50 protein-coding genes, 1 tRNA gene, 4 pseudogenes and 1 riboswitch (1 of these 56 running past the window's edge) are annotated in these 57,671 nt (G+C 39.6%); of the genes and pseudogenes, 33 read left to right on the top strand and 22 right to left on the bottom strand.

Translation table 11 applies throughout. The features are described from left to right. The 4 genes from gltX to CL42_RS01030 all read left to right on the top strand — a co-directional run. Positions 1-1,239: the 3' portion of a glutamate--tRNA ligase gene (gltX, locus tag CL42_RS01045; RefSeq protein ID WP_035263948.1), read on the top strand. 270 nt of this gene lie to the left of the window's left edge; 1,239 of the gene's 1,509 nt are visible here — the last part of the coding sequence; the start codon falls outside the window, past its left edge; it ends in the stop codon at positions 1,237-1,239. Between the two features lie 114 nt (positions 1,240-1,353). Continuing rightward, positions 1,354-1,429 (top strand) — tRNA-Glu (locus tag CL42_RS01040). Between the two features lie 106 nt (positions 1,430-1,535). Further along, positions 1,536-1,877 (top strand): membrane protein, encoded by a 342-nt coding sequence (locus CL42_RS01035; RefSeq protein WP_035263946.1) that lies wholly within the window; start codon positions 1,536-1,538, stop codon positions 1,875-1,877. 158 nt (positions 1,878-2,035) lie between these two features. Further along, entirely contained in the window at positions 2,036-2,341 is a 306-nt protein-coding gene (locus CL42_RS01030) for an SEL1-like repeat protein (RefSeq protein ID WP_051586493.1), read from the top strand. A 50-nt stretch (positions 2,342-2,391) separates the two neighbouring features. On the opposite strand, the gene ettA is transcribed toward CL42_RS01030, so the two are convergent. Further along, positions 2,392-4,053 (bottom strand): energy-dependent translational throttle protein EttA, encoded by a 1,662-nt coding sequence (gene ettA, locus CL42_RS01025; protein WP_035263944.1) that lies wholly within the window; start codon positions 4,051-4,053, stop codon positions 2,392-2,394. A gap of 297 nt (positions 4,054-4,350) precedes the next feature. Between ettA and CL42_RS01020 the strand changes: the two genes are divergently transcribed. The 4 genes from CL42_RS01020 (at position 4,351) to CL42_RS01005 (ending at position 7,604) form a co-directional block, all read left to right on the top strand. Beyond that, a complete protein-coding gene (locus tag CL42_RS01020) occupies positions 4,351-5,628 on the top strand; it encodes an O-acetylhomoserine aminocarboxypropyltransferase/cysteine synthase family protein (protein WP_035263942.1) in 1,278 nt (425 codons plus the stop codon). A 241-nt stretch (positions 5,629-5,869) separates the two neighbouring features. After that, positions 5,870-6,757: an SDR family NAD(P)-dependent oxidoreductase gene (locus CL42_RS01015; RefSeq protein WP_035263940.1), complete on the top strand. Its 888-nt coding sequence runs from the start codon at positions 5,870-5,872 to the stop codon at positions 6,755-6,757. Between the two features lie 116 nt (positions 6,758-6,873). Continuing rightward, entirely contained in the window at positions 6,874-7,173 is a 300-nt protein-coding gene (locus CL42_RS01010) for a hypothetical protein (protein ID WP_035263939.1), read from the top strand. A 113-nt stretch (positions 7,174-7,286) separates the two neighbouring features. Further along, positions 7,287-7,604: a hypothetical protein gene (locus CL42_RS01005; protein ID WP_035263938.1), complete on the top strand. Its 318-nt coding sequence runs from the start codon at positions 7,287-7,289 to the stop codon at positions 7,602-7,604. A gap of 58 nt (positions 7,605-7,662) precedes the next feature. Here the strand turns inward: CL42_RS01005 and CL42_RS01000 are convergent, their stop codons facing one another. Both CL42_RS01000 and CL42_RS00995 read right to left on the bottom strand, forming a co-directional pair. Then, positions 7,663-9,858, bottom strand: a complete 2,196-nt coding sequence (locus CL42_RS01000; RefSeq protein WP_035263937.1) for a bifunctional SulP family inorganic anion transporter/carbonic anhydrase — start codon at positions 9,856-9,858, stop codon at positions 7,663-7,665. Positions 9,859-10,053: 195 nt separating this feature from the next. Continuing rightward, positions 10,054-12,420: a Tex family protein gene (locus tag CL42_RS00995; protein ID WP_035263936.1), complete on the bottom strand. Its 2,367-nt coding sequence runs from the start codon at positions 12,418-12,420 to the stop codon at positions 10,054-10,056. 482 nt (positions 12,421-12,902) lie between these two features. On the opposite strand from CL42_RS00995, the gene ompR reads away from it, so the two are divergent. The 3 genes from ompR to CL42_RS00980 all read left to right on the top strand — a co-directional run bounded on the left by ompR (position 12,903) and on the right by CL42_RS00980 (position 16,961). Next, entirely contained in the window at positions 12,903-13,667 is a 765-nt protein-coding gene (gene ompR, locus CL42_RS00990; protein WP_035263934.1) for a two-component system response regulator OmpR, read from the top strand. A gap of 107 nt (positions 13,668-13,774) precedes the next feature. Continuing rightward, on the top strand, positions 13,775-15,235 hold the full coding sequence (locus CL42_RS00985; protein ID WP_035263932.1) for an ATP-binding protein: 1,461 nt from the start codon (positions 13,775-13,777) through the stop codon (positions 15,233-15,235). A gap of 208 nt (positions 15,236-15,443) precedes the next feature. Beyond that, entirely contained in the window at positions 15,444-16,961 is a 1,518-nt protein-coding gene (locus CL42_RS00980) for an acetyl-CoA hydrolase/transferase family protein (protein WP_035263930.1), read from the top strand. Positions 16,962-17,359: 398 nt separating this feature from the next. On the opposite strand, the gene phoU is transcribed toward CL42_RS00980, so the two are convergent. Continuing rightward, positions 17,360-18,085 carry a phosphate signaling complex protein PhoU gene (gene phoU / locus CL42_RS00975; RefSeq protein WP_035263928.1) on the bottom strand — a complete coding sequence of 242 codons (726 nt, stop codon included), beginning with the start codon at positions 18,083-18,085 and terminating at the stop codon, positions 17,360-17,362. 96 nt (positions 18,086-18,181) lie between these two features. After that, entirely contained in the window at positions 18,182-19,522 is a 1,341-nt protein-coding gene (locus CL42_RS00970) for a TolC family outer membrane protein (RefSeq protein WP_035263926.1), read from the bottom strand. A 279-nt stretch (positions 19,523-19,801) separates the two neighbouring features. On the opposite strand from CL42_RS00970, the gene CL42_RS00965 reads away from it, so the two are divergent. The 7 genes from CL42_RS00965 (at position 19,802) to CL42_RS00935 (ending at position 26,492) form a co-directional block, all read left to right on the top strand. After that, a complete protein-coding gene (locus tag CL42_RS00965; protein ID WP_212771588.1) occupies positions 19,802-20,854 on the top strand; it encodes a hypothetical protein in 1,053 nt (350 codons plus the stop codon). 40 nt (positions 20,855-20,894) lie between these two features. Further along, positions 20,895-21,014, top strand: a riboswitch (TPP riboswitch). 87 nt (positions 21,015-21,101) lie between these two features. Continuing rightward, positions 21,102-22,997 carry a phosphomethylpyrimidine synthase ThiC gene (gene thiC, locus CL42_RS00960; RefSeq protein ID WP_035263924.1) on the top strand — a complete coding sequence of 632 codons (1,896 nt, stop codon included), beginning with the start codon at positions 21,102-21,104 and terminating at the stop codon, positions 22,995-22,997. Between the two features lie 73 nt (positions 22,998-23,070). Then, a complete protein-coding gene (locus CL42_RS00955; RefSeq protein ID WP_035263922.1) occupies positions 23,071-23,697 on the top strand; it encodes an NUDIX domain-containing protein in 627 nt (208 codons plus the stop codon). 3 nt (positions 23,698-23,700) lie between these two features. Next, positions 23,701-24,507: a 3',5'-cyclic-AMP phosphodiesterase gene (cpdA, locus tag CL42_RS00950; RefSeq protein WP_035263920.1), complete on the top strand. Its 807-nt coding sequence runs from the start codon at positions 23,701-23,703 to the stop codon at positions 24,505-24,507. A 206-nt stretch (positions 24,508-24,713) separates the two neighbouring features. Further along, positions 24,714-25,235, top strand: a complete 522-nt coding sequence (gene dksA, locus CL42_RS00945) for an RNA polymerase-binding protein DksA (protein ID WP_035263919.1) — start codon at positions 24,714-24,716, stop codon at positions 25,233-25,235. Positions 25,236-25,294: 59 nt separating this feature from the next. Beyond that, complete coding sequence (gene gluQRS, locus CL42_RS00940; protein WP_035263917.1) at positions 25,295-26,158, top strand: tRNA glutamyl-Q(34) synthetase GluQRS; 864 nt, start codon at positions 25,295-25,297, stop codon at positions 26,156-26,158. 79 nt (positions 26,159-26,237) lie between these two features. After that, positions 26,238-26,492: a zinc-ribbon domain-containing protein gene (locus tag CL42_RS00935; RefSeq protein ID WP_035263916.1), complete on the top strand. Its 255-nt coding sequence runs from the start codon at positions 26,238-26,240 to the stop codon at positions 26,490-26,492. Between the two features lie 16 nt (positions 26,493-26,508). Here the strand turns inward: CL42_RS00935 and ftsW are convergent, their stop codons facing one another. The 5 genes from ftsW to CL42_RS00910 form a co-directional block, all read right to left on the bottom strand. Further along, a complete protein-coding gene (ftsW, locus tag CL42_RS00930) occupies positions 26,509-27,705 on the bottom strand; it encodes a putative lipid II flippase FtsW (RefSeq protein WP_035263915.1) in 1,197 nt (398 codons plus the stop codon). A 10-nt stretch (positions 27,706-27,715) separates the two neighbouring features. Further along, a complete protein-coding gene (murD, locus tag CL42_RS00925) occupies positions 27,716-29,071 on the bottom strand; it encodes a UDP-N-acetylmuramoyl-L-alanine--D-glutamate ligase (protein ID WP_035263914.1) in 1,356 nt (451 codons plus the stop codon). A 150-nt stretch (positions 29,072-29,221) separates the two neighbouring features. Then, on the bottom strand, positions 29,222-29,470 hold the full coding sequence (locus tag CL42_RS00920; protein ID WP_035263913.1) for a DUF6587 family protein: 249 nt from the start codon (positions 29,468-29,470) through the stop codon (positions 29,222-29,224). Positions 29,471-29,494: 24 nt separating this feature from the next. Continuing rightward, complete coding sequence (gene feoB / locus CL42_RS00915) at positions 29,495-31,351, bottom strand: ferrous iron transport protein B (protein ID WP_035263911.1); 1,857 nt, start codon at positions 31,349-31,351, stop codon at positions 29,495-29,497. Continuing rightward, on the bottom strand, positions 31,348-31,599 hold the full coding sequence (locus CL42_RS00910) for a FeoA family protein (protein WP_035264089.1): 252 nt from the start codon (positions 31,597-31,599) through the stop codon (positions 31,348-31,350). Before CL42_RS00910 ends, feoB begins: the two co-directional genes overlap by 4 nt. 170 nt (positions 31,600-31,769) lie before the next feature. Between CL42_RS00910 and xerD the strand changes: the two genes are divergently transcribed. The 4 genes from xerD (at position 31,770) to thrC (ending at position 36,241) form a co-directional block, all read left to right on the top strand. After that, the gene (xerD, locus tag CL42_RS00905; protein ID WP_035263908.1) at positions 31,770-32,687 is read left to right on the top strand and encodes a site-specific tyrosine recombinase XerD; all 918 of its coding nucleotides are present in this window, start codon (positions 31,770-31,772) and stop codon (positions 32,685-32,687) included. Between the two features lie 109 nt (positions 32,688-32,796). Continuing rightward, positions 32,797-33,612, top strand: coding sequence for a DsbC family protein (locus tag CL42_RS00900; protein ID WP_035264087.1), 816 nt, complete (start codon positions 32,797-32,799; stop codon positions 33,610-33,612). 124 nt (positions 33,613-33,736) lie between these two features. Beyond that, positions 33,737-35,041, top strand: a complete 1,305-nt coding sequence (locus CL42_RS00895; protein WP_035263907.1) for a homoserine dehydrogenase — start codon at positions 33,737-33,739, stop codon at positions 35,039-35,041. A 60-nt stretch (positions 35,042-35,101) separates the two neighbouring features. After that, on the top strand, positions 35,102-36,241 hold the full coding sequence (gene thrC, locus CL42_RS00890; RefSeq protein ID WP_035263904.1) for a threonine synthase: 1,140 nt from the start codon (positions 35,102-35,104) through the stop codon (positions 36,239-36,241). A gap of 48 nt (positions 36,242-36,289) precedes the next feature. Here thrC and CL42_RS00885 read toward each other — a convergent pair whose 3' ends face one another. Further along, a complete protein-coding gene (locus CL42_RS00885; RefSeq protein WP_155756934.1) occupies positions 36,290-37,351 on the bottom strand; it encodes a serine hydrolase in 1,062 nt (353 codons plus the stop codon). A gap of 217 nt (positions 37,352-37,568) precedes the next feature. On the opposite strand from CL42_RS00885, the gene CL42_RS00880 reads away from it, so the two are divergent. From CL42_RS00880 to CL42_RS17700, 4 genes and pseudogenes are all read left to right on the top strand, one after another. Then, on the top strand, positions 37,569-38,204 hold the full coding sequence (locus CL42_RS00880) for a response regulator (protein WP_035263902.1): 636 nt from the start codon (positions 37,569-37,571) through the stop codon (positions 38,202-38,204). An 18-nt stretch (positions 38,205-38,222) separates the two neighbouring features. After that, entirely contained in the window at positions 38,223-39,794 is a 1,572-nt protein-coding gene (locus CL42_RS00875) for a sensor histidine kinase (RefSeq protein ID WP_035263899.1), read from the top strand. Positions 39,795-39,811: 17 nt separating this feature from the next. Further along, positions 39,812-40,940, top strand: a pseudogene (locus tag CL42_RS00870) (sigma-54-dependent transcriptional regulator); the annotation flags it as partial. Positions 40,941-41,044: 104 nt separating this feature from the next. Further along, positions 41,045-41,227 (top strand): annotated as a pseudogene (locus tag CL42_RS17700) (helix-turn-helix domain-containing protein); the annotation flags it as partial. 28 nt (positions 41,228-41,255) lie between these two features. Here the strand turns inward: CL42_RS17700 and CL42_RS00865 are convergent. The 4 genes from CL42_RS00865 to lptF form a co-directional block, all read right to left on the bottom strand. Then, complete coding sequence (locus tag CL42_RS00865) at positions 41,256-42,431, bottom strand: S41 family peptidase (protein WP_035263896.1); 1,176 nt, start codon at positions 42,429-42,431, stop codon at positions 41,256-41,258. Positions 42,432-42,450: 19 nt separating this feature from the next. Then, positions 42,451-43,995, bottom strand: coding sequence for a 2,3-bisphosphoglycerate-independent phosphoglycerate mutase (gpmI, locus tag CL42_RS00860; RefSeq protein ID WP_035263895.1), 1,545 nt, complete (start codon positions 43,993-43,995; stop codon positions 42,451-42,453). 123 nt (positions 43,996-44,118) lie between these two features. Then, a complete protein-coding gene (gene lptG, locus CL42_RS00855) occupies positions 44,119-45,189 on the bottom strand; it encodes an LPS export ABC transporter permease LptG (RefSeq protein ID WP_035263894.1) in 1,071 nt (356 codons plus the stop codon). After that, complete coding sequence (lptF, locus tag CL42_RS00850; protein WP_035263893.1) at positions 45,189-46,289, bottom strand: LPS export ABC transporter permease LptF; 1,101 nt, start codon at positions 46,287-46,289, stop codon at positions 45,189-45,191. Before lptF ends, lptG begins: the two co-directional genes overlap by 1 nt. Before the next feature lie 143 nt (positions 46,290-46,432). Here lptF and CL42_RS00845 point away from each other — a divergent pair, with 143 nt between their 5' ends. The 4 genes from CL42_RS00845 (at position 46,433) to CL42_RS00830 (ending at position 49,246) form a co-directional block, all read left to right on the top strand. Further along, positions 46,433-47,872: a leucyl aminopeptidase gene (locus CL42_RS00845; RefSeq protein WP_035263891.1), complete on the top strand. Its 1,440-nt coding sequence runs from the start codon at positions 46,433-46,435 to the stop codon at positions 47,870-47,872. Next, the gene (locus CL42_RS00840; protein ID WP_035263890.1) at positions 47,872-48,279 is read left to right on the top strand and encodes a DNA polymerase III subunit chi; all 408 of its coding nucleotides are present in this window, start codon (positions 47,872-47,874) and stop codon (positions 48,277-48,279) included. The genes CL42_RS00845 and CL42_RS00840 overlap by 1 nt, the downstream gene beginning before the upstream one ends. A gap of 30 nt (positions 48,280-48,309) precedes the next feature. After that, positions 48,310-48,918 (top strand): hypothetical protein, encoded by a 609-nt coding sequence (locus tag CL42_RS00835; RefSeq protein ID WP_035263888.1) that lies wholly within the window; start codon positions 48,310-48,312, stop codon positions 48,916-48,918. Positions 48,919-49,027: 109 nt separating this feature from the next. Further along, positions 49,028-49,246: a hypothetical protein gene (locus tag CL42_RS00830; RefSeq protein ID WP_035263886.1), complete on the top strand. Its 219-nt coding sequence runs from the start codon at positions 49,028-49,030 to the stop codon at positions 49,244-49,246. A gap of 45 nt (positions 49,247-49,291) precedes the next feature. Here the strand turns inward: CL42_RS00830 and CL42_RS00825 are convergent, their stop codons facing one another. The 7 genes from CL42_RS00825 to glnK form a co-directional block, all read right to left on the bottom strand. Next, entirely contained in the window at positions 49,292-49,840 is a 549-nt protein-coding gene (locus CL42_RS00825) for a VTT domain-containing protein (protein ID WP_035263884.1), read from the bottom strand. A gap of 111 nt (positions 49,841-49,951) precedes the next feature. After that, positions 49,952-50,611, bottom strand: a complete 660-nt coding sequence (locus CL42_RS00820; RefSeq protein ID WP_035263883.1) for a riboflavin synthase — start codon at positions 50,609-50,611, stop codon at positions 49,952-49,954. 28 nt (positions 50,612-50,639) lie between these two features. Beyond that, entirely contained in the window at positions 50,640-51,932 is a 1,293-nt protein-coding gene (locus CL42_RS00815) for a DNA adenine methylase (protein ID WP_035263881.1), read from the bottom strand. Further along, entirely contained in the window at positions 51,929-53,026 is a 1,098-nt protein-coding gene (ribD, locus tag CL42_RS00810) for a bifunctional diaminohydroxyphosphoribosylaminopyrimidine deaminase/5-amino-6-(5-phosphoribosylamino)uracil reductase RibD (protein WP_035263880.1), read from the bottom strand. The genes CL42_RS00815 and ribD overlap by 4 nt, the downstream gene beginning before the upstream one ends. A gap of 31 nt (positions 53,027-53,057) precedes the next feature. After that, the gene (gene nrdR, locus CL42_RS00805; protein WP_035263879.1) at positions 53,058-53,522 is read right to left on the bottom strand and encodes a transcriptional regulator NrdR; all 465 of its coding nucleotides are present in this window, start codon (positions 53,520-53,522) and stop codon (positions 53,058-53,060) included. A gap of 138 nt (positions 53,523-53,660) precedes the next feature. Then, positions 53,661-55,055 (bottom strand): ammonium transporter, encoded by a 1,395-nt coding sequence (locus CL42_RS00800; protein ID WP_035263878.1) that lies wholly within the window; start codon positions 55,053-55,055, stop codon positions 53,661-53,663. Between the two features lie 59 nt (positions 55,056-55,114). Further along, positions 55,115-55,453 carry a P-II family nitrogen regulator gene (glnK, locus tag CL42_RS00795; protein ID WP_004650081.1) on the bottom strand — a complete coding sequence of 113 codons (339 nt, stop codon included), beginning with the start codon at positions 55,451-55,453 and terminating at the stop codon, positions 55,115-55,117. A 272-nt stretch (positions 55,454-55,725) separates the two neighbouring features. Between glnK and CL42_RS00790 the strand changes: the two genes are divergently transcribed. The 3 genes and pseudogenes from CL42_RS00790 to CL42_RS00780 form a co-directional block, all read left to right on the top strand. Continuing rightward, on the top strand, positions 55,726-55,953 hold the full coding sequence (locus CL42_RS00790) for an accessory factor UbiK family protein (protein ID WP_035264082.1): 228 nt from the start codon (positions 55,726-55,728) through the stop codon (positions 55,951-55,953). An 89-nt stretch (positions 55,954-56,042) separates the two neighbouring features. Beyond that, positions 56,043-56,888: pseudogene (locus CL42_RS00785) on the top strand (YifB family Mg chelatase-like AAA ATPase); the annotation flags it as partial. Between the two features lie 246 nt (positions 56,889-57,134). After that, positions 57,135-57,671: pseudogene (locus CL42_RS00780) on the top strand (hypothetical protein); the annotation flags it as partial.

The raw sequence follows: 57,671 nt of genomic DNA, 5'->3' as shown, positions 1-57,671 counted from the left end.
AAAAAATATGCGTTAGAACTGGTTGAAAAAGGTCATGCATTCTATTGTTTTGCCACTGCTGAAGAATTAGATCAAATGCGTGCAGAACAACAAGCACGTGGTGAATCTCCTCGTTATGATGGTCGTGGTCTAAAACATACGCCAGAAGAAGTTGAAAGACGTTTAGCGGCTGGCGAACCGCATGTTATTCGCATGAAAGTACCTGAAGAAGGGATTTGTAAATTTAATGACTTACTGCGTGGTGAAGTAGAAATCCCATGGGCACAAGTCGACATGCAAATTCTGCTGAAAACCGATGGCCTACCAACTTACCACTTAGCAAACGTTGTTGATGACCATTTAATGGAAATCACTCACGTGATTCGTGGTGAAGAATGGATTCCATCGGCACCTAAACACCAATTGCTTTACCAATATTTTGGTTGGGAAATGCCTGTGCTTTGCCACATGCCACTTTTACGTAACCCTGATAAGTCAAAACTATCTAAACGTAAAAACCCAACTTCAATCAATTACTACAAAGATATCGGTGTATTACCAGAAGCATTATTAAACTATTTGGGTCGCATGGGTTGGTCAATGCCAGATGAACGCGAAAAGTTCAATTTGACTGAGATGATCGAGAATTTTGACATCCAACGTGTATCGCTTGGGGGTCCAATTTTCGATGTAGAAAAACTCAATTGGTTAAACGGTCAATGGATCAAAGCACTTAGCCCTGCTGAGCTTTTAAATACTTTATTGGCGTGGAAGGCAGATCGTGCTAAGTTAGAGGAAATTGCGGCTGCAATTCAACCACGTATTAACCTATTGTCTGAAGCAGTGAATTGGTCAGCACATTATTTTAATCACTTCCCTACACTGTCTAAAGCACAATTCGAAAGTAAAAAGTTATCTGAAGAGCAAGTTCGTCAAAGCCTACAATTTGCAATTTGGCGCTTAGAAAGCTTATTTACTTGGAATAATGACACAGTTAGCCAAACGCTAATGGATTTAGCTGCACAAATGGAAATTAAATTACGTGACTTTATGCCTGCGTTCTTTATTGCCATTGCGGGTTCTACTGCTTCAACGCCAGTGATGCAAACCATGGTGACCATTGGTCCTGATTTGACTTTTGCTCGCCTGCGTCATGCACTCGAAATCATTGGCGGTCCAAGTAAAAAAGAGCTTAAAGTATGGGAAAAATTGAATCAAAGCTTAAAATTGCCGAAAAATGATGCAGTTGATGAAGCTTAATTAAATTTTTTATTGACGCATGAGTGTTATATCCCTAATATAGCGCTCACACAGATTGAGCACTTAGCTTGATACCTAGATTGCTTTTATAGCACTGACTGTGTTGCCTCATAAGTCCCTATCGTCTAGAGGCCTAGGACATCGCCCTTTCACGGCGGTAACCGGGGTTCGAATCCCCGTAGGGACGCCAAATTCTAAAAAAACCACTGACCTCGATCAGTGGTTTTTTTTCATCTATACATTTTTGATTTTAGTTTCGATGTTATAGAATTAAGTAAAAGAAATACGGAGCGCTCATGCAGTACCAATGCCCTAAATGTCAAAGTCGTAAAATTCTTCCTTTAGCGAGTGCTAATGCACCTGCTGTACGACCAAATGTTCCTAAAAGCTTAATCATCCTCGTACCCACTCTATTTTTACTCCTATTATTGGTCATTATTAGCGTTGTATTGATGATTTTTAGTAATGGTGCTGGTGAGACACTTCAAATTGCAACTGTGATCGTATTTTTAATTGCAGTGATAGCAGGTGTGATGTTCTGGAAAGATTTACCAGATTTCAAAATTTCGATGCAAGCCTTCATGCAATCTCAAAAAAAATGGAAATGCCGTGAATGTAATCACGAATGGGAAAATTAATTGTTTATTTTCATCTATCCTTAAAGCTCATTTGAGCTTTAAGGACTTAAAATTAAATAAATTTAAATTTTATATATGAGTAGTAGACAAAACCTTCAAAAGAGCATAATTTAATGAAATAGATCTCATTTTTGCATGGATAAGCAAGGAGAACCATAATGATAATAAAACTATTTCAATCACTATTCTTTGATCTAAAACGTACTCGAACAGCTAATTTATCCAATCTCGAGCCATCCACATCCTTAAACCCTCGAAATCAAATGTGGTTATACCTACGTGATGCATTACGTGGGAATGCTGAAGCACAATATCAATTAGGTCTGAGTTACTTAAATGGTGAACTAGGTTTGGATCGAAATTATCAAATTGCTGAAAAATGGCTGAACCAATCAGCGAATGCTGGAAATGAAAATGCAAAAAGAACTCTACTTCAAGCTTATAGTCTTTTAGCATTTTCATAGAATTAATCATAAAAAACCAGCCTGAAGGCTGGTTTTTTTATTAGATGGAATTAACCACCAATTTTGCGATATTTCTGGCGCTTAGCCACTAAATCATCGCCATCACGTTTACGACGGTATTCTTCGAACTCAGCATAGTTTCCTGTGAAGAATTCTGGTGTTTCACCTTCGAATGACAAGATGTGCGTTGCAATACGGTCAAGGAACCAACGGTCATGCGAAATGACCATTACAGTACCCGGGAATACTAAAATTGCATCCTCAAGGGCACGTAAAGTTTCGATATCCAAGTCGTTCGATGGTTCATCGAGAAGGATAACGTTTGCACCCATTTGTAGAATTTTCGCAAGTTGTAAACGGTTACGCTCACCACCTGACAATTGACCTACACGCTTCTGCTGATCTTGGCCTTTAAAGTTAAAACGACCAATATATGCACGTGATGCGATTTCATATTCACCAATACGTAAGATATCTAAACCGCCAGAAACTTCTTCCCAAACCGTTTTATTGTTATCTAAGGTGTCACGAATCTGACCCACGTAAGCCACTTTAACTGACTCACCTAGCGTTACCGTACCTGTATCAGGTTGTAATTCACCTGTCATCATACGGAATAGTGTAGTTTTACCAGCACCGTTCTCACCCACGATACCCACGATCGCACAAGGAGGAACAACAAAAGATAAATCTTTGTAAAGTGTACGATCACCAAACGATTTGCTGATGCCTTCAACTTCTACAACCTTGTTCCCTAGACGTGGACCAGGTGGAATGTAGATTTCAGACGTTTCGTTACGTTGTTGGAATTCACGAGAGTTAAGCTCTTCAAAGCGTTCCATACGTGCTTTATTTTTCTTTTGCTGACCTTTTGCATTAGAACGAACCCATTCAAGTTCTTTTTTCAATGCTTTAGCAAAAGATTCTTCTTGCTTCTGTTCTTGCTCTAAACGAGCATTTTTCTGCTCTAACCAAGAAGAATAATTACCTTGATAAGGGATACCCATACCACGGTCAAGCTCAAGAATCCACTCAGCAACGTTATCCAAGAAATAACGGTCATGCGTAATCGCAACGATTGTACCAGGGAAGTCTTTTAAGAAACGTTCCAACCATGAAACAGATGATGCATCCAAATGGTTCGTCGGTTCGTCAAGAAGCAACATGTCTGGTTTAGACAAGAGCAAACGGCAAAGTGCCACACGACGGCGCTCACCACCTGACAATTTAGTGACATCAGCATCCCAAGCTGGCAAGTTTAACGCTGCCGCTGCTTGTTCAAGCTGGTTATTTAAGTTATGCGCATCCCAAGTTTGAATAATTGCTTCAAGCTTTTCTTGCTCTTTTGCAAGTGCATCAAAGTCGGCATCTTCAGCTGCATATTCAGCGAAAACTTCATCAAGACGAGCTAATGCATCAAGTGCTTCACGAACGCCATCTTCAACGTTGCCACGAACGTCTTTTGTTTCATCTAATGGCGGCTCTTGCTCAAGGTAGCCGATCTTGATACCTGGTTGTGCACGAGCTTCACCAGAGAAATCTTTATCTACGCCAGCCATAATACGAAGCAAGGTAGATTTACCTGCACCGTTTAAACCAAGAACACCAATTTTAGCGCCCGGGAAAAATGATAAAGAGATGTCTTTAAGGATTTCGCGCTTAGGCGGAACCATCTTAGACACACGGTTCATCGTGTAAATATATTGGGCCACGTAGGACTCCTCTATAAAAAAAACAAAATCCGCTGTAAATACAAATCGCGGACAAATAATTAGGGAGCATTATACGATGAATACGATAAAAACATAAGCCATACGCCCGAACTTGCAAGGAATGTTACAAGTTTATTTTTCATCAAATTCACCATTCAAAGTGCACAAGAATATGGCTTTTAAATGAGCAACATATGAGAATTTTAGATAACTTTTTCAATATTTTATAAATTTTATAATATGATTAGGGTGCTATATTCTCATTGAACAATTTTTAAACCACAAGAAGATCTCAAAATGACATATAAGGACGAAACCCTCGCCATCCATGCTGGATACTCACCTGAACCAACGACTAAAGCAGTTGCGGTACCCATTTATCAAACGACGTCTTACTCATTTGATAATACGCAACATGGCGCAGACCTATTCGATTTAAAGGTCTCTGGGAATATTTATACACGGATTATGAACCCAACGACTGCTGTGCTTGAACAACGTATTGCAGCACTCGAAGGTGGGATCGGCGCATTAGCACTTGCATCAGGTATGGCAGCCATTACCTATGCCATTCAAACCATTGCTGAAGCTGGGGACAATATCGCTTCTGTATCTACACTTTATGGTGGTACATATAATTTATTTGCACATACGCTACCAAAACAAGGGATCGAAGTGCGCTTCTTCGATTATCAAAATCCAGAAAGTTTGCGGGCACTTGTTGATGAAAAAACTAAATTAGTCTTCGTTGAGTCTATTGGTAATCCACTCGGCAATATTATTGATTTAGAGGCGATTTCCAAGCTTGCACATGAACTTGGTATTCCTGTGATTGTGGACAATACGGTTGCTACACCAGTGCTTCAAAAATCTTTTGAATTTGGTGCAGATATTGTTGTTCACTCTCTAACCAAGTACATCGGCGGACATGGTAATTCGATCGGCGGTATCATTGTTGACAGCGGTAAATTCCCTTGGGGTAAATATCCAGATCGTTTTAAAGCGTTAAATACGCCCGATCCAAGCTATCACGGCGTGAACTATGTCGAAGCGCTTGGTGAAGCAGCTTATATTGCACGTGCTCGTGTCGTGCCATTACGCAACACAGGTGCAGCGATTAGCCCACAAAATGTTTTCTTAATCCTACAAGGTTTAGAAACATTAAGTCTACGTATGGAACGTCATACTGAAAATGCTTTAAAAGTTGCTCAATATTTACAAGCTCATCCAAAAGTAAAATGGGTAAATTACGCAGGATTACCTGATCACCCGCAGCATGCTTTAGCTCAGAAATACGTTAAGGGCAAACCTTCAGCAATTCTTTCATTTGGTGTACAGGATGGCTTAGCAGGCGGAACTCGCTTTATTGATGCCCTACAATTATTCACACGATTGGTGAATATCGGTGATGCAAAAAGCTTAGCATGCCACCCAGCAACCACAACGCATCGCCAACTGAATGAAGAAGAGTTAAAAGCTGCTGGCGTTTCTACGGATATGGTTCGCTTATCTATTGGAATCGAACATGCTGACGATTTAATCGCCGACCTAGAACAAGCGCTCGCTCAAGTTTAATTTTGATAATGCATTAGAAATAAAGCCTCATGATTGAGGCTTTATCCTCATTTACCTTAGGGTCTTTTTTAGTTATTTTACTCGTATTATCAAATACAAAAATTAGAGCATTTACTCTAATTTTTACAATAAATTCATAAACTTATGCCATGGTTTATTTTCATTTTTCCACTATACTGATTTGTATGACACGTTGCAAAAGACGTGTTGCACAATTCATTGCATTTACAGGGAGAATGAAGTGAATAAAAAATTAGAACAGCGTTTTAAAAAACGTGTCCATGGAAAAAATATTCTGATTACAGGCGCATCCAGTGGTATCGGTTTAACTGTTGCACATCAATTGGCTGCGGCAGGTGCGCATGTATTATTGGTGGCACGAACTGAGGAAACTTTACAACAAGTAAAATATGAGATTGAGCAAAAAGGGGGAAAAGCTGACATTTTTCCTTGTGATTTGAATGATATGAGTTCAATCGATGCTGTAACGCAACAAATCTTCGATAGCGTCACACATATTGATATTCTAATTAATAACGCAGGTCGTTCGATTCGCCGTGCAGTCCATGAGTCCATCGACCGTTTTCATGATTTTGAACGCACGATGCAACTCAACTATTTTGGTGCTGTTCGCCTCATTTTAAATGTCCTTCCACATATGATAGACCGTGAACGTGGACATATTATTAATATTAGTTCAATTGGTGTATTAGCCAATGCTACACGCTTCTCTGCATATGTCGCTTCAAAAGCTGCATTGGATGCATTTAGCCGTTGCCTATCAGCTGAAGTACATGCGCATAATATCGCTATCACCTCGGTCTACATGCCTTTGGTCAGAACGCCGATGATCGCTCCAACTAAAATATATAAATACGTGCCAGCACTTTCACCGAATCAAGCTGCAGATTTAATCGCTGGTGCTATTGTGAACCGTCCAAAAAAGGTAGCGACTGGTCTTGGAAAACTTGCATCAATTACTTATGCAATTGCACCTGATATTAATAATAAATTGATGTCGATTGGATTTAATTTATTTCCAAGCTCTACTGCTTCTGTCGGTCGCCAAGAGAAATTAAACATTGTACAGCGTGCATATGCCCGACTATTTCCTGGCGAACATTGGTGATCGAACAAGTTAATTTAAGTACTTTGTGAGATGATCTTGTTACATTTTCACTGTGTGATTTTAATTATTCTTTAAGAATTAAATGCCATGATCAAAACATAAAATAGGAGTTTGTCATGGCTCAAATTTATTTTTTTAGATTATTTTTTCTAGCAGTTGCTGTTTTGATTTTTACTCAAATCATGAGCATGATTATTCAGCAACATTACTCATTCGACACCTTATTACAGCTAGGTTTATTTTTAATTTTGCTTGAGCTGGGATTCAACATAAAACCAGCCGATGCTCAAAATAAAACTGAATTGGATCAACAGCAGATGAATCATGCCAAAGCACCAAAGTCTTATGCATATCATTTGTCAAAAATAGGTTTAGGCACTATTGCATTCAGCTTGATCTTACCGAATCTTATTTAGTGCTAATCATGATTGGGTTCAAATCTAGGCGTAAAAAAAATTTTGAGATCATTCGTTAGGTGGCAGAGTTATGTTATAAACCTTGCATCTTATTGATTTTATGCTTTGTACTTATGCGTGGTTTAGCTTTAGTGCTGCAATTTGCAGCCATCGCATTTGCGATATTCCTCATTTATCAAGTTACTCTAGGTTTTTATACTCAAGAATTTAAAGTTTTAGACGTAGTCGCAGATGTAGGAACTATTCTCATCTGTATCGATCTTGCCGTATTCTTGTGGCATAGCCGCCAAACTAAAGCTGCCAACCTACAAGACTATGCACAAAAGATCGAACAATCAGTTCCAAAATTCGTAAAAATTTCACGAAAATTAGGTCATCTCGGGATTTTATTGATCTTAACCAGCTGGATTGTCCCCATGATTAATGGATAAATTAAAAACCTCCCATTTGGGAGGTTTTTAATATCACTTACTGATGAAATGAGATCATTTAAGATAAAAAGTTGACTTGACCAGATTTCACATCATAGATTGCGTCAACAATCCCAATCTCTTTACGCTCAATCATGTCTCTTAACGTGTCACTATTTTTAATAATATAATTAATATTATTTCGCACATTTAACACAGTTACGGCATCAATAAAATTGGTTGTAAGTTGATAATTACTCATATCATTTTTGACTGTTTCCGCCGCCTGCATAATCGGCTTCAAAAAATGCTGAACGTTCGGTGTATCTTTTAGTTGACTCAAATCCACCTTTTGCTCAAATAAATGACAAGCAGATCCTACCGCACCACAGTCCGTATGCCCCAATACCACGATCAGTTTTGAACCTTTGGTTTTACATGCAAACTCTAAAGAGCCCACGACTTTTTGACCAGCAATATTTCCAGCAATACGCAAACTGAATAAATCACCGATTCCTACATCAAAAATGCGCTCTGTCGGTGCTCTAGAATCCATACAACCAAACACTGCAGCAATAGGATGTTGCCCTGCATTTGACGTAACTTGAATTTGGCGAGCAATATTATGGTGTAAACGCTGATGATTAATAAAACGCAAGTTCCCGTCTTTTAGCATCTGTAAAACTTGATCAGGACTGAGCTGTTTTTGGAGTTCTTGCGTACTCACATCAAGATCGAGCTCGTCCTCTTTTATTTCAGGATAATGTGCTTTAAAACCTTGTAAATTAACTTTTATCCCCTGCTTTACCGCCACTTCACTTTGAAAGTCCTTAATAATTTGATAGATATCTGGATCAATATAATAGGTATTGGATGCATCGATTAGCACATTTTCATGCGGTTTAACTTTTTCTAAAGCGGTGACGAGTGCGGCACGATTTAAAAAACTTAAATTCGGTGCTAATTCAATACGGGTAAGTGAACCATGCAAGTGTTTTTCATGGATCACACGTACACCACGGTGTAAATGACTCTGTAAGATAATCAATAAACTGATCACTAGACCAATCATGATGCCTTTCAGTAAATCAGTTGCAATGATTGCAACTACCGTGACAATAAAAGGTAAAAATTGTTTCCAACCTTGCGCATAAATCCGTTTAAATAGGCTTGGTGTTGCCAATTTAAATCCAGTCAAGATTAAGATTGCTGCCAATGAAGATAGCGGTATCGCATTGATTAATGGGGTGAGCGCCACCACTGCAACAATCAGTAAAAAACCATGAAAGATTGCAGAAAATTTGGTTTTAGCTCCACTGGTTGCATTCACTGAACTACGAACAATGACTGAGGTAATCGGCATACCACCGATCAATCCTGACATAGAGTTTCCAACACCCTGTGCAAATAATTCACGATTCGGTGGTGATGAGCGCTTTTGTGGATCCATCTTATCGGCAGCTTCTAAATTCAATAGTGTTTCAAGAGAAGCTACCACCGCTAATGTAATTGCACCCGTATAAATTAAACTATTATTCCAATACGAAAAATCTGGAAACTGGAAAATCGTTTCTGAACCAGAAAAGATATTCGGAAGATTAATCAATTGTTGAGGGTTTACTGCATATGGAGAGCCGATTTTCAACATGATAAAGTTAAGAAGTCCAGCAAATATCACCGCAATCAAGGCTGAAGGCAGCGGCAGTTTTTTTAATTTACTACTATCCCACAGTAGGATTAACGCAATACAACTTAGACCAATTAATCCTGAGCCAATATCAATATGACTCAGTACAGATTGAATTGACCATTGATCAATCAAAACAAAGCCTTTGACATCCAAACCAATCAATTTAGGTAATTGACTGATAATCAGTAACAGACCAATCGCGGCAAGCAATCCCAAAATCACATTGGTGGGTACGAAATTTGAGAAAACACCTAACCTAAAAATACCAAATAATATTTGTAAAATTCTAGCTAAAAACAATGTGAACAAAAAGGCTTGATAATTACCTTGTAGTAATTCAATTTGGGTCAATACAATCGCCACTAAGCCTGCAGCGGGACCAGATACACTGATATGTGAGCCACTAAAAAAACCAACAACGATTCCACCAATCACGCCAGCAATAATGCCTGAAATGAGTGGTGCACCTGATGCATGAGCTATGCCCAAACAAAGCGGAAGTGCAACAAGGAAAACAACCAGACCTGAGAGCAAATCACGACTATAAAATCGAGGTTTCAGCTCTTTATTTTGAGATATACTCATGTTTAATTTTTCTTAATTATATGACTTATAAAGTTAAAAATAATTTTGAAGTGAATTGATTATTAAGTTTTTCTTGTTGTTTTACACCATCTTAAAGTTTACATTTAAAATAAATCACCTTGATGTTCTTCATTTATTTAAAAACATAAGCATAAAAAAACCTCCCATATGGGAGGTTTTTTACCTGATTAAAGATTACTTCGAACCTTTAACCCCTGCTTGTAATAATAATGCACCTAAACCACCAATTTTCTGTTCTTGTGGTTTCTGCTGCTGAGGTTTTTTCGCATGTTGTGGGCGATCACCCTGTGGACGTGCTTGCTGAGGACGCTTCGCGTGTGGTTTACGCTCACCACGTTGCTCTTGCTGGCCATGAGTTTCACGACGTGGCTGGCGCGTTGCCTTCGCAGGTGCTTCAGATCCTGCAGGACGCATCGATAAATTAACACGATTACGTTCCACATCAACTTGTAACACACGCACTTGAACAATTTGCCCTGGTTTCACAAACTTATGTGGATCAGAAATAAATTCATTCGCTAGTTCTGAAATATGAACTAAACCATCTTGATGAACACCAACATCAACAAATGCACCAAAGTTCGTTACATTGGTCACTACACCTTCAAGCTCTAAGCCTTCAGTCAGTTGTGAAACCTCAGTAATGTCATCACGGAACTTCGCTGTACGGAACTCTGGACGTGGATCACGACCTGGTTTTTCAAGCTCCGCCAAAACATCTTGGATCGTTGGTAAACCAAATTTATCATCAACAAACTCTTCAGGTTTAACCTGACGAATGATTTCAGTATTGCCAATAATATCTTTTACAGTGGTCGCTTTCGCTTCAACAATCTTGTTGACTAAACCATAAGACTCAGGATGAACTGCTGATGCATCCAATGGTTCTGAACCATCTTGAATACGTAAGAAACCTGCAGCTTGCTCAAAAGTACGCTCACCTAAGCGTGGTACTTTTTTCAAATCTTGACGATTATCAAAACGACCATTCTCTTTACGGTAGTCTACAATTTGCTGTGCTATAGATTTGTTTAATCCTGCGATGTAACCCAAAATCGCTGAAGATGCTGTATTCACATCTACACCAACTGAGTTCACACAGTCTTCCACTACAGCTTCAAGCGTTTTTGCCAAGCCTGTTTGATTCACATCGTGTTGATATTGACCTACACCAATTGATTTAGGATCAATCTTCACAAGTTCAGCCAATGGATCTTGTAAACGACGCGCAATAGATACTGCACCACGAATCGATACGTCTAAATCTGGTAATTCTTGTGAAGCCAATTCAGATGCTGAATATACTGAAGCACCTGCTTCAGATACAGACACGCGCGTTAATTTAAGATCAGCATGAGCAGCCATCATTTCCGCAACAACAGCTTCTGTTTCACGACTCGCGGTACCGTTACCAATAGCAATTAGCTCAACATTGAATTCACGGCATAAACGTGCCAATTCATTGATTGAGCCTTCTTTATCTTCTTTAGGTGCGAATGGATAAATCGTGCTGTGTGCCAGTACATCTCCAGATGCATTCACGACAGCCAATTTCACACCCGTACGGATACCAGGATCCACACCTAAAGTAGTACGTGAACCTGCTGGTGCAGATAAAAGTAAATGACGTAAATTTTCTGCAAATACTTGCATTGCTTCTGCTTCAGCAGCCAAACGCTTTTCTGTCAGAAGTGAATGCTCAATTGTAGGGCGGACTTTGCCGAGCCAGAATAATTTTGCAGTCTGCTTCAGAAAATCTTGACGGGCTTGAGGTTGAACTTGATCAAGATTGTATTCAGTTTCAATGCGCGCCAAAGGAGCATCATTTTCACCATCAACTTTTAGACCTAGTACATTCTCTTGACGTCCACGTAACATTGCCAATAAGCGATGTGATGGAACTTTGTTTAAATTTTCAGAAAAATCGAAGTAGTCACGGAATTTTTTACCAACTTCTTTTTTCTCTTCACTAGCAACTAAGCTTTTTAAAACTGCTGTTTTTGCAAACATCGCTTTAAGCTCTGTCGTGAGTGCAATATTTTGTGCCCAGTCATCAATGAGAATATGCTGAACAGCGTCTAATTGACTCTCTAAATCAGGATAATCTTCATGATTAAATCCTGCTAAAGCTTCTGCAGGTTCAACATTTTCATTATAGATTTTTTCAGCGATTGGGCCTAAACCAGCCTCTTTTGCTTTAAATGATTTACTCGTACGTTTTGGACGATACGGTGCGTAAATTTCTTCTAATGCATTTTTTGTTTCAACGGCATTGACGCGAGCTAACAAATCATCCGTGAGTTTATTTTGTTCTTTCAGTGATTCAATGACCTTTTCACGGCGTTCAAATAAATCACGAAGGTAAGTTAATCGGGTATCCAGTTGACGTAACTGCGTATCGTCTAAGCCTTGAGTTACTTCTTTACGGTAACGTGCAATAAATGGAACACTAGAACCTTCATCAATCAGCTTAATGGCAGCTTCTACTTGGTTTGGACGTACGGCAAGTTCACTTGCCAACTGCTGAACTAAGTCAGTCATCGTGTTAAATTCCACAAGGATAAGGACTAAAAGTTAGTGATTATAAAGACCGAGACTATAAAATCCACAATTGTTTTGAATATTTGCAATGAAATTTTAAATAAAAGTCTCAATTTTTCTAGTTTTATCTCCCAGAGAAAAAGCTTCTAGTGAGATCTCTGATCAATTATTTGAGTGTAATGCGTCATTGTGTCATCACTTTGACAATGAACTAAAACATTTAACTCTTTATAATCACTTTATTTTTCTGATTTTGATGTAAATTTTTTGCTTTCAATACCACTTCAAATTAGCTTCATATTGAATAGCGATTTTATTTTAAATTATTTGCTTAAAAACAGGTCAATACATGTTGTGATTTGGTTTCAGAACACACTTAAAATTGTAATTTTGAGCAATTTGATACATAGTCTTAACAAGAACTTAGGCATTATACTGAGACAAATGACTATTTATAAATACAACTTTTAAGGGAGTGCATCATGAGTTTAGTTGTACCTGCTGAAAATACTGATGTAGTACACAATGACACTGACAGAGTTGAACGCATTCTGGTCGTCGACGATGATGTGCGTCTTCGTACCCTTTTACAACGGTTTTTAGAAGATAAAGGTTTTGTGGTTAAAACCGCACATGATGCCACGCAAATGGATCGGTTATTACAACGTGAACTTTTCTCGCTCATCGTTTTAGATTTTATGCTTCCTGTAGAAGATGGTTTGAGCATTTGTCGTCGTTTAAGGCAGTCTAACATTGACACTCCTATTATTATGCTCACTGCACGTGGTAGCGACTCTGATCGTATTGCAGGGCTTGAAGCAGGTGCTGATGACTATCTACCAAAACCATTCAACCCAAATGAATTGTTAGCTCGTATCCGAGCTGTACTACGTCGACAAGTGCGTGAGGTTCCTGGGGCACCAAGCCAGAATGTTGAAGTGGTTTCATTTGGTCCTTGGTCACTCGATCTATCGACTCGAACACTGACTCGTGAGGGTCAAGTGGTGACCTTAACTACTGGTGAATTCGCAGTACTCAAAGCATTGGTGCAACATCCTCGTGAACCGTTGACACGTGATAAATTAATGAATTTGGCACGTGGTCGTGAATGGGGAGCAATGGAACGCTCTATTGATGTTCAAGTCTCTCGTTTACGTCGTTTAATCGAGGAAAATCCGGCTCGTGCACGCTATATTCAAACGGTGTGGGGTGTGGGATACGTATTCGTACCAGATGGTGCAGAATAATTTTTTAAACAATGGACTCCGCCATCAATGATGTCGGGGTCTTTATTTTATGTATTAAACAATTACATGCACTTATTCTTTTTAAGCCCAAACTCTCAGGTTAGACCGTGAAACTTGATCCTATTGACCCACAAAAATTTAATGAATTTGTTGCGTATTCAGAGCGAAAACGAACGAAATGGGAACGCTTTCTTGACAAAATCAAGCCGCGCTCCGCTGCAATGCGAACAACAGTTTTGGTTGTTTTTGTGGTGTTCTTTAGTCTGTTTATGTCACTTTGGTTTTTTTGGAAAACCCTCTATTTACCAGAGATTCAACAGCATGCACGCTACCTTGCGGTTGAACTCGAAATTATCAACAACCCCGACCTTCGAATTTTTCATGGTGACACTGAACTTAATGTTGACACATGGTTAAAACAGCGTGTTGGAATTGAATACGTTACAGACCCTGCTGCGTTCCCCAACCAGCGCGATAAAGTCATTGCTGAATTCTTTACGAACCAAGTTGAAAAACGTTTGGCCAAAGAGCTCGACGTGCCTGAGGTCACCGTCTATTTCCAATTTAAACCTAGCCCACGTATTTGGATTCAAACCCCAGAAATGAACGGGAATTGGGTTCAAGAACCGTTAAAAACTTATGCAAATTATAGCCCCGAATTGATTTTGGCATGGTTTCTTGGCGTACCGCTGATTTCAGCCATGATTATCTTAACTTTAGTGAGACAGCTCAATCGCCCACTACGCCGACTTCAAAATGCAGCAAATAGCTATAGTAAAACTGGAAAAGCCCCCTATCTTGAGACGAACCACGGACCTTTGGAAATCCGCCAAGTCAACCAAGCCTTTAATCATATGATTTATACATTGGAGCTCACTGAACGTGATCGTCAAATTATGTTGGCTGGTATTTCACATGATTTAAGAACCCCGCTCACTCGAATTCGACTGAGTGCTGAAATGATGTCAGATGATGACTTCTTGAAAGAAGGCTTAATCTTTGATGTGGATGATATGGATGCCATTCTTAATCAGTTTATTTCTTACATGCGTGATGGTTCAGATGAAGACCTAAAAGAAACCAATATCAATACCCTTTTGCAAGAATTGGTTATTCAGTTTAAACCCCTGGATATTCGCTTTGAACCAGAAGAACTCCCACTGATTACTGCTCGTTCGCTTTCCCTCAAGCGCTTAATTGGTAACTTAATTAATAATTCTAAGCGTTATGGTGCTGAACCCATTGAGCTAAGTGCGAAAGTCGAGGGAGATCATCTAAAAATTTGTGTTGCTGATCACGGTGCTGGAATCCCAGAAGATCAAATTGAAGACCTTATGCAACCTTTTGTACGTGGTAATGAAGCACGAACAATCCAAGGGAGTGGTCTTGGTTTAGCTATTGTGAAACGAATTGTCGATATTCATGAAGGTGAATTAAAAATTCATAATCGTCCTGAAGGAGGTCTTGAAGCGGTCATTCTACTGCCCCTTTCAACACCTCAAGTTGCTGATATTTCAACCAATAGCACCTTAGATAAAATCAGGCAAACCATCACCGAACGATTTTGATGAATGGTGAATAGTTGAACGGTTGAATTGGTTTAATTATTCACCACAATGAAAATTAAGTATAAAAAACAATATCTTATAAACCATAATATATCTTTATATCCGCATTTTTTGAAAAAATTAGACCTTAGCCTAACAGGTATGCAAAATGGCTCGCTTGATCGGTACAATCGGTGCCAGATCCAGAATATCAAGAGAAGAGTAAACCATGTCTTTAGATCGCATTCGTTTAGAGTCACTTCATGAAAAAGTCATTTCAGCTGAACAAGCTTCAACGTTTATTGAAGATGGCATGACCGTAGGTATGAGTGGTTTCACGCGTGCTGGTGAAGCTAAAGCAGTTCCATTGGCATTGGTAAAACGCGCTCATACAAACCCTTTAAAGATCACTTTAATCACAGGTGCGTCTTTGGGTAATGACTTAGATAAACAGTTAACTGAAGCTGGCGTATTGGCTCGTCGTCTACCTTTCCAAGTCGACAATACTTTGCGTAAGGCGATCAATAAAGGCGAAGTAATGTTTATTGATCAGCATTTGTCAGAAACTGTTGAACAAATGCGTAATAAACAATTGAAAAAGCCTGATATTGCAGTCATCGAAGCTGTAGCAATTACTGAAGATGGTGGCATCATTCCAACTACTTCAGTAGGTAACTCAGCAAGCTTTGCAATCTTTGCAGAAAAAGTAATTGTTGAAATTAACACAAATTTAAGCCTAGCATTCGAAGGCTTGCACGATATTTATATCCCATCTTATCGTCCGACACGTCAGCCAATCCCACTCACTCAAGTCGATGAGCGTATTGGTACACATGCAATTAATATCGATCCTGCTAAAATTGTTGGCATCGTATTTAACAGCGAATTCCATGATTCTCCATCAACAGTGACTGCACCAGATGATGAGACTCAAGCAATTGCAAACCACTTAATCGAATTCTTTGAAAAAGAAGTCGCTGATGAACGTCTTCCTAAAAATTTAGGTCCATTACAAGCAGGTATTGGTTCAATTGCCAATGCGGTATTAACGGGTCTTAAGGAATCGAATTTTGAAGATCTCATCATGTACTCAGAAGTACTTCAAGACTGTACTTTTGAATTAATTGATGCTGGTAAAATGAAATTCGCTTCTGGCTCATCAATTACACTTTCTGCCCGTTATGGTGAAAAAGTATTCAATAATCTTGAGCAATACAAAGACAAACTTGTATTACGCCCTCAAGAAATTTCAAACCACCCAGAATTGGTACGCCGTTTAGGGATTATCGGGATCAATACTGCGCTTGAATTTGACATCTACGGCAATGTGAACTCTACGCACGTATGTGGTTCAAAAATGATGAATGGTATTGGTGGTTCAGGTGACTTCGCACGTAATGCGCATATCGCAATCTTCGTGACAAAATCAATCGCTAAAGGTGGTGACATTTCATCTGTAGTGCCAATGGCATCTCACGTAGATCATACAGGTCATGATGTAGACGTTCTTGTGACTGAACAAGGTCTTGCTGATTTACGTGGTCTTGCACCGCGCGAACGTGCACGTGCAATCATTGATAACTGTGTTCACCCATTGTATAAAGATGCATTAAACGACTATTTTGATCGTGCATGTGCTAAAGGTGGACAAACCCCTCACCTACTTACAGAAGCGCTCTCTTGGCATTCTAATTTTGAAGAAACAGGTCATATGTTATCTGCACCTGCTGAAGCAAAATCTGCATAAGTATGAATTTGAAAAAAGCCCTGATATTCAGGGCTTTTTTTATTTCAACGATTCTAAAATACTTTTAAATCATCATGATAATTGACATAAACCAATAAAATAGGCAGGATTGAATAAGATACTTAAATGTTAACCAGTTTACATTTTATTAATATTAAATTACACAAAATCACACTTTTATAGCTGAACTTTACACATAATTTAAATATTATTATTTCATAGCAAGATTATGAGTGAACAAATAATAATAACAGCGTACTGTTTCATCAGTTTTCCTTCCTAGATTTCCCCCAAAATCTAGGAATTTTTTTGTCTATATGTTTTACAGAACTCAAGTTTAGTGTCCGCATAAAAAAACCTCGATGTTCGAGGTTTTTGTGTTTGAGACGAATTCTATTTTAATGATTACCTTGAACTTTTTCCTCAATCTCTTCCACACTGGTGTGACGAACATCGTAGCCTTTAGCCATATAAATCACTTGTTCAGAAATATTACGCGCATGGTCACCAATACGCTCTAGAGATCTCAGCACCCACATAACATTCAGAACACGAGAAATATGACGAGGATCCTCAATCATGTAAGTCATTAATGTACGTGTAGCAGATTGGTATTCACGATCGATATCTGCATCAGCCAACAATACTTTTAGTGCTTGCTCTGCATCAACGCGTGCAAATGCATCCAATGCATCATGAATCATTACTCGAACTTGGTTACCGATATGACGTGTTTCCATATAACCACGAGGTGACTCACCTTCTTCACATAGATTTTGGGCTATACGTGCAATTTTAGCTGCTTCATCACCTATACGTTCTAAATCGGTATTGGCCTTGCTCATTGCAATCACCATACGGAGATCACTTGCAGCAGGATGACGGCGTACTAAAATCAAAGTCAAGCCTTCATCAATTTCACGCTCATAGCGATTTACCGTATTATCCTGAAATTGGACATCTACAGCCAAATTCACATTGGTGTCTAAAAGAGCATGAATGGCATTAGCAACTTGTTGCTCAACCAAACCACCCATCGCCATAAATTTGGTATGGACATCTTGCAAATCTTCGTTAAATTGAGAAGAAATATGGTGGCTAAGTACAGGATTATTAGAGCTCAAAGTCTTATTACTCCACACAGCGTGAATAGATTGAAATTTTTGCCATATTAAAGCATATCAATTGTGAATATTTGATGACAAAACAATCAATTTATTCTATTTTTCAACTAACCATGCATTCATTTGACGAAGCTCATTTTCATTCAATTGCCCCACAGAAGCCTTCAACCTCAACACATTCAACACATAATCATATTGAGCATTCACAAAATCTAATCGCGTTGCAAAAGCATTTCTTTGCGCAAGCAACACATCAACCATACTTTTAAGCCCTTCATCATACTGAGCTTGGGATGCTTTCGCGACTAATGCTGAAGAATCCATGGCAGCTTTGCGCGCTTGCAATGTAGCACTATCCATATCAATTTGTAGGTAAGATTTTTTAGCATCTGTGGTTGCTTTACGTATCGCAGCTTCTAATTGGCGTTCCGACTTTTCAACATTTTTTTTCGCTTTATCAATATTAATTTTAGTTCGTCCACCGGTGTAGGCATTCCAGTTCATTTCTACACCCACCTGATCAAATTTCCCATCACTTGATATAGCTGTTTGTGGTGACTGTTCACTATAACCATAAGTGACTACTGCTTCGACTTGAGGATAAAGCGCCGCTTGCTCTACACGTCGCTGATCATTGGCATATTGACGTTGCAAACGCGCTTGTAGAATTTCAAGATTCTGTTCTTGAGCTAATTTAGTCCATTCACTCATGATATTCGGTACAGGCTTTTGATACTCGAAATCATCACTTAAAACAGCGAGCTTTTCTTGGTAAGGTCCAATCAACTGAGCAAGTTGCTCTTGTGCCAAGATTAATTGAACACCTGTCGCAATTCGATTTGCTCGCGCATTTTGATATTGTGCATTCGCTTCGCTCACATCGCTTTCAGCAACTAAACCTTCTTTGAGTTTGGCATTCATCATATTGAGCTGCTCGAATAATGCTTTTTCTTCTTGAGCGTTAGTGAGCGTTAAAGCCTGTTGACGTAGTACATTAAAATAAGCTTCAGAGACATTTAATATATGTTGTTGCTGTTGCTGTTTTAAAGTGACTTCACTCAGTTGAACTGAGGTTTTTACCTGTTTATATCCCTGCCAAGCATCCATTCTGAAAATGGGTTGTCGTGCAGTAATCGCAATTTGACGAGTGGTCGATGTCGATGCCAACAGGTTAGAACTATTAAAAAAAGGATTCGATTCTGTACTTGAACGATTTACATCTTGGTTTTTACGCGTCACATTTCCTGAAACGGTTACTGTCGGCAGCAAATTACCTTTTGCTAAACCTATATTTAACTGATCAGCCTCATACTGCAACACGTTGGCTTGCCAATTTGGATCGGTTTGCTTTGCTCGCTCATAGGCTTCAACGAGGTTCAATGCAAAGCTCATCGGGCTAAGCGCAATTAAACTGACTGCAAGTAGAGTTTTTTTCATGATAATGACTTCACAGTACCTTAAGCATTTGAATAACAAGTAATTAGAATAGGATGTTGCAAATATAATCTTTAATCGAGCTTTTTACGTATCAATTTTATTATTTTTTCATTTAATCCGGAGAATTATTTTGAATTATGCGCATTGGTGTATGTTTTTTATACATTACTTTAACGCTTGATTGCGAAGCAACTACAATAAATTTCACTGTACGGTTTTAAAATAAGTGAAAATCTATTTGCGCCTCATTTCACACTTTAACTGTATTTTGATATCTCAATGAAGTCATTTTTGCACACGTTTAAGCCCATTCGTCAATTATTGACTCTTATGGTCGTAAGTCTTGGCTTAACTGCGTGTCAAAAGCCGATTTCCGAAGAAATTCCTACTGAATCTCCAAACCCAACCCAAAACCAGAACACCACACCTGATCTCAACCTCATTTGTCAAAAACTCAAAAAAGAAATGCTCGGGATAACTGCTCAACGGACTACATTCGCCATTGAGCAAATCAATCAAGATATTCGACTTTGTCTTCCCTTAATGCCATTTCAGGAACAGAAAGAATTGATCGGTTTGGCAGACATCATGTATAGAAATTTCTTAAGTATAGATCGATCAGCTGATCAGCAAAAAGCTTTTGATTTATATGCTCATGACCAGTCGCAATTTCCGACGATTCAACAATCACAAATTGAAAAATTACATCCACGAGATCAATATTTACTTCGGCACAAGGGTCAAGCATATATTGATCTCGTCGATATTAACCACCAAGCAACTTATCAAAGAAACCCATACTATTTAGCACGAGTATTTGCCCCCTATTTCCCTGAGGCAGAACAAGCATTTATGCAGGAACTTGCTGAACAAAATCAGCAAGCACAATTTGAAGATCCTCATTTTCATCTTGAAGCACAAGAGATTTCTAGACGTGCCCAGTATTGGGAAAATTATCTAAAAAAATATCCTCAAAGCAGTTTCCGTTTAGATGCAGAGTACCTTTACCATTTTTATTCAAATCTATTATTTAAAGGTCTCAAACATGATCCTGTTTCTCATGATTTTGAAGGACGTGTTGAAATTACTCCCGATGCTTTAGCTGAAATCGAACAACTCGCAAATATGAAAAATAGTCGTTTAGCAGATCAAGCGAGACTTTTCTTAAAATTTATCGAACTGGATTCACAACAAAAAAGTAAATTAACTTCAAATCAGACTGATGAAAATCCGCAAGTTCTTATACAGCTAAGTCGCTATTTAAACTTAAAAACTGTTGATCTTGAAAATCGTCGTAATTGCTTTAAAGACGCAATTTGTTATGCATCCTAGTCTGATGACTTTAATCTGACTTTATATGTTAATATTTTGGCATCGCTTGACGGAGCGCGAGTAATAACTCGCTGAGATCACCTAAAACATTGTTTTGATGGTGAGTACCGTTGAACCTGATCAGGTTAATACCTGCGTAGGAATCAAGCCATCTAAAAACTTTGTTCTCGGTTATTCATTCAGGATAATTCCGCCACCGTTTTTGGTCGTGCTTGATTCGTTGATGTCATTCATAAGGATCATTGCAATGAACCAATTAACGAATCTTTCAAATACAGATCTCTCTGCTCAACATGAGCAAGATGCTCAAGATCTCACCCGCATTTTACCGGCGTCAAAAAAAGTCTATGTTCAAGGTTCTCGTCCAGATATTCGCGTACCCATGCGTGAAATTGCACTCTCTGATACACCAACGGGCTTAGGCGGTGAGTATAATCCTGCCATCATGGTGTATGACACTTCAGGTGTTTATACCGACCCTGAGATTCAAATTGATTTAAATCGAGGCCTACCAAACCTCAGAGATACATGGATTGAAGAGCGCGCAGATACAGAACAACTCGCGACATTAAGCTCAAAATTTGGGCGAGAACGTCTTCAAGATATTCGTACAGCTGGCATTCGTTTCGCACATATCCAGAAACCTCGTCGAGCTAAACCAGGACATAACGTTACGCAAATGCATTATGCTAAGCAGGGTATTATCACGCCTGAAATGGAATACATTGCGATTCGAGAAAACCAAAAGCAACGCGAAGGTGTGGATACTCGCCAACATGTTGGTCAAAACTTTGGTGCAAAAAATTTATTAGAAATTACACCTGAATTTGTACGCCAAGAAGTCGCTGCAGGTCGTGCCATTATTCCTGCCAATATCAATCATCCTGAACTCGAACCGATGATTATCGGACGAAATTTCCTAGTGAAAATCAATGCCAATATTGGCAACTCAGCACTGGGTTCATCCATTGATGAAGAAGTAGCAAAAATGACATGGGCAACACGTTGGGGTGCTGACACCATCATGGATTTGTCTACAGGTAAAAATATTCATGAAACACGCGAGTGGATTATTCGAAATTCTCCTGTACCTATTGGAACTGTTCCGATTTATCAAGCATTAGAAAAGGTGGATGGAATCGCAGAAGATCTTACATGGGAAATTTTTAAAGACACTTTAATCGAACAAGCTGAGCAAGGGGTTGATTACTTCACGATTCATGCTGGTGTTTTATTGCGCTATGTTCCTCTCACAGCCAATCGCTTAACGGGCATCGTTTCACGCGGTGGTTCAATCATGGCACAGTGGTGTCTTGCACATCATAAAGAAAATTTCTTATACACCCATTTTGATGAAATCTGCGAGATCATGAAAGCCTATGATGTCTCATTCAGCTTAGGTGATGGTTTACGCCCTGGGTGCATTCAAGATGCCAATGACGAAGCCCAATTTTCCGAACTACGTACATTAGGAGAATTAACCCATCGAGCTTGGGAACACGATGTACAAGTCATGATCGAAGGTCCTGGTCATGTTCCTATGCATATGATTAAAGAAAATATGGATTTACAACTTGAGGTTTGCAAAGAAGCACCTTTTTATACATTAGGACCATTAACAACAGATATTGCACCTGGTTATGATCATATTACTTCAGCAATTGGTGCAGCCATGATCGGTTGGTATGGAACAGCGATGCTTTGTTACGTAACACCTAAAGAGCATTTAGGTCTACCCAATAAAAAGGACGTCAAAGATGGCATTATTACCTATAAAATTGCAGCACATGCTGCAGACCTCGCCAAAGGACACCCAGGTGCTCAAGTCCGTGATAATGCGCTTTCAAAAGCACGTTTTGAGTTTCGTTGGGAAGATCAATTTAACTTAAGTTTAGATCCTGATACAGCACGTAGTATGCATGATGAAACCATGCCTAAAGAGGCACATAAATCAGCGCATTTCTGTTCGATGTGTGGACCTAAATTTTGCTCAATGAAGATTACCCAAAATGTGCGTGAATACGCTCAAAATCAGCAGTCTGATAATCTAGATCTCAAGTTAAATCAAGAGATTGAATCAGGTCTCAACGCGATGAAAAATGAGTATCATAAGCAAGGACAAAAGTTGTATCAGAAGCTGTAAAAATTAAAAAACCTGTTTTTCTTTAATGCAATCTCAGTTAGGATGAAATAAATTTTTGTCCTAACGTATACGAATGAAAATTCTTGAAAAAGCCACCTACAATAATAAAGATTTTAAGGTCCATTCTCGCGAATCCCTTTATCAAGGATTCATTCGTATAGAGAAAGTGAGCATCACACATCGTTTATTTGGTGAGAATACTTATACCCCAACAATTCATCGTGAATTAGTGCATCGTAAAGAAGCTGCTGGTGTACTCATCTACAATGATGCGCTCAAGCGCTTTGCACTGATTGAACAATTCCGAATTGGTGCAATCGATGATCCTATCTCCCCATGGCAACTAGAAATCATTGCAGGCGTATTAGATGGCGATGAATCACCTGAAACATGTATTCAGCGTGAGAGTTTAGAAGAATCTGGTTGTGAAATTCGTAATCTGGAACATTTATTTACCTTCTACCCTTCTGCTGGTGCGTGCGATGAAGTTTTTCATTTGTATGTTGCAGAAGCAGATCTTCCTGAGCAAGGCGGTATTCATGGTATGCCAGATGAAGGTGAGAATATCCAACTGCATATCTTAGCTTATTCAGATCTTGAACCATTATTGGCATCCAAACGATTGTGTAATGCACCTGTCATCATGGCTCTGCAATGGCTCAAACAGCACATTGCTACTACCTCTATAGCGCTGAGGTAATTTATGACGCCTTTAATCAAACAGAATAAAAATGATCAGCTCATTATCCAAATTACCGATACCCATCTCATGGATCATCCTGACACGCCGTTTGTTCAGATAAATCCTGAACAAAGTTTTCATGCAGTGATCAATGATATTTTAAATCGCTATCAAGACATTGATGCGATTATTCATACAGGTGACTTGGCACAGGTACCACATGAGGCAACTTATCAGCGATATTTGAGTTTCATGAAAAATTTGAATATTCCGTTTTATCAAATTCCAGGCAATCATGATGATGCCGAATATTTTCCTTTTGCAGCGCCTGATCCTATACCGGCCGTGTTAACTTTCGGAACGTGGAAAATCGTCCTATTAAATAGTGCTGTGCCCCACAAAGTAGATGGTTGGATTAAAGCAGAACAATTGAATCATTTATCAATGATTCTTCAGGAAACACAGCAGCACCCAGTCATTTTGGCGTGTCATCATCACCCACTTGAAATGAATTCCAAGTGGATTGATCGACACATCTTAAAAAATTCAGATCAATTGACACAGATCATGGCAGAATATCAACACATTCAAGCAGTGATCTTTGGACATGTGCACCAAGATTCGTTGAATGTCTGGAAAAATATTCAATTTTTATCAACGCCTTCTACCTCTGTTCAGTTTAAACCAAAGACTGAAGATTTTGCCTTTGATGACCTTGCACCAGGCTATCGCAGCCTGCTATTGAAAGCTGATGGTAGCTTTGAAACACGTGTTCATCGCCTACAAAATTTTGCGCAAAATATTAATAAAGAAATTTCAGGTTATTAGCTTTTCTTTTAAAGTGTTTTGGATTAAGTTATCTGTCCGAATGGAATCTGAACAGTCCAAAACAGATATTCATAGCTTTCATCTTTGATAAAAAATCTATATGATGACGCCCCCGATAGCAACAATCTATCGGAAGCGATAAAAACACTTGCATATCACCATATTTTTTGCGTACGCAAACACGCATATGATGAGGAATGCCCTTTATGGCGAATGACAACCAAAATCAAGTCTTGGAAGAAAACAACGTAGTTGCTGAAAAAGTAAAACGCGTGCGTAAGACCAAGCCAAAGACTTCCGAAGGCGGTACTACAGCGAGTCTATTTGGCATCGAGCCTTATCAGCCGAAAAAAAATGAAGAATACATGTCTGAAGGTCAACTTGAGCATTTCCGTCAAATTTTATTGGCATGGAAAGACGAGTTAATGTCAGAAGTGGATCGAACATTAAATACAATGCAAGATGAAAATACTGCATTGCCTGATGTAAATGACCGTGCAACGCAAGAAGAAGAGTTTGCGATTGAGCTTCGTACTCGTGACCGTGAACGCAAGTTAATTCGCAAAATTGAACAATCTATCGAAGCAATCAAAAATGATGACTATGGTTTCTGTGAAACCTGTGGGATCGAAATTGGCTTACGTCGTTTAGAGGCTCGTCCAACAGCGACGCTTTGCATTGATTGCAAAACTTTAGCTGAAATTAAAGAGAAACAAAATAACGGTTAATCATGTTATTTAATAATCCTTCCCTAACCCCTCCTTTGATAAAGGAGGGGGACAACAGGATGGCTTATGTAGGTCGGTTTGCGCCATCGCCAACCGGCCCTCTTCATTTTGGATCACTCATTACAGCTGTTGCAAGCTATTGTGAAGCAAGATCTCATGCAGGCAAATGGGTTGTACGAATTGAAGATACAGACATCCCTCGCATATATCCTGGTAGTGAAGAACATATCTTGTCATGTATTGAAGCTTTCGGTTTCGAGTTTGATGACGAAATTATCTTTCAAAAAGACCGTTTAAACATCTATGAATCTGTCTTAAATGATCTTCAGCAACGTGACCTCACCTATGCCTGCCAATGTACACGCAAAATCTTAGGCTCTAATCATATCTATAGCGCTACTTGCCGCGATTTAAAACTACCACACGATCAACAAGCCATTCGGGTTAAAACATCAGACGAGTTGATTTGTTTTGAGGATCTTTTACAAGGTCAGCATTGCTCTAATTTGACCAATGAATTAGGAGATTTTATTCTTAAACGTCGCGACGGTATTATTAATTATCAGCTCGCCGTGGTTGTGGATGATTATCTACAAGGAATGACTCATGTTGTGCGTGGTGCTGATTTGCTAGATAACACTGAACGACAAATTTGGTTAGGGCGATTATTGGGCTACCCTGAACTTCAGTATATGCATTTGCCCCTAGCAATGAATAAAGATGGTACAAAGCTTTCTAAGCAAAATTTAGCTGTAGCACTTGATCTCACCCAAGCCCCCCAACTCTTGAACAAAGCTATTCACGCATTAGGACAAGATCCAGTTGATCTAGATCAACCAAATCGCATGCTTCTACAGGCAATTCAACAATGGGATCGTAAGAAAATTCCAGTTGGCACCACCATACAAGGTGTTTTTGAATAGTGTCCATACAGAATCATGCTTGTTATTCAGCTGAAAATGTTTTTGAATTCCATTTAGATAGATTAATCAGGAGTTCATTATGTTTTTTATTTTTGGGGTAGGACCTAAAACCATCAAAACGGAAAAAGGGCAATTTCTATGCCCAGTCTGTCGTACATATAGCAATTATGAAATTAAACAACAACGCAATTATTTTTCTTTATTTTTTATTCCATTGATTCCACTATCAAAACCCAAATCTGGTCAAGTCACCTGTTTAAACTGTGGCACACATATGCCAACAATGGTGTTGCAGCAAAATAGTACTCCACCATCATCAGATTTGAATGCTTAAGATACAATCGTGTATTTTAAAAACTAGATACTTCCTTGGCCTGATTCTTTTCTTGGGTTGTTGCTTCAATTTTCAGCATTAAACTGACCATGACAGCACACATAATCAGAGATGAACCACCATAACTAATAAATGGTAAAGTTAAACCTTTAGTTGGGAGCAGCCCCATATTCATGCCAGCATTTACCATAATTTGCAGAACAAAAATAATGCTAATCCCGTAAGCCAAATAACCCGCTCTCAAAAATTGATGCTGAATGGCACGATGCCCTATTCGAATACACGCACCCACCATAAGAAATGACAGTGCGAGAACAACCGTAATGCCCATGAAACCGAACTCTTCTGCCAAAATAGCCAACATAAAGTCCGTATGCGCCTCAGGTAGATAAGACATTTTTTGAATACTATGGCCTAAGCCTACCCCTAACCATTCACCACGTCCAAAGGCCATAAGCGCATTTGAAAGCTGATAACCAGAACCTAAAGGATCTGCCCATGGATTGGTAAAAGACATTAAACGCTCGAAACGATAAGGCTCGAACACAACCAGCACTACAAATGCCATGATAATGGCACCCAATGCAATACCAAACTGGATTAGTGGCGCACCTGCAAGAAAGAACACCCCTAACATCGTTAAGGCAACCACTACCGTTGCACCTAAGTCAGGTTCAGCAATAATCAAACCAACTGTACATAGCATTACTGTTGCTAATCGTGCCAGCCCTTTCACATTATTCCGCACTTCTTCTGCCCGACGGACAACATAATCTGCAGTAAAAATAGCCATCATCACTTTCGCAGCTTCAGTAGGCTGGAAGGTAAATCCTGCGATTCGAATCCAACGCGTCGAACCGTTCACTTCCGAACCGACTAATAACACCGCGACAAGCAATGCCATAGTCATCATCCATAACGGAAATGTGTTATTAAACCAGGTATTTAACGAAACACGATAAACCAAAATTGCTGCGACAAACGCAACCACGATGGATATGGCATGGCGGATGACATAGTGGAATGGATTTTCATGCAATCTTTCTGCGTAAGGCATAGAAGCTGAACCAACCATCACCGTTCCAATACAGAGCAGTGCAATCACACAAAAAATTAGAACATTCCTTGATGTAATTTCACTTGGAATACGTGGTAACCAACGTTGGTAAATTTTATTCACTTTATCAATCGTTGTCTGAGCTGACTCAGCCATATCTTCGTCCTTATTGTTCTTCGTGCAGCGCATTCACACAAGCAACAAATTGATGTCCGCGTTGTGGATAGCCTGTAAACATATCAAAACTTGCACATGCTGGCGAAAGCAATACCACATCATGTTGCTGTGTATTTGCTTGGCATAATTTTACGGCTTCTTCTAATGATGTAGCGTGAAGAATTGTGGTTGTGCCTTGAATTGCTTGTTCAATCACTGGCGCATCTTCACCAATGAGTACCGCGAGTTTTGCAAATTCCGTTAATGATTTTCTTAAAGCATTAAAATCTTGCCCTTTACCTTGACCACCTAAAATGATGGCAACTTTAGCTTTCTGTACTGCGATCGCCGCACCTAAGCCGTCTAATGCTGCTAAGGTTGCCCCAATATTTGTACCTTTTGAGTCGTTATAATAACGAACACCTTGCACTTCTTTGACAAATTCGCAGCGATGTTCCAACCCCTTGAAGGTTTTCAAAGTTTCGAGCATGACCTCTAATGGTAGACCTATCGCTTCACCTAAAGCTAAACACGCAAGTGCATTTGCGACATTGTGTGTCCCTTGAATATACATCTCAGAACTTTTCAATAAACGTTCACGCCCCCTTGCTAGCCACATCGTGCCATCAGTATCTCTGAGTACACCATATTGATTCATATCTGGTGCATTGAGCCCAAAACTCTGCATTGGCGTTGCATCAGGTACTAAAGGACGTGTCAAAGAGTCATCCCGATTGAAGACCACTTTCTTGACACCTTGAAAAATACGATGTTTGGCAGTGTGATATCCCATCATATCGCCATGACGATCGAGATGGTCTTCGCTCATATTTAAGACGACAGCAACTTCAGCATTTAAGTTCGATGTAGTTTCTAATTGGAAACTGGATAGTTCTAAGATATATAGCTCTGGATCATCTTTGGTTAAATCTAAGGCTGGACGTCCTAAATTCCCCCCTACAGCAACTTTTTTGCCTGCATATTTCGCCATTAAGCCGATCAAGGTGGTCACTGTACTTTTTGCATTAGAACCTGTTATTGCAACAATAGGCTTTTCAGTCGCACGTCGTAAAATTTGAATTTCACTGACAACAGGAATGCCTTGTGCAAGTGCTGTTTGAATCACTGGCAGTTTAGGATCAAGCCCTGGACTGATAATAATTTCCTCAGCAGACAACAACATTTCTTCGTCAAATTTCCCAAAGCTAGTTTGGACTTCAGGTGGAATTTGATCATGTCCAGGTGGAGAGGTCCTCGAATCTGTTACTGCAACGTGATAGCCTTTTTCATGTAGAAAATTTACCGCAGCAACACCCGAAATTCCGAGTCCTGCGACAACTTTTAATCCACCACGCTGTATTAACATTTCTGCCCCATATTTTAGTCTAATTAGAAACTGCCAAAATGTTAGCACTTTGCTGCTTTGAATGCTTTTTTTGATTTCATAATCTTGACATTATTTTGTGTCCATGCGTAAAAAAACCGCCAATTTAGGCGGTTTTTTTATTGAAGTAAACTACTTCCATTTCACAGCTTGAGGGTTTAACTTGGGTGTTTCCTTGTCTGAAACAGGACAAGCGCAATTTCCGCCACATCCAGCAGTCATTTTGGGTTTAAGCCACTTTGATAGTGCCTTCCACCCTTTTCTTTCCGTGGCATCTGACAATTTCATAAAGACTGAATTTGACGTCTGTGGAAAAACCTTTTTGAATACGACCAATGCACTCCAAAGGACCAATGCCGTAATAATTAGAATTTCAATCATCTCAGTCTCCTCAACTCTTCAGATTTAAGCTAACACGCTGGTCGCGACTTGATAGGTCAAGAACGACATAAAGTACGCTAAACCAAATAAATAGACGGTCATCAAGCCAACTGTCTTCCAAGAACCTGTTTCGCGTTTCACTGTCGCTAATGTCGCCAAACAATGTGGTGCATAAATGAACCAGACCAAAAGTGATAATCCTGTTGCTAAAGACCAGCCCAAATCCCCACCACTACTAATCAGTGATGCCAAGCCTTCCGACATCGCATCCTCATCAACAGCAGACAAAGCATACACCGTGCCTAAAGCAGCAACGACAACTTCACGCGCAGCCATGGCTGGAATTAAGGCAATACAGATCTGCCAATTAAAGCCTAATGGCGCAAAGATTGGTTGCATCAAATGACCTAACATCCCCGCAAATGAATAATCAATCGCAGGTAAGGTTGCACCTTCTGGTGGTTGTGGGAATGTGCACAAGAACCACAACAAAATAGAAAGCGCAAAGATGATTCCACCGACTCGCTTCAAAAAGATTTTTGCTCGATCAAGCAAGCCAATCCACACGTTTTTCAAATCTGGAAAACGATAGCTTGGAAGTTCCATCAATAACATATGTTGAGATTTATCTTTTTGGAAAAACTTCAACACAAACGATACGATCAGTGCACTCACAATCCCTGCCATATATAGACCGAACAGCACTAAACCTTGAAGGTTAAATAGTCCCCAAACCGTTTGAGAAGGCACAAAAGCTGCAATCAACAACGCATAGACGGGTAAACGAGCTGAACAAGTCATCAATGGCGCAACAAAGATCGTGGTCAAACGGTCTCTTGGATCACTAATAGTCCGTGATGCCATGATTCCAGGAATTGCACACGCAAAACTCGACAGTAATGGAATAAATGCACGTCCCGAAAGACCTGCTTTATACATCAACTTATCAAGTAAGAATGCCGCTCGGGGTAAATAACCTGATTCTTCAAGCACCAAGATAAAGAAGAATAAGATGAGAATCTGAGGCAAAAAGACAACTACACCACCTGCACCCGCGATAATTCCATCAACCACTAAACTATTGAGTAATGGATGTGCAATATTCTCACCAACGACTTCACCCAACCAGCCAAAGAACGTCTCAATACCATCCATGAAGGGTGCCGCCCAAGCAAAAACTGCTTGGAAAATGATGAACATCATCACCGCTAAACTGAATAGACCAAGTACTGGGTGCAGAAAGATTTTATCGAGAAAAACTGAACGTTTATCATCAAATTCAACAAATTGAACGGCATCTTTGACAATCGCTTCAACTTTGTCGTGATCAGATCCTTTCAAACCTGTCAGCTCAGTTTGAGGAACAGCATATTTGCCATGATCTAGCGCATTCATCAGGTTTTCAATACCTGAGCGACGCACAGCAACCGTTTCTACAACTGGAATGCCTAAGCGCTCAGAAAGCTTTTGGGTATTTATTTGCATTCCACGACGACGAGCTTCATCCATCATGTTAAGTACGAGTAGCATTGGACGACCCAATTGGATCAACTCCAAAACTAAACCAAGGTGCAACTTCAGATTGGTTGCATCAACAACGCATAAAAATGCATCTTGATGACCTTCTTCCGCAATTTTCCCATAAACAACATCACGGGTGATTTCTTCATCTGGACTAGTTGCGTCTAAACTATACGTTCCTGGCAAGTCTAAAACACGAACCGCTTTACCTGAGTTTAGCGTGAAGTGACCAATTTTTCGCTCAACGGTTACACCTGCATAGTTACCTACTTTTTGGCGTGTTCCAGTCAAATGATTGAATAATGAAGTTTTACCACAGTTAGGATTACCAACAAGGGCAACACGCAACGCATCGCTCATGCCGACACTCCTTCTATTTCAATTTTTTGTGCTTCATTTTTTCTTAAGGCAAAGCGAGTAAAACCCACTTGAATGAGAATTGGATCGCCGCCAAACAGTCCTTTCGTAATGACTTGTACTTTAGTTCCGGCAACAAATCCTAGCGTTTCTAAACGACTTGCCACCATATCTGTAGAAGTACCATCTACAGTGCGATGCACTTGCGTAATGATGGCAGATTGTTTGACTTTCAAATCAGATAAACGCACCGTACCTAACCCTAAAAAATTTTGAACAGTATACATACAAATGAGAATTATTACCGCATTCTCATCAAGAATGATTCGCATCTTCTTATAACACATCGACATGCATAGAAAATTACACTACATTAGATAATCTCAATTAAATCAATCGAATTTCTCAATCGAATATCCCTATGATTAATAAGAAACCTCGAATTCCAGCCCCCATCCAAATTCCAGAACAACTTTCGTTCTTACACGGATTTCGAGATTATTTAATCGCTCAGTCTGTTAGTCCGCACACCCGAAATGCCTATCTCACAGATTTAGTCCAATGCAGTACTCTGTTAACCAGCCCCATGAACTTATGGTCACATGATGATATTTCAGATGTACTGATTGAGCTCACCAAACAAGGAAAAAGTCCTCGATCAATTGCTCGCACTTTATCGGCACTTCGGTCTTTCTATAAATTTTTAAGAGAGCAAAATTTAAGAACAGATAATCCTATAGCCGCACACAAAACACCCAAGTTAGGACGAGCGTTACCTAAAGATTTATCTGAGCAAGATGTTGAATCACTCATTCAAGCACCAGATACAAACACAGCGTTAGGCTTGCGTGATCGCACGATGCTTGAAGTCCTTTATGCTTGTGGTTTACGCGTGAGCGAACTGATTAATTTAAGAATAGATCACATCAATCTCAATCAGGGTTTTTTGCGAATCTTGGGCAAGGGAAATAAAGAACGTTTAGTTCCTTTGGGGCAAATTGCTGTGGAATGGATTGAAAAATATTTAGCAGAAGCTCGTCCACAACTCTATAAAAGTGCTACAGATTACTTATTTCTGACCCAACATGGCGGGATTATGAGCCGTCAAAACTTTTGGTATGCCATCAAACGTTATGCCCTCCAAGCAGGTATAGCGACAGAGCTATCCCCCCATACATTAAGACATGCTTTTGCAACTCACCTGCTCAATCACGGTGCAGATCTCCGAGTGGTACAAATGCTCCTCGGGCATAGTGATTTATCGACAACACAAATTTATACGCATGTTGCACAAATTCGCATGCAACAACTTCATGCTCAGCATCATCCCCGTGGCTAAGTCATCGATCTGAATTTTGTAGCACTGAGCTATAATTTACGATTTGAGAATATTTTTTGTTATGCTTAGCGCAGTAAAAATAATGCTGAAAACTTTAAAAGGGTTGTTTATGTTATTTACCCGTTCGAAAATTTTATTCGCTTCTACCCTTGCAACGACGCTTTTTATGAGTGCATGCTCCAAATCTGAAGACACACAAAAATCAGATGGTACTTTAACGGCAACTGCTCCAGCAACCGGCCAAGCATCAAATTTAACTGAGCGAAATGCGCAACAACGCTTGATTCAAAAGTTAGAGAAAAATTTTAAAACCGCAAATATCAATGCCAAAATTATCGACATTAAACCAACCGAAGTACCAAATCTTTACTGGGTCAATTTAGAGGGTATGACTGCGGTATACACTACTGCAGATGGTCAATATATTTTCCAAGGTGATTTACTACGTTTAGGTAATAAAAAAGTTGAAGATATTGGACAATCCTTCCAGTCGGCATTGAGTAAAGGGTTACTAAGCCAGTTAAAAGCTGAAGATCTCATTATTTATCCAGCTAAATCTAAAACCAAACATATCGTTTACGTTTTTACAGATATCAGCTGCCCTTACTGCCATAAATTGCATGAACATATGGATGAAATCAATTCTAAAGGAATTGAAGTTCGTTATATCGCGTGGCCACGTGGAGAACAGTATTTCCCAGCAATGGAAAGTGTCTGGTGTAGTAAAGATCGTAAAACTGCATTTGATCAAGCTATTGCAGGTCAACAATTAAACAATACCAACTGTGAAAATCCTGTTAAAGATCAGTACCAAATGGGTTTAAAAATGGGTGTAAATGGAACGCCTGCAATTTACAGCTCAGAAGGTGTTTATCTTGGTGGATACATGACAGCAGATGAAATACTACGTAGCTTAAATAACTAATATTTATGAGATAAATTACTGCTTTTTATACATCAATATTTAACTCGATTGACCCTAGAGTCTGCCTCTTTTTTTAGCTATGATCTAGGTTCAATAAAATTTTACATATTTTTTGGAGTGTGACGTGAAACCAGTTCGTCTGGCAATACTCGGTCTAGGAACCGTAGGTGGTGGTGCCCTTAAACTATTACAAGAAAACGCTGCTGAAATTAGACGTCGCACCGGTCGTGAAATTCAAATTACTTATGTGGGTACTCGTCGCCCTCGCCCAGATTTAAATCTTCCAGACTCAGTTAAACAAAGTGCCGACCTTCTTGATATCGTTCGTCAACCTGATGTTGATGTTGTTGTTGAAGTCATGGGTGGTATTCACCCTGCTTATGAAGTCATCAAAGAAGCAATTGTTCATGGCAAACAAGTTGTCACTGCAAATAAGGCGCTTTTAGCTGAACATGGTAACGAATTATTTAAACTTGCTGAAGACAATGCTGTGCAGATCGCCTATGAAGCAGCTGTTGCTGGCGGTATTCCAATTATCAAAGTAATTCGTGAAGGCTTAGCTGCCAATAAAATCGAATGGCTTGCAGGCATCATTAATGGCACAGGCAACTTTATCCTAAGTGAAATGCGTGAAAAAGGGCGTGCTTTTGCGGACGTTCTGAAAGAAGCGCAAGAACTAGGCTATGCTGAAGCAGATCCAACCTTTGATGTAGAAGGGATTGATGCTGCTCACAAGTTAACCATTCTTGCTTCTTGTGCATTTGGTATTCCACTTCAATTTGATAAAGTTTTTACTGAAGGAATTGGTAAAGTTACTGCACAAGATGTGAAGTATGCTGAAGATCTTGGCTTCCGTATTAAGCATTTAGGTATTGCACGTCGTGCAGAAAAAGGCATTGAATTACGTGTTCACCCAACGCTCATTCCAGATGATCAGTTGATCGCAAATGTAAACGGCGTTAAAAATGCTGTTCTCGTACAAGCGAACGCAGTCGGCCCAACTTTATATTATGGTGCTGGTGCTGGTGCTGGTCCAACTGCTTCTGCCGTAGTCGCTGACGTTGTCGATATCGTTCGTGACATTTCTTATACTGAAGACGGTGCTGGAACTATTCCACAATTAGCATTTGAAGCACTCACAGACTTACCAATTCTAAGTCGTGAAGAAATGACAACGGGTTACTACATCCGCATTAATGCTGAAGATCAAACAGGTGTACTTGCTGAAGTTACTACGATCTTGAGTCGTGCAGGAATCAGTATTGATGCCATTATGCAGCAACCTCGCTTAAAAGACCTTATTCCTATCGTGATTCTGACAGATCCTATTGTTGAATCAAAAATGGATGAAGCGCTTTCACAAATTCAAGCATTACCCGTCATCCATGGCGAAATTGTACGAATTCGTTTAGAATCGCTTGATAATTAATCATCTCGGGTAGAGGGTACTGCTGCCCTCTCCAGCTCTACACACAATTGGAACATCATCATGTCTAATGCCAATCGTTACACTGGTTTAGTTGACCGTTATCGCGACCGTTTACCAGTGTCTGCAACTACTCGTGCAATCTCCCTAGGCGAAGGTAATACACCACTGATTAAGCTTGCGAATATTCCACGTTTAATTGGCAAAAATGTTGAAATTTATGTGAAGTACGAAGGCTTAAACCCGACTGGTTCATTTAAAGACCGTGGTATGACCATGGCAGTCACTAAAGCGGTTGAAGAAGGCTCTAAAGCGATTATCTGTGCATCTACAGGTAATACCTCTGCTGCCGCTGCCGCTTATGCTGCTCGCGCTGGTATTAAAGCATTCGTTTTAATTCCAGAAGGCAAAATTGCAATGGGTAAAATGGCTCAAGCAATGATGTATGGTGCGATCACAATGCAAATTCGTGGTAACTTCGATGACGGTATGCGCCTTGTTAAAGAAGTTGCTGACCAAGCCCCTGTAACTATCGTAAACTCAATCAACCCTTACCGTTTGCAAGGCCAAAAAACGATTGCATACGAAATCGTTGATGAATTAGGTCGTGCACCTGACTATCACTGCTTACCAGTAGGCAACGCAGGTAACATCACTGCACACTGGATGGGTTATACAGAAGCTGTTGCAAACCAACCTGCGGATCAATTTGAGCAAGTAATTTATGATGCTGAAACTGATCAATTCACTGGTCCTAAACCTGAAGATTTACCGACGATGGTTGGCTATCAAGCTTCTGGCGCAGCACCATTCTTACGTGGTGCACCTGTTCAAAACCCTGAAACTGTTGCAACAGCAATCCGTATTGGTAACCCACAAAGCTGGAACCATGCGAAAGCGGTAGTACGTGACTCTCAAGGTTGGTTTGATGAATTAACAGATGCTGAAATCTTAGAAGCTCAACGTTTGCTTTCTATGTATGAAGGTGTATTTGTTGAGCCAGCTTCTGCAGCTTCGATTGGTGGTGCAATCCGCGATATTAAAGCGGGCAAAATTGCTGAAGGTTCAGTCATTGTTTGTACTGTAACAGGTAATGGTCTTAAAGATCCTGATACTGCTATCAAACAGTGTTCTGATGCAGTCATGCTTTCAATTGATGCAACGATGGATCAAGTACGCGATTCAATTTTGTCTAATATGTAAGATTGCATCATAAAAAACCCTGCAGATGCAGGGTTTTTTATTTATGGTCTAGATCGCACGTGGTAACTGACTGGTCCAACGCATTAAGCGAACAGCATCATCATTACGAGCTTGAGTATTGCTTGCTCCTAAAAGCACAACTACAGCTGGACGATTATTCAAAGTCGTATGCATCACCACACAACGCCCAGCCTCATTAATAAATCCCGTCTTTGAAATGTTAATATTCCAGCCACCGTTACGAACGAGAGAGTTCGTGTTGTTCGATTTCAACACACGATAACCGAGGTTAAAGTCATAGGTTGGCGTCGTAGAAAATTGACGAATAAGACCGTACTGTGATGCGGTACTCACCAAGATGCCCAAGTCCCGCGCAGAAGCAACATTGCGAGGATCTAGACCTGTAGACTCAGTAAATTTAGATGAATACATCCCTAAGGCACGTGCTTTATTATTCATAGCAGAGACGAAAGCCGCACGACCTCCTGGATATGTTCGAGCCAAAGCCGCAGCTGCAGGATTTTCAGATTTCATTAAAGCGAATAATAAGGCTTCAGCACGATTCATTGTGTCACCTACACGCAATGTCGAGCTTGAGTTTTTACCACCCGCACCTGCAAAATCAATGCTTTGCAGGGTAATATTTTCGGACATATTTAATTGTGCATCTGCAATCACTACAGCTGTCATTAACTTTGTAACAGACGCAATCGGTAGAGCAGTATTCGTGTTCTTACTAAATAAGACCTCACCTGTATTTGCATCCATGACCAATGCTGCACGCGCGTTCACTGAAGGTTGATTACTATAGCGACTATTATCAAGAACCTGTGTGGTTGGTGATGTTGAGGTCGCAGGACCTGTAGATTTACGAATTGTTGTTGTAATTGTGGTCGTTGCTTGAGGTGTATACTCTTCTGATGAGGAAGTAGAGGCTTTGACACTATCATTATTTAAGAATTGGCTCGCATCTTCAGATGACCAACTGATACTCGCCTGCCCCGGTACAGAATTAGCATGATTAATTAATTCTGCAAAGCTCAATGAGCTCATAGAGAGTAGTACTGATGTAGTCAGCACATGCATTAGCGTTAATTTCTGTTTTTTCACGATAACTTACTCATCTTACGGAGGCATTTTGCATCATTGCTAATCACCTCAAATATGACTTACATTTAGGTACAAACGTGATTAATATTAAACCACGTGATTATGCACAGTATTTTAGTAAAGATTAGGAATAGCATTGCTATTTTTGTTAGTCCAATGCAAGCAGTTTTTGCATCATGTAACAAAAAAGTAAGAATAGATTTCAGAGGAGGTGTTTGTGATCACGGTATTAGTGGTAGATGACCATGAGTTAGTTCGTACAGGTATTTGTCGTATGCTTGAAGATCAAGCAGATATTCAAGTCATTGGTCAAGCAGAGTCCGGTGAAGAAGCCATTAGTCTTGTTCGTCAACACCACCCTAATGTCGTCTTGCTCGATGTGAATATGCCTGGTATCGGTGGCGTAGAAACCACTCGACGTTTATTACAAACAGCGCCTGACACCAGAGTTCTCGCCGTCAGTGGTCTAGCGGAAGAACCCTATCCATCACTACTGTTAAAAGCGGGGGCTCGTGGTTATATCACGAAGGGAGCTCCAATCACAGAAATGGTGCGTGCAATCAATAAAGTCATGCAAGGTGGTAAATACTTCAGTGCAGATATTGCTGAACAGCTTGCGAGTTCTTATTTATCTGATACACAAACCTCTCCTTTTGACGCACTTTCTGAACGTGAAATGCAAGTCGCGATGATGGTTGTGAATTGTATTAGTGCCCAAGAAATTTCAGACAAACTCTTTGTTAGCGTAAAAACAGTGAATACCTACCGCTATCGTATATTTGAAAAATTAGGAATCGATAGTGATGTCAAACTGACTCATTTGGCAATTCGTTATGGTTTGATTAAGCCTTAATTTGATCTGAGTATTCCAATGACGTCTGCTGCTTCAATTTCTATTTACCAAACGATCTACCGTCTTGGAACGCTATATTCAAGTTATCGTGTCATTATCGCCCTAAGCTTAACGCTCATATTCCTACTGACGATTGATTCTGAACGTTATTTTTATCAATACGAATCAATCTATTTTTACGCTTTACTCCTTTATGTCGCAAGCAGCATTGTACAAACGATCGTTTTAAAATACTTACCACAAGCCATTTCTAAACAAATTATCACCTTATTTGCAGTTGACCTGCTCTTTCTAAATACCCTTACTTTTGCACTCGGTGGCCCCAATATCGCAATTGGGTTATTGTTTGTCATTTCCGTCTTTGCAGCAAATTTTTTACTCAGTAAAAACCAAGCCTTATTCATCACATTGGTTGCGGTGATTGGGGTCGTATATCAACAGTTTTTTGGTAGTTTGTTCTCCATTGAAAGTCTAAATAATATTGGTGACAGTGCCTTTCTTGCTTTTTTATTTTTTGTGGTTCATGGCATTGGTCAAGTATCAATACAACGGTTTCAAGTACTCGAATCGGTCAATACACATCAAGCTAACGAACTCTTTAAATTACAAAATATTAATCGTTATATTCTTGAGCAAATCGAAGTTGGTTATCTTGTCTTAGATGATCACTGTAAAATTATCGTCTGCAATCCTGCTGCTTGTTCTCTACTCGGTATTTCGCCACTCTATGCTCATGAACAATATAATCTTGCAAATTTTCAACCAGATCTCTATGAAATTCTCAAAAACACATTAGTTGCTCATGGAGAGCGCTTTCAATTTGAATCGCATCAATCATCCTATACGGTTGATATTCGCATTCAAAAACTGGTTACACCTCAACAAGCGCTCACGCTATTAATTTTGGAAGATGCGCAAAAGCTTAATCAGAAAGTTCAACAAATGAAATTAGCTTCTCTTGGTCAATTATCAGCCAGTATTGCACATGAAATACGTAATCCTTTAGCGGCAATCGTACAAGCTAATGAACTTAATGATGATTCGGATGAAGAACAAAAACGTATGCTCAATCAAATGATTGCCAAGCAAGCAAAACGTATTGATAAAATTGTCAAAGACACATTGGATATGGCAAAGAATAAAAAAACTGCTGGTGTACTAATTCATTTTGAACAGTTTATGCATGATCTTATTCACCAAGATTTAGCAGATATCAGTTCTCATATTCAATTACAGCTTGAAGCTAATCTTGAAGTTTATTTTGATGAAATCCAACTGCGACAAGTTCTGATTAATTTAATTCGTAATGCTATTCGTCATAATGATCCGACCGCAGAGTACATTTTTGTCAGAAGCAGTTGTTCAGAAAATCAAATTTTTATTGATGTTATCGATTTTGGCAAAGGCATCCAACAACATGATTTATCTCAATTATTTCAACCATTTTTTAGTACTGAAACCAATGGAACTGGTTTAGGATTATATTTATCACAAAGTATTTGTGAAGCTAACCAAGCAAAATTGAGTTATATCGAGCAAGAACAGCAAGGTGCATGTTTTCGTATTACATGCCATAAGACAGACGTTTAGATGGATAAGATCAGGTTATGGTAAAACAACAACCTTTAGTACTTTTAGTCGATGATGAACCTGATTTATGCATGTTGATGCAAATGACCCTTTCTCGGATGGGCATTAAAACGCATATGGCACATCATTTGAAACAAGCGCTACATTTTCTAAGCGAATATAAATACGATGCGTGTATCACCGATTTCAATTTACCGGATGGCAATGGCATCGATTTAGTTAAATACGTCACCCAGCACTATCCGAAGACGCCCATCGCGGTACTGACCGCCTATGCCAATATGGAGTTGGCAATCTCTGCTTTAAAAGCAGGCGCTTTCGATTTCGTTAGTAAGCCTATTAATCAACAGCATTTGCATCAATTGCTTAAGAAAGCATTACATACCCCTGCAGTGGATGATGATCTCAATCAGCTTCCACTTGAGGAACAACTGCTGATTGGTGTCTCAGAACAAACTCAACAGCTTCGTACAGCAATCAAAAAAATAGCTCGATCACAAGCACCCGTCTTTATTACAGGTGAATCAGGGACTGGTAAAGAAATCGTTGCGAATCTTATTCATCAACTCAGTAATCGTCATGATCATGCCTTTGTCGCGATCAATTGTGGTGCGATGAATGAAGACCTGATGGAAAGTGAATTATTTGGTCATATCAAAGGCAGTTTTGTGGGTGCTGACCAAGACAAACAAGGGTTAATTCAAACTGCTGATGGTGGAACATTATTTTTAGATGAAATTGCAGAGCTTTCACTCGCCATGCAAGCTAAATTGCTACGAGCAGTTCAAGAAAAGAAAATACGTCCGATTGGCAGTGATAAAGAGCTTGATGTTGATTTTAGAATTGTCAGTGCAAGCCATCAAAATCTTGAGCAATTGGTTCAGCAAGGCAAATTTAGACAAGATCTATTTTTTAGAATTCATGTGATGGATTTACGTCTTACCCCACTCCGCGATAGACCCAAAGATATTCCCGTTCTAGCTCAACATTTTATTGATAAAATCAGTAGTGAATGGCGTATTGAAGCCCCTCAACTATCTCAAGACGCGATACTATTCCTTCAACAACAACCATTTACGGGGAATGTACGCGAACTTAAAAATATCATCGAGCGTGCACTTACACTTTGCGATGATAAGCTCATAGCCGTCGAGCATGTTAAAAGCCCTTCATTAGGCTTAACATCCCAACCTTTAGCACAACAACCAAATAGTCAAATTGAAGCAACTACTGATTTAACGTCTCAAATACCCAAAGGTTTGCCCGAAGAGGGATTAGAACAATACCTTGAGAAAGTAGAAAAAGAAGTTTTAATTAATGCGTTAAACTCAACGCATTGGAACAGAACCCTAGCCGCCAAAAAATTAGGGATGACATTCCGCTCATTACGATATCGTTTAAAAAAATTTGGTTTAGATACTGAAGATGAATAACTTAGCATCACCCCGATATTGATGATATTTAACGGCTTCTTAACAACAAATCGGCTGCGTGTTGGAGGTAAACCTCCTCCTTCATATCCTGCGGCCAAGGATATTCGATATTAGGGGCTATGCCTTGCCCATCAATCTCGACACCATACGGTGTTAAGTAATGAGATACTGTCATTTGTAGTGCCGCACCATTTTCAAGTGGAAAGAGTTTTTGCACAACACCTTTACCATAACTCTTTTCACCAATGATTACGGCGCGTTGATGATCTTTCATTGCTGCCGTAAATACTTCTGCTGCAGAAGCCGAACGTTGATTAATCAATACTCCGACTTTAAGCCCTGTAAATTCATGTCCAGGTAAAGCTTGGAATTGTTGATCACCTTCTGAACGGCTACGTGTAGATACAATCAAACCCTGATTTAAAAATAAATCTGCCGTTTCCACAGCAGAAGATAATAATCCACCCGGATTATTTCTTAGATCTATTAAAACAGCTTTGAGTTGTTGGCTATGATGCTCATCGATATAACGTTTTATTTCATTCGCAGTATCTTGCTGAAAAACTTTCACCTTTAATAGTAAAACTTGATTACTCAGCATATGTGCTTGTATATCGGCAACATCTAGTTTTTGATTTCTCACTAAAATAATTGGAGATGAGTTCGGTGATCTTTGTAAACTGATGGTTGATCCAATCGAGCCGCTGAGCAAGTCTTTGACTTGATCTTGGTTTAACAATCTAAGCTCTTGTCCATCAATTTTGTAAAGTGTAACGCCGTTGGCCAATCCTAATTTTGCCGAGTCACTATCGGGATCTAAATTTTCGATCTGCCATAAACCTCGTGAGGTATCAAAGCTAAGATCAAAATCAATACTCGCTAAATCCTCCTCGGTATATTTGAGGAGTTGGCGATAATCTTCTGGAGATAAATAGCGAGAGTAACGATCTAGCCCACTCACCAAACCTTGGATCGCTTGTAAAAATAACTGATCGTCAGTGACTTCAGTGACATAGTTTTCTTTTACTGTACCGTAAATCTGAACAAACTGCTGTATAGATTCAATCGGAACTTCTGAACTGTTAGATGACCAGTCTTCTTCTAAAGGATCAACTGCTGGACCCTTAGATCCAGCAGCGAAAGCATGAACCCCATTCAAACTTAAAGCTAGACCTAACATGAGTTTGAATAACAATGGATTCATACTGAATTCCTTCTTATTTTTAAACTAAAGTCACTAAATTGCGACCTTTCATTTCAGCAGGAACAGGCAACTGCATTAAATTCAATAATGTCGGTGCAACATCTGCAAGCACACCACCCTCTGCAATTTTCGCTTGAGTTGGACCTACATAAATAAATGGCACATGCTCAGTTGTATGTTGAGTATGGACTTGACCACTTTCATAGTCCTGCATTTGTTCAACATTACCGTGATCCGCAGTGATCAACATATGGCCTTTCTTCGCCATCACTGCATCATAGACGCGACCTAAGCTGACATCCACTGCTTCTACTGCTTTAACGGCAGCATCGAATACCCCTGTATGTCCAACCATATCGCCATTTGCATAGTTCACAACGAGTAAGTCAAATTCACCTGAATTAATTGCATTCACTAACTCATCAGTGACTTCATAAGCACTCATTTCTGGTTTTAAATCATAGGTTGCAACATTTGGTGATGGAATCAAAATACGTTTTTCACCTGGATACTCATCTTCACGACCACCACTGAAGAAGAAAGTCACATGGGCATATTTCTCAGTTTCCGCGATACGTAATTGAGTTTTACCTAAATTAGACAGGTATTCACCAATTGAATTGACCAACGGTTCTGGCATATATGCCACCGGCGCATTAATTGTCGCTTGATAGCGCGTTAACATGACAAATTTCGCAAGCTGAGGCACAACTTTACGCTCGAAACCATCGAAGCCTTGTTCAACAAATGCTTTTGTCAATTCGCGAGCACGATCTGCACGGAAATTCATAAAAACAACAGCATCACCATCTTGTACTGCGGCTACATCCCCAATACGTGTTGCTTTCACAAACTCATCTGACTCTTCAGCAGCATACGCTTGTTCGAGACCTTCCACAGCAGACTCAACTACGCGAACAGCCTCACCTTCTGTTAATAAACGATATGCTTGTTCGACACGATCCCAACGATTGTCACGATCCATTGCGAAATAACGACCGATCATCGTTGCGATTCGACCCTGACCTGGATATTGGGCAAATAATGCATCTAATTTCTCTAAAGATGGTTGTGCACTTTTTGGGGGAGTATCACGACCATCTAAGAAAGCATGTAAATAGACTTGAGCACCTCTTTTTAGTGCCAACTCTGCCATAGCAACAATATGGTCTTCATGAGAGTGAACACCACCTTCAGACAACAATCCAAAAATATGTACTGCTTTTTGATTTTCTTTTGCTTTTTCTACAGCATCAACCAATACTTCATGTTTATAGAAATCACCAGTACGGATATCTTTGGTAATACGAGTGAAATCTTGATACAACACGCGTCCAGCACCAAGATTCATATGACCAACTTCTGAATTCCCCATTTGGCCATCTGGAAGACCAACATCTTCACCTGAACCTGAAATCAGACCATGTGGATGATTCTGTTTCATTGCAGTTAAATTAGGTGTTTTCGCTGCAAGAAAAGCATTATCTTCGACCGCTTCACGATGACCCACACCATCCATAATGACTAAAACGTGAGGGATTTTGCCAGCAGTTGCATCCGTCATGATATACACTCTTTTCTGTTTACAAATTAATCAACGTATCTTAACGAATTTTTCATTAAGACTCTATCTGAACACGATGGCTTTGATTGATCTAGACCATCTATTTTTCAATTTAAAAATTCTCTAGCGCGCTCGATATAGCAAATAGCTACCTACCGCAAAGATAAGCACAATTGGCAGAAAAACAAACCAAGCTGGAGATGGTGAATACACCAAACTCGCGTACCCTAAGAAGTCTTGTAGGTAGTAAAAACCAAGCCCTACAAATAACGCAATCACTAAACGAAAACCCATAGACTGTTGCCGTAAAGGGCCAAAAATAAAAGAGCAAGCAATCAGTACGAGTGCCAACAATGCAAATGGCGAAGCCACTTTTTGCCAGAATGCAAGTAAATACGTTTTAGGAACTTGACTATATTCATCCATATAGCGCATAAAACTGATCAATTGGCTTGGAGCTAAATCTTCAGGATCAATCGTCACCATATGAACATATTTAGGTTGAAGCGCTAAAGCAACATCCTGCTGAGGAGTTTGAATCAGTCTCGAATAGCCTTCAGGAAAAATATCCATCTGACTGGCTTCAATTAAAGACCATTGTCCATTTTGTACAAATTGACCTTGATTCGCAGTCAAGACTGACTTCAGACGATAATCTTGATCAAAGTCCATCATCTCAACTTGACGTAACTGCCCTTGCGCATTTGCATAGTCAATATAAATAAATCGTTGACCTTCTCTAGTCCAATACCCTTTGACTTCGCCAAGCTCAGCAACAGAACGACGGTCTTTAATACTTTCCGCCCGCTCATTGGTGTAAGGAATAACATATTCACTGAGTAAAAATGAAAGCAATACCAAGAGCATTGCTGAGCGCATGACCCAACCCACAATACGCCACAGGCTAATCCCTGAAGCGCGCATGACAATCAGCTCACTATTTGAAGCCATTGAACCCAAACCGAGCACTGCACCAATCAATGCTGAAATAGGTAAAATTTCATATAAATATTGCGGTGAAGCCCATAGAACATGAATAAGTGCTTGCCAAGCTCCATATCCTTCTTTCAGGCTGCCTAATTCACCCATATAGGTAAAAAGAATTTGAAGGGCTGATAAAATCGCTGTAGCACCCAACATCGCCAGCGCTGTGGTTTTCGTCACATGTTTTGCGACAATTCGACGTGCCAACATTATGATTTCACCTGCTCAATTCGTTTTTTTAACTTAGGTGCTAGTTTTTGTTTACGCGAGAAAATCGCTGCACCCACTGCATAAACAATCAAGATAGCGGGATAAGCCCAAATACCAATCTCATCTTTACTAATTCTGGTTTTAATCGCCATTAATGCCACAATCAAACTGGCAAAAATTAAGAGTGCAGGAAATAATTTTAAATATCGTCCTTGGCGTGGAGTAACCTCAGACAATGCCGTTGCTAACATCAATGCCACAATCAATGTAAATGGCACAAATATTCTCCAGCCCAATTCACTGGCTACTACAGGATCTTCACGGGTTTCAATTAACTTCGAAATTGGTAACGCTTCTACATCACCACTTTCAAATTTCGCCTCTTTATCACTTTCAAGACGCAAACGATATGAAGCAAATTCAGTATGACTATATTTCGGACTATCTTGATAAATTTCGTAACGGCGACCTTGGGTTAAATCAACAACACTCGCTGTTTCACCGACCATTTCAACACGTGTCGCTTCTTTCGCTAAAATCATGATGTCAGGTTTTTCAGGCTTATCTGCTCGCTGATAGAAGAAAATTTCTTTTAAGTTTTTACGATCTTCTGAAAGTGCACCAGCATAAATGGTATAAGGACCTGAGGAAATAAACTCTTTTGGACGTACCAAATCAAAGCCTGATCGAACCGCTTGGGTCGTCGTAAGCTTTTCAAATTCACGTATACCCCATGGAGACATCCATACCATTAATACCGTTTGAATGGCCAAATAAATGGCTGTGAGAGGTAACAATAAACGAGCCAATTGATTACGACTAACACCACTGCCATTGAGAACCGCCATTTCATGATCTACATACAGTCGGCCAAACACCAACATGAGACCAATGAAAAAACCTAAAGGTAAGATCAATGTCAAAAATTCTGGAAGACGGTAGCCAATGATGCTAAATAAAATACTTGCATCCATTCGACCCTGAGCTGCCACGCCAAAATACTTGATCAAACGCCCACCCAACATGATGAGTGTAAGCAATGAAATCACAACCACAGAGGTAGATACCACTTGTTTGACGAGGTAACGTCTTATAATCAAAGTAATCTTCCAAAATTAGGTTAAATCGGCTAGCGCTAGTTTACCCGAATGTTAAAAATATAAAACCTCATTGAAATTCTATCATTGGTAGTGTTTCAATGGTTTAATGATTTAAACGGTCTCAATAGGCACACAACAAGCATATGAAACTTTCAATTAATACATCATTGGCACAAATTTCAGAAAGCCAACATTTGGTTATTTTAGTCGACTCTGAAAACACCCATGCAGTTAAAAGCAACTATCAAATCAACAATTTAGACAGCCTAACTGAAGCAGCTCAATTCAAAGCAGGTTTCAATGAGTCTTTATCGTTATTGGGTCAAATTGAAAATCAACCGAATAGCATTCTACTTGGCTTAGGTAATGCACAAGAAGTTAAAGCTGCAAAATTAGCAAAAATTGCACAAACTATTATCAAAGCTTCACAAAAAAAATTCAAACAAATCAGTGTTGATATTTCAGCTTTGCCGAATGAATTACACTACTTATTTGCACTTAAACTCACTCAATCTGCTTATGCTTTTGACGAGTTTAAGTCGAAAAAAAATGACTTTATACTCGAACAAGTTCATCTAATTGCATCAAACTCTACGCTAACGTCAAATCAACTTAACTTAATTCAAGCAATTGAAAGCGGTCAAAACGTTGCACGTGATTTAGCAAATCGTCCAGGAAATATTTGTTTTCCTGAATATTTAGCGGATCATGCAATTGCATTGGCAGCAGAATTCCCAGATTTATTGAAAGTAACCGTGCTAGATGAACAGCAAATTGCTGATCTTGGCATGAATGCATTTCTTGCAGTCAGCAAAGGTTCAGATCGCCCTGGACGTATCATTACTCTTGAATATCAAGGTCAACTTGAACAAGCTCCTATCGTCCTCGTGGGTAAAGGGATCACTTTCGATACGGGCGGTATTTCATTAAAACCAGGTTTAGGCATGGATGAAATGAAGTACGATATGGGTGGTGCAGCTTCAGTTTTAGGAACTATGCGTTCACTCTGTGAAGCTCGCCTTCCGATTCATGTTGTAGGTGCAATTGCGGCGGCTGAGAACATGCCATCAGGTCATGCAACTCGACCAGGTGATATCGTCACCACGATGAGTGGTCAAACTGTTGAAATTCTAAATACAGATGCCGAAGGTCGCTTAGTCCTCTGTGACACGCTGACCTATGTCAAACGCTTTAACCCAGAACTTGTGATTGATATCGCAACATTAACAGGCGCTTGTGTTGTTGCGTTAGGCTCTGTTTTAACAGGTATGTTCACACCAGATGATGAACTGGCATATGAACTTTCTCAAGCTGGTGAACAATCATTTGACCGTGTATGGCGTATGCCTGTCTATGATGACTACCAAGAGCAGCTTGACTCTCCATTTGCTGATATTGCCAATATTGGTGGTCCAAAAGCTGGTGCTGTTACAGCTGCTTGCTTCTTGCAACGCTTTACACGTGAATATCGTTGGGCACATTTAGATGTTGCTGGTACAGCTTGGACATCTGGCGCAGCAAAAGGTGCAACTGGTCGCCCAGTTCCATTATTGGTTCAATTTCTCGCAAATCGCGTAAATTAATGTCTAAAATCAGCTTCTACTTATTTGAAAAGAGTCCAGAACGACAGGTCCAAAGTGCCTGTCGTTTATGTCGAAAAATTCTGCGTAACCCTGCAAAAATATGGATTCATTGTCCAGAATTGAGCATTCAAAACGAACTCGATGATTTACTTTGGAGTTTCGATCCGCAGAGTTTTTTGACACATGGTATTGATGATCAATCAGCAGCTATTTGTATTTCGTCTAAGCTCCCTGAAACTCAGGAATGGATCGTGTTTAATTTTCACATTCATGCACTTGAAGATCCTTCACGTTTCAGTCACATTATCGAAATTATTGAAAACAACGAAGCCGCCAAAGAAATTGGACGAGAGAAATATAAAACCTATCGAAAATTAGGTATCTCACCTCAAACACATAAACTTTAGCGCGTTGTCATTGGAAAAAGGAGAATCACGGTGGCCATTAATGTCGGTCAAGATTTTAAAAAACGTTGGTTGAAAGCGCCAGAAGCGGTTCGCCAAGCTTTTATCGACGACCTTAATCGCATCAGTGATTTACTCGAACCTCAAACTCAACCAGAGCAATGGCTAGACCATGATAATCGTGCCCAGCAAGTGGCTCAATTAAAGGTTGAACAGGCTTATGCGGATGAAAAAGCACGATTAATTGAAGAAGCTCGTATTCGTAAGCAATTGGCTTTAGAAAAATCATTAGCAGAAAAACGTGCACTGCAAGAGGCTTATAATCAAAAGCTTCTACAAGACGAATTTCTTAAATTTCAACAACAAACCGATTCGCTCGTACAGTTACGACAAGTGATTGATGCAGAAATCGATGAATATACTGAAAAATACCAAAAAGTGACTACACCTCATCGGGACTTTTCAGGAAACTCTTCTGCGCATTTATCAATTCATCAAGATTTAGATACGATTCGTTTACGTCTCGAGCTTGAAGCTGAAACCATGATTGAAGATGCCGTACAAATTTTTAAATCAAAACTCCAAGCAGCAGCAAAAGAAGAGATCGAACTTATTCTAAAAAATACATCTCTACCCTCTTAGAAGCTCAAAGGGTGGCTGCTTAGTGTCATCAAAATGAAACATATTTGTCACACCATGAATGTGATTTAAATGCTCTCTGCGATTTGACGGACATGAGGAAAGTATCACCATGGATCTTTTAAACAACATCTCTGAACGAATCACTCATTTGAAATCTGGCGAACATGTCACGATCAGTGCTCAAGAACTATTGATTAGTCGAGCAGATTTTCAATCGGTTTTAGTGTATTTAAAACATGAGTCGAAAAAAGGCGACTTTTTAATTCAAGATGAAGCTTTGGTAGAGAATTGGTTTGATCGCACATCACTCACCATTAATAAAATTTAAAAGAGCCCACTGAGGGCTTTTTTTTAACAGGTTTGAAGTATCAATTTAAGCAAAAAAATCTAAAACGGCTGAGAATATATTTCCCATGCCATACCCCATACCTAGTAAAAGTGCGATCCAAATCCAAGCACCAATAATATTGTAAAACATGAAACTGCTATAGCTCATATATCCAGAGCCCGCAGCGAATGGAGCAAAAGAACGTACAAAAGGGATAAAGCGCGCAATTAAAATGGTCTTACCACCATGTTTCTCGAAATAAGCATTGGTTTTGGCAATATACTCAGGTTTTAACCAACGTGAGTGCTCGCTAAAATATTTAACACCAAGCCATCGCCCTGTATAGAAATTGAGAATATAACCAAGGACTGAGGCGATAAATAATAACAATCCCATATAGTGCAAATGAATCAACTCAGTGGTCGAACATAAAGCACCGATGGCGATGAGCAAACTGTCCCCAGGTAAAAAAAACATGAAAACGGAACCATTTTCCGCAAATATCACTAAAAATAAAATTGCGTAAATCCATACGCCATATTGCTCTAATAAACTAGGTAAAAGCTGCTCTAAATGCAGTAAAAAATCAATCATTCTGAAGTTCTCTGAGCACGTTGCTTTCTCCTTTAGATAGATTGTATACCTAATTTATTTAAACAAAAAAACAGCCTAAAAATTTAGGCTGTTTTCTATTTTAATCATTTTTTAACGTAAAAAACCATTCTGTGCTAAAAATTCCATGCTTAATTTAGACTCAGGTTTATGCTCAGCAGCCTTATCCCCAAGCAATAAACGTTCAATATATCGTGCAAGTACATCGACTTCTAAGTTTACTCTAGTCCCGACTTTCCACGTACTAATATTGGTCCGCTCTGCAGTATGAGGAATAAGATTTAAACTCAACACATTGCCACGTAGATGATTGATTGTAAGACTAATTCCATCAACTGTGATAGAACCTTTCTCCGCTAAATATTTTGCAATTTCAGGCGGGGCCGTTACCTCAAAATAGAGTGAACGTGCATCTTGACGTTGCACTGTAATTTCACCAACAACATCCACATGTCCACTGACAATATGACCACCAAAGCGAGTTGTCGGCAACATCGCTTTTTCTACATTGACGGTTTGCCCAACCTTCCAACTCGATAAAGTTGTACGATGAATACTTTCAAGTGACACGTCTGCTTCGTACCATTGATTGCCCCATGCAATAACAGTTAAGCAGATGCCATTGGTCGCAATTGAATCACCCAATTGAACATCAGACATATCAAGATCAGTCTGTATACGCAAGCGGATATCACCACCTACATTTTGTAAACTTTCGACTTTTCCTAAACTTTCAACAATGCCTGTAAACATAATGGGTACTCTTAAATTTGTTCTATTTTTACCATAAATCCAATTGTTCAGCGACGCCTGTAGTGTCAACACCACCCAATTCAGCATAGTGGTGTAACTGACCAAGTAACTGTCGAATTGGCGGTCCTGATTTTGCGTGCGTGTCTGTAATCACGATAAACTCAAGAACGCGCGCACGCTCAGACTGACGCTGCTTACTCACACGATATCTTGGAACATCTTGAGTCAAAATTGTGACTCGTCCACGCTCTAAATTCGCTTTAAGTAAATCACCAGCCTCAATATTTCCATCTGTTGAATAGCTGGTCAAAATATAGCGTGCATTAATGGTTTGCAAAAGCTTTTCATACGCTTCTTTGGCATGTTTAGAAGAATTGTATGGGCTTGGTCGTTCTTTACGCCAAGCACGGTCGATTCCGCTCTTGAAACCCTTAGTATCTGGACTTGGTAAATCTACCTGATCCCATAAAGTCAAAGCATTCAATACATGATAGTTGCTACTATACGCATGCTGATTATAGGGTGGATCCAAATATGCCACATCGACTTCGAAACCGCTCATTTGATTTGCTAAATGTTGAGCATCCACACACCACATTTCAGCCGCTGGGCCTGTCAGATTTGAATTTTCACAAAAACGACCTGGGGTCAGCCATAGTAATGATTCAATTCGCTCTAAAGCCGTCTGAGTTTTACCGCCCCAGCCGTGATGGAAACTCTTAAATACGCCTGACGTATTACTCACAAAACTTGCTGAATACAATAAAGGTGCAAGTAAAGCGCTCATTTCCACATCATCAATTGCACCTTGAGCTTGCCAAGTTGCAATTTGTTGGCGAATTGCATCAATGCGCATGCCATTTCGGCGTTTGAAGAATAAACGGTCTCTTGAAGGATCATAGATTTCATCATTACGAGGGCAGAGATTGTGTGTCACCCATCCTTTGACCTCAGGCAAGCGATTAAGATAATCAATTGCTTTCTGATATCCGCCTAATTCTTTAAAAGCAGGAGCTTCAGTACATGACAATATGGCATGATTAAGTGCGTGGCTGTAAGGCTCCCAATCGTTCGCTATTACTCGGTAGCCATTTTGACGAGCCAAACGAGAAACCACACCGCTTCCAGCAAAAAAGTCCGCAAAGATAGGCGCTCGACCTGAACTCGTATTCAAAGTTCCAGTGCTTTCTAATGCCTCAAGAATCAAATGTAATAAACGACGCTTGTTGCCTAAATAAGGCACAAGTTGATTAAACAAATACTCATCTGTCGTACGTGCTGCATGGCGACGTTTATGATAAACCGTTGACTCTGTACTCATAGCGACTCTTGATCAGGGATTAATTTTAAACGGATGTCATCACTTAACTGAGTTACATCTTGAAGTTTAAAACGGAGTTGTTCTGTCATTTGTTTAAATTCAGCATTAAACATTGGACGAGCTGATTGACCTAATAGTGTAGGTGCAATATAACTAATCAATTCATCTACCAAATTTTCCTGCAAAAATGCAGTAGATAGGGTTGCACCAGCTTCCACCATCACATCATAGATTTGAAAATCTTTTAAGACTTTTAGCAATTCAACTAAGGGCTGAACTTCGAGTTGAATCACGCCAAGTTGTGCAAGCTCTGCTCGAAATGGCCCCATGACCATGACAGTATCAGGATTCTCTAACACTTTAGCATCTAAAGGTAAGCGACCTTGACGATCTAAAATCACACGTTTAGGCTGCACAACTCGCTCTAATTCAATATTCGGTAAAGCTCGAACATTCAACTGACAATCATCAGCCAACACTGTTTCAATACCCGTGATCACTGCACCAGAAATTGCACGCCAATGTTGAACATCCTGACGTGCCAATTCACCTGTAATCCACTTCGACTCCCCTGAAGCCATTGCTGTACGACCATCGAGACTCGACGCGACCTTTAAACGTACATAAGGTAATCCCTTAGACATAGCTTTAAAGAAGCCTAAGTTCAAAGGACGCGCTTCCAACTCACAGATCCCGACTTCAACGTCTATACCTGCTTGTTGTAGGATAGCCACACCTTTACCAGCAACCAATGGATTAGGGTCTGAACAAGCCACTATCACTTTTGCAATGCCCGCTTCTACTAAGCCTTTCGCGCAAGGAGGAGTTCGACCATAATGCGCACAAGGCTCTAGTGTGACATATGCCGTTGCACCCTGTGCTAGCTCCCCTGCTTGACGAAGTGCAAACACTTCGGCATGTGGTTGCCCAGCTTGGGGGTGAAAACCTTCACCAATGATCTGTCCGTCTTTGACAATGACACAACCTACATTAGGATTTGGTTTTGTCGAATATTGACCTTGCTTCGCCAATGCTATTGCACGACGCATCCACATTTGATCTTGATCGATCTGTTGTTGCGAGAACTCAGACATTCATAACCTTGAAGTTGAATTTGGGGCGAGATTAATGTTCTTGATCTCGGTGTTGCATTTGTTCGATTTGACGGCGAAATGCTTCTACATCTTGGAAATCTTGATATACAGAGGCAAAACGTACGTATGCGACATGATCAAGGGCAAATAAAGCCTTCATTACAATTTCGCCTATTGTACGAGAACGAACATCACGTTCACCTAGTCGACGAATTTGAAGTTGAATATCACTGACCACCGTTTCAATTTGTTCTTGTGTCACGGGACGTTTTTGTAAAGCATGCATGAGTGAACGACGAAGTTTCGCTTCATCATAAGGTTCATTTTTACCATCAGACTTGGTGACACGAGGCATCACCACTTCAAAACTTTCAAAAGTTGTAAAACGCTCATTACAACTAATACATTCACGACGACGGCGAATTTGGCAGCCTTCAGCAGCTAAACGTGAATCAATCACCTTACTATCAGCGGCGTTGCAAAATGGACAATGCATAGCGGTTTAATTGAACAAATTCTATTTGCACCAAGTGTATCAAAAAATTCTGCTCATGTTGAGCTTTCATCAATATATAGAAAAAAAACAGCCCCAAAGGGCTGTTTCACACTATATATTGATTATTGTGTTTAATCGTTATTCAACACGCTCACCATGTTGACTTAAATCCAGACCCATACGCTCATCGTCTGACTCAACACGAATACCGATGATTAAATCAATGACTTTTAAGATGATGAATGTCAGGATTGCTGAATAAGCGATTGTTGCAAGAACACCTTCAACTTGTACCCATAATTGGCTTAATACGTTTGTAGGTGCTGCATCGCCCATGATGAACTCACTTGCAAAGAATGCGGTTAGAATTGCGCCAACGATACCACCAACACCGTGAAGTCCAAAGGCATCTAATGAGTCATCCGCTTTCAATGCACGTTTTAATGCTGTAATACCCCAGAAGCACACGACACCACCAATTAAGCCCATCGCTAAAGCACCACCTACTGTCACGAATCCAGCAGCTGGCGTAATCACAACCAGACCAGCTACCGCACCTGATGCCGCACCCAACACTGAAGCTTTGCCACGAACGACTTTTTCAGTGATTAACCATGAAATGGCAGCAGCGGCAGCAGCAACTTGAGTAACAACCAATGCATAACCTGCTGAACCATTTGCACCTAATGCAGAACCACCATTGAAACCAAACCAGCCGACCCAAATTAAGCTCGCACCAATGACAGTCAATGTGAGGTTATGTGGCGCCATTGATTCTTTGCCTAGCCCCATACGCTTACCAAGCATATACGCCGCAACTAAACCAGCAACACCTGAGTTAATATGAACAACTGTACCACCTGCAAAATCAAGTGCACCATCGTTACCTAACCAACCACCACCCCATACCCAGTGTGTAATAGGAGCATAGACAACCACCACCCAAATTGCGATAAACGCAACAAAAGCACTAAATTTCATACGCTCTGCAATAGAACCACTGATAATGGCAACGGTAATGATTGCAAATGTCATTTGGAAGATGACAAATAAAATTTCTGGAATTGTTCCACTCAATGCTTCTGTAGTGATACCAGACAACATAAATTTATCTAGACTTCCAATAAAGGCATTACCTTCACCAAAAGCAAGTGTGTAGCCAACCACCACCCAAGCGATACTGACCACTGCAGCAGCGACAAAGCTGTGTGCCATGGTACTTAAGACATTTTTTTTACGTACCATACCGCCGTAGAACAGCGCTAAACCAGGAATGGTCATGAGTAAAACGAGTGCAGTTGAAACTAAAATCCAGGCAGTGTCACCCGTATCAAGAACTGCCGCTTCTTCAGCAGGAGCTTCTTCTGGAGCTGCTGGTAATGTTTCAACCAAATTAGAATCTGTAGATGAAGCCTCAGTTTCAACAACTGCAACTTCAGTAGAAGTTGGTTCTGACACTGCTTCTTCAGCCCATGCGACAGAACCACCTAAGAGTGCGCCAGACAAGCTCAGCGCCATTAGCATTTTTTTCATTCGTATCCCCCAACCTAGTTTTTGTGAGTTATTCGCTACTCAGCAAACTTCATGCCAAATTAAACTGCGTCAGCACCAGTCTCACCAGTACGGATACGGATAACTTGTTCTAGATTCGTCACGAAAATTTTTCCGTCACCAATTTTGCCAGTACTAGCTACACGTGTAATTGATTCAATCACTGAATCAACCATTTCGTCACTGATTGCGATTTCAATTTTTACTTTAGGTAAAAAATCAACCACATATTCAGCACCACGATAAAGTTCAGTATGACCTTTTTGACGACCAAAACCTTTTACTTCAGTTACGGTGATCCCTTGAACGCCAATTTCAGAGAGTGCTTCACGCACGTCATCTAATTTGAATGGTTTTACAATTGCTGTTACGAGTTTCATGTTGTTTTCCTTCGGCTTTTTTCACCAGTAAGGTTTTATGTTCAAATTTCATGCCAAACTTCATAATGGTTGGGGATATTAATCAGCCAGCATGAACTTATTTATAACCTATTTTATACGCCTACACGGTCTTATGTTCTAAAAATATTGGGAATTTTGATGGATTTTTTTTATGTTCTTATTGGTTTAACCTATGAAATGTAGTTAACACTAGGGTCAATCCAAAACGGATGTTAAACTTCAATGTTGATGACTTATTATTCGGAAGAACTATGATTGAAACTTTATTACAGGCAATCTTAGAACAGGTTGACCAACCCAAAAAAGATTTAGAAAAAAATGTGAGAGCGTTGTTAAACGAAGCGATTAGTAAAATGGATTTGGTTTCTAAAGAAGAAATCGAACGTCAGAAAACTGCACTAAACAATGCCAATTCCCGTTTAACAGAACTTCAAACGCAATTAAAATCACTAGAAAGCTTAATTTCCGATCAAAAATAAGCAACATTGCACCAATACAGTGCTTAAACACAAAGTCAGTGATTAAAAATAAAGCAATTCTAAAAATAATATAATAATGGTTCAGTTTTATGTCATTTGCAAAAATTTATACCCGAGGTCTTCTTGGTTTACATGCACCACTGATTGAAGTCGAGGTTCATGTCAGCCAAGGATTACCTTCACTCACCATTGTAGGTCTTCCAGAAGCTGCTGTTCGAGAAAGTAAGGATCGTGTCCGTTCTGCAATCATTAATAGCGGTTTTCAATTTCCAACCAAACGGCTGACGATCAATCTAGCCCCTGCTGATTTACCCAAAGATAGTTCAAGGCTTGATTTACCTATTGCTTTGGGGATTTTAATCGCTTCAGGGCAACTACATGATCAAAGTATTGACCGTTTTGAATTTATAGGTGAATTGGCACTCGATGGTCTGTTAAGACCTGTAACTGGAACTTTGACGATCGCAATGGCATGTCAAACCGCAGGTCATGAGTTAATGATTCCTGTGAGTAATTTGGATGATGCAGCACTTCTTCCCAATTTTGAGGTGTATACAGCCAAATCTTTAAAAGATGTTTGCCAGCACTTTGATCAGTCGAGTCCAATTCAACCCATATTAGCGAATAAAACGATCCAACCTCAAAAAAATCGATTTGATCTCGCTGATGTCAAAGGTCAATTACGTCCAAGACGTGCCTTAGAAATCGCAGCAGCTGGTGGACATTCGATTTTATTTAAAGGCCCGCCAGGCACTGGTAAAACACTGCTTGCCTCAAGATTGTCTGGCATCTTGCCCCCATTAACTAATCAAGAACACTTAGAGGTCGCAAGTATTTACTCCATTGCAAATACACCTTATCAATTTGGTCATCGCCCCTTTAGAGCGCCACATCATACGGCATCCGCTGTGGCCTTGGTTGGTGGTGGATGTCATTTACAAACAACTATGCGACATTCCAAACAACTATGCGATAAATTACAGGTTTTATCTTTACAGTAATCTTTATTTGAAATAAATCATTGAATATAAAAAATAATTTAATATAATTTAAAACAATATCAAAGTACTAACTATATATTTGGATCTTGCAATGTATAATATCTTTTTAAATAATATTAAAGCAGCACGTAAATTAAAAACACAAAAAATATTGCTGAAGTAAGTCTGAGTATTTTTAGAATGCTTATTCAACATATTTGTATTTCAAATGCAGAATATATAAATATTTTAGCTAAAGAAAGTTCTGAAAACATGTCAAAAATTGATATTAGTTTTATTGAGCTATCTCAACCGGCCGATGGAACATGCGTTGATTTTATAAGTAACTCTCTAACACAGATAGCAAAATTGAAAAACAGCTCTTTAGCTAGATTCTACTTTGAAGATAAAGATATTTCAAACGAACCTGCATTAGTAGAATGGCTACAAATCAAAGAAATATCTTTAAGAAATATCTTACATACATATGTTGAAGATCGAAATGAAAGTATCTTTGGTCATGGTATTTCATCAACTAATTTATTTTTAGATATCGATATTATTGAATATATTTTAGAAAAATTAAAAGTTTATCTACCAGAAAGTAAAGGCGACGATTTTTTATTTTTTCCTAAAAATTTTAATATCTCTACTCCTATTCAAACATTAAGATTATTTGATGGAAATCCTACGTGTTACAGAAAAATCAAAAAAACTAATAATGGGATGATTCATGTT

This window comes from Acinetobacter sp. Ver3, assembly GCF_000632455.1.
Classification (GTDB): Bacteria; Pseudomonadota; Gammaproteobacteria; order Pseudomonadales; family Moraxellaceae; genus Acinetobacter.
The sequence above is the reverse complement of the archived record's forward strand: the minus strand, read 5'-3'. Positions and strand labels throughout refer to the sequence as shown.

Bases quoted from the DNA above. Each gene is read 5' to 3' on its own strand.
- CL42_RS00845 (WP_035263891.1), top strand. From the start codon at position 46,433: ATGAAACTTTCAATTAATACATCATTGGCACAAATTTCAGAAAGCCAA.
- CL42_RS01010 (WP_035263939.1), top strand. From the start codon at position 6,874: ATGGCTCAAATTTATTTTTTTAGATTATTTTTTCTAGCAGTTGCTGTT.
- thrC (WP_035263904.1), top strand. From the start codon at position 35,102: ATGTCTAATGCCAATCGTTACACTGGTTTAGTTGACCGTTATCGCGAC.
- CL42_RS00865 (WP_035263896.1), bottom strand. From the start codon at position 42,431: ATGAATCCATTGTTATTCAAACTCATGTTAGGTCTAGCTTTAAGTTTG.
- CL42_RS01005 (WP_035263938.1), top strand. From the start codon at position 7,287: ATGCGTGGTTTAGCTTTAGTGCTGCAATTTGCAGCCATCGCATTTGCG.
- CL42_RS00815 (WP_035263881.1), bottom strand. From the start codon at position 51,932: ATGAGTACAGAGTCAACGGTTTATCATAAACGTCGCCATGCAGCACGT.
- CL42_RS00800 (WP_035263878.1), bottom strand. From the start codon at position 55,055: ATGAAAAAAATGCTAATGGCGCTGAGCTTGTCTGGCGCACTCTTAGGT.
- xerD (WP_035263908.1), top strand. From the start codon at position 31,770: ATGATTAATAAGAAACCTCGAATTCCAGCCCCCATCCAAATTCCAGAA.
- ftsW (WP_035263915.1), bottom strand. From the start codon at position 27,705: ATGGCTGAGTCAGCTCAGACAACGATTGATAAAGTGAATAAAATTTAC.
- CL42_RS00825 (WP_035263884.1), bottom strand. From the start codon at position 49,840: ATGATTGATTTTTTACTGCATTTAGAGCAGCTTTTACCTAGTTTATTA.
- dksA (WP_035263919.1), top strand. From the start codon at position 24,714: ATGGCGAATGACAACCAAAATCAAGTCTTGGAAGAAAACAACGTAGTT.
- CL42_RS00840 (WP_035263890.1), top strand. From the start codon at position 47,872: ATGTCTAAAATCAGCTTCTACTTATTTGAAAAGAGTCCAGAACGACAG.
- feoB (WP_035263911.1), bottom strand. From the start codon at position 31,351: ATGAGCGATGCGTTGCGTGTTGCCCTTGTTGGTAATCCTAACTGTGGT.
- gluQRS (WP_035263917.1), top strand. From the start codon at position 25,295: ATGGCTTATGTAGGTCGGTTTGCGCCATCGCCAACCGGCCCTCTTCAT.
- CL42_RS00900 (WP_035264087.1), top strand. From the start codon at position 32,797: ATGTTATTTACCCGTTCGAAAATTTTATTCGCTTCTACCCTTGCAACG.
- gpmI (WP_035263895.1), bottom strand. From the start codon at position 43,995: ATGACGGATGCAACTGCTGGCAAAATCCCTCACGTTTTAGTCATTATG.
- glnK (WP_004650081.1), bottom strand. From the start codon at position 55,453: ATGAAACTCGTAACAGCAATTGTAAAACCATTCAAATTAGATGACGTG.
- ompR (WP_035263934.1), top strand. From the start codon at position 12,903: ATGAGTTTAGTTGTACCTGCTGAAAATACTGATGTAGTACACAATGAC.
- CL42_RS01035 (WP_035263946.1), top strand. From the start codon at position 1,536: ATGCAGTACCAATGCCCTAAATGTCAAAGTCGTAAAATTCTTCCTTTA.
- CL42_RS00820 (WP_035263883.1), bottom strand. From the start codon at position 50,611: ATGTTTACAGGCATTGTTGAAAGTTTAGGAAAAGTCGAAAGTTTACAA.
- CL42_RS00920 (WP_035263913.1), bottom strand. From the start codon at position 29,470: ATGATTGAAATTCTAATTATTACGGCATTGGTCCTTTGGAGTGCATTG.
- lptG (WP_035263894.1), bottom strand. From the start codon at position 45,189: ATGTTGGCACGTCGAATTGTCGCAAAACATGTGACGAAAACCACAGCG.
- CL42_RS00965 (WP_212771588.1), top strand. From the start codon at position 19,802: ATGAAGTCATTTTTGCACACGTTTAAGCCCATTCGTCAATTATTGACT.
- CL42_RS00995 (WP_035263936.1), bottom strand. From the start codon at position 12,420: ATGACTGACTTAGTTCAGCAGTTGGCAAGTGAACTTGCCGTACGTCCA.
- cpdA (WP_035263920.1), top strand. From the start codon at position 23,701: ATGACGCCTTTAATCAAACAGAATAAAAATGATCAGCTCATTATCCAA.
- murD (WP_035263914.1), bottom strand. From the start codon at position 29,071: ATGTTAATACAGCGTGGTGGATTAAAAGTTGTCGCAGGACTCGGAATT.
- CL42_RS00790 (WP_035264082.1), top strand. From the start codon at position 55,726: ATGATTGAAACTTTATTACAGGCAATCTTAGAACAGGTTGACCAACCC.
- CL42_RS01000 (WP_035263937.1), bottom strand. From the start codon at position 9,858: ATGAGTATATCTCAAAATAAAGAGCTGAAACCTCGATTTTATAGTCGT.
- CL42_RS01030 (WP_051586493.1), top strand. From the start codon at position 2,036: ATGATAATAAAACTATTTCAATCACTATTCTTTGATCTAAAACGTACT.
- CL42_RS00980 (WP_035263930.1), top strand. From the start codon at position 15,444: ATGTCTTTAGATCGCATTCGTTTAGAGTCACTTCATGAAAAAGTCATT.
- CL42_RS00970 (WP_035263926.1), bottom strand. From the start codon at position 19,522: ATGAAAAAAACTCTACTTGCAGTCAGTTTAATTGCGCTTAGCCCGATG.
- nrdR (WP_035263879.1), bottom strand. From the start codon at position 53,522: ATGCATTGTCCATTTTGCAACGCCGCTGATAGTAAGGTGATTGATTCA.
- CL42_RS00830 (WP_035263886.1), top strand. From the start codon at position 49,028: ATGGATCTTTTAAACAACATCTCTGAACGAATCACTCATTTGAAATCT.
- CL42_RS01020 (WP_035263942.1), top strand. From the start codon at position 4,351: ATGACATATAAGGACGAAACCCTCGCCATCCATGCTGGATACTCACCT.
- ribD (WP_035263880.1), bottom strand. From the start codon at position 53,026: ATGTCTGAGTTCTCGCAACAACAGATCGATCAAGATCAAATGTGGATG.
- CL42_RS00935 (WP_035263916.1), top strand. From the start codon at position 26,238: ATGTTTTTTATTTTTGGGGTAGGACCTAAAACCATCAAAACGGAAAAA.
- CL42_RS00955 (WP_035263922.1), top strand. From the start codon at position 23,071: ATGAAAATTCTTGAAAAAGCCACCTACAATAATAAAGATTTTAAGGTC.
- thiC (WP_035263924.1), top strand. From the start codon at position 21,102: ATGAACCAATTAACGAATCTTTCAAATACAGATCTCTCTGCTCAACAT.
- CL42_RS00875 (WP_035263899.1), top strand. From the start codon at position 38,223: ATGACGTCTGCTGCTTCAATTTCTATTTACCAAACGATCTACCGTCTT.